A 41337-nucleotide genomic window follows, 5' to 3' on the forward strand; every position below is an offset into this window, starting at 1 on the left:
GTTCTGCGGGTTGGACAGCACGTTGACGTCCTGGACGCCCACGTTGGCGAGGATGGCCACCAGGGACTGGGCGTTGACCTTGACCGGCAGGCCCCGAGGGGCCCGGGGTGGCGGGGTCGCGTCAGCTTCCGGCGGACACGTTGCCGGACAGGACCGGGATGTTGTCCAGGATGTGCGAGAGGGGCTCGTCACCCTTGGCCTGGGTGGAGTTCTCGGCGCACTGCTGGTTCTGCGGGTTGGACAGCACGTTGACGTCCTGGACGCCCACGTTGGCGAGGATGGCCACCAGGGACTGGGCGTTGACCTTGACCGGCAGGGCGATGCAGGGCTTGTTGAGCGTGCCCTGGACCGCACTGAGCTGCGGGCTCATGGCGCCGGCCGTCTTCTGGTTGCCGTAGATCTGCTGGGACCCGTTGCCGTTGACGGTGTTGACCCCGTTGTCGTTGCCGATGGCCATGGCCGGGGCGGCCACGGCGGCGCCCGCGCCGATAGCGGCGGCGGTGGCGGCAGCGGTGACCATCATCTTCTTCAGCATGCTCAGGCAATCCTTCACTGGAAATGGGGACCTTGCCCCGGGAGAAACTCGCTCTGGGAACGACTGCGAAGCGCAGACGTAGCGGCAGGTCACCCGTTCGCGTGGCGGTGGGCGAAGCGACGACGGGCCGTCCACCGGTCGATCGCCACGCGAGAAGGGCGCGCCGGTCACCCGGTCGGGGTTCCCTCGCGAGCACCGCTCAGATCAGGGAGCAGGCTCCACCGATGAACTGGTGCCCGGTGTCGACGCCTTGCTTCTCGAGGTCCCTGAACGGACTCACGAAGAAGTAGACGGGCTCCTCACATCGGTAGGTGCCCGAAGCCGTCGTGACCAGGTTGTCCTCCGGGCCGCCGCGACCGTCGCGGTCGCAGTGGTAGGCCACGACCATGTCCGGCCCATCGGTCACCGTGCTGCCGCAGGCGACCGCGGCGCCCTCAGCGGCGGAACCGATCACGCCGAGACCCACGAGGGACACCGCGCCCAGCGCGACCGTCATGGCACCGAAGGCGGCTCGGGCAAAGGAGAGGCGCATCGATCTGACCTCCTTCGACAAGGGGAGCGCCGCCGGACGGACACACCCGCGACGGCACCGGAGAGGTGGACGCGCACCTGCGGACCGGTCGGCCGACCGGTACCGAGCGCCCGGCCAGTATGCGCGCCGGATCGCCGAACGGCCCTGCCGCGCAGCCGTTCGCCGGGCCGGTCGGGCGCACCCGGTCCGCCGCGACCGACGTCCGACCCGTGAGGAAAGAAAGCTCCCGCCCGCGAGACATCCCGACGTCTCACGTAGTCATGAGGGGTATGCACGGGGATCACAGCACAAGAGAACAGGCGGGGGCCGAGTGACATCAGCACAGGAGGACGCGTACCTGGAGTTCGTGTCCGGGAGGGCGAAGGCGCTGTACCGCTCGGCGTACGTACTCGCCGCCGGTGACTCGCACCTCGCCGAGGACCTGGTCCAGGAAACCCTCAGCCGGGTGTACGTGCACTGGAGCCGGGTGGCCGGCGCGCAGAGCCCGGCGGCCTACGCCCAGACGGTTCTGGTCCGCACCTTCCTCAGTCTGCGGCGTCGGCGGAGCACCGGCGAACGCCCGATCGGGAACCTGCCCGACAGCGCGGCCTGCGGCCCGGACGCCGCACTGCGGGTGACCCTGCTGGGCGCGCTCGGCCAACTGCCGCCCCGTGACCGGGCGGTGCTGCTGCTCCGCTACTGGGAGGACCGCAGCATCGAGGAGACCGCCCGGATGCTCAGGCTGAGCAGCGGCGCGGTCCGCTCCCAGGGCACCCGGGCGCTCAGCAGGCTGCGCGCGCTGCTCGGCGACAGCTTGTCCGACCTGGTTCCGCACTGAGCACCGGCGCACGGCGGCCGACACCGTCGCACGCCGCACGCCGCACCGCCCCTATCAGCGACAGAAAAGGTGACGCCAGCATGCCGTTCGAAACGGACCTCGCACAGGCCCTGGACCGTACGACCGATTCCCTCGAACCCGACCTCACCGCGCTCCTGAGCGGGGCCGTCCGGCGCGGGCGGAACCGCCGGCGCCGGCGCACCGCCGGCGTCATCGCCGCGGTCGGCGGCTGCGCCGTGATCGCGGCAGCCGCTCTGGTGGTGCCCGGCGCGCTCGCCGGAATCCGCTCCGCGGGCTCCGACATCGAGCCGGTGGCGTTGGCGATGCCCCGTTCCGCGATCACCGGCACCCAGATGATCCAGGCCCTGGAGATGACGCTCCCCGGGGGCCGGTTCAGCGAAGTGACCGGGCAGAGCAACGATCCCTCGGATCCGTCCGGCGGGTACGTCGCCAACGGGGAGCTGGTCGTGGACGACGGGCACGGCGCCGCCTTCGTCGGCGTCTCGGCCATGCGGCTCAAGCTGCCGCTCAGGGACGGCGACGGGCTGAGCTGCGAGCGGACGCCCGCGCGTGCCGCAGGGGACACCTGCACGCTGAGCGAGCTGCCGGACAGTGCCGCGATGCCCGGCGGGGCCGTGGTGATGTCGGAGCAGAACGCGGCCGAGCGCCCGGCCCGTGCCGACACCGCCCGGCGCTGGACGGTGACGGTGACCCTGAAGGCGACCGGCGCGCAGCTGCAGATGGTGCAGTGGAACAGCACCGGCGGCGGCAGCGGCTCCGACACGCCGAAGCCGACCCGTACCGCTCCCCCGCTCTCCGAGCAGCAGGCCGTGGCCGCGCTCACGGGGGCCGCCTGGGCGCCGATCCTCGGCGCCGTAGCCTGATCCGACACGCCACCGCACGCCCGTGGCCGGCCTCCGCCGGACGGGTGAGCCGGCCTCACGCGACACGTGAGCGGTCCGCCGCGTCCCGGGAGCGCGGGCCCGGGCGCCGGCCGGGGCGCGGGCCCGGGCTCGAATCCGGGCTCGAATCAGGGCGCGGATCAGGGCGCGGCTCAGGAACCCGGGCCGCCGCCCCGCCCGCAGGGCAGCAGTTGGAGTGCCCGGTCAGCCGCGGCGGAACAGGTCCACCTCTGCCGACCGGTGCCTGCCGCTCGGCGCGGTACCCGCTCCGCCGGGGACTTCGCGGCCCTCCTGAAGCCACTGCCGTGCGACGGCGTCGTAGATCGGCGAATCCGAAGTCCTTCCGTCGACCGCCCACGGGTCGGCGAGGCCCCTCTGCGCCGGAACGATTCTCTGGTCCATGACCGGCCCAACGACCCGGCACGGGGCGCCGTAGCGGGCCGTGATCCATCCGTCACCACCCGATGTCCCCTCTCGTCCGGCGGGCAGGCCGGACGCCCACCGCCACCGGAGATCGCGGGGGGAAAATCGGATATGAGCACGCAGGAGGGGTAAGTGCCAGAGAGGCCCACCAGTCGGAGGGAGGATCCGTGGCCCCACCCGCCCCCGTCCTCGACCAGTCCGTTCCACGCACTGGTCAGCCCACCGCAACCGCGCGTGACGCCACCCGGAGCTTCCTCCGCCGCGCCGCGCAGACGAGAGCTCCCACCCACCCCGAGAACACCGACGCCGTGCTCCTGATCGTCGCCGAACTCATCAGCAACGCGATCCGCCACACCGACGGACCCTGCACGCTCCATCTGGAACTGCACGAGGACCACGTCGAAATCCGCGTCACCGACACCAGCCCCTATCCGCCCCAGACCCGCCCACCCCACACTGACGGAACCGGCGGCTGGGGATGGCAGTTGATCGACTACCTCACCACGCACACCCACACGCAGCCCACTCCCGGCGGCGGCAAGACCATCTACGCCGACACCCCCTGGTAGTCGCCGCCTCCCCGACGCCCCGGGCCGCGCACGGCATACCCCCGCCACGTACCCCGGCAGCTCGCCCCGCGCCGGACGGACGGGCGGACGGGCACGGCGCCCGGCGCCCGGACGTGACAGAGCCCGGCCGGGTGACTACGGGCCCGGCCGGGCTCTGCGTGTGGGGTCCGCCTAGAAGTCGTCGTCCCGGACGGGACGGACGTCGCGGACGGCTCGGGCGTCACGCCCGCCGCCGAGCAGGTCTTCCTCGCGGCGCCGCTCCATCTGCTCGGGGCGCTGGCCACCGCGGGAGGGAGTACCGGGCGCGGGGGTGACCGGGCCCGGCTGGCCGGGCCGCTGCGGGCGCTGCTGCTCTTCGCGGCCCTTGCCCGGCTCCTGGCGCTTGTTCTGCGTACCGCCCATGACGGCGACTCCTTGATTCGTGAGTGTGGGGTGGTGCTCCTGCCCTCTCAAGCTGACACAGGTGGTGACGCTTCGCATCATTTCGACTACGGGGTGGAGTGGGCGGGTGGTCTCGTACGGCACGCCGCCGGCTCTCCCACCGCTTCGTGCGCACGCCTCGGGCACGAGGCGGAGGCCGACCGCGCCGGTCAGGCCGGACCCTCGTCGCTCGGCGAAGGCATCGCGCGGGGACGCAGGACCATGAGCGAGCCTTCCGGGGCCGCCACCATCGCGAAGGGGAACCGGTCGATCTCGAGACAGAGCGCGACGTCATCGGGGTGGACTCCTTGACGCACCCCCTGCACCAGTTCGGCGGCGGCACGCGACTCGGCGGCGCGGCGGAGGAACTCAGCGGCATCCGTCCCCGCCCCGGTGGCCCTCCGCGCGATGTAGTGAGCGCACGCCAGGTCTTCGTCGGCCCGCCCGTCCTCACCGGTGACCACGAACGTCACGCTGTCGCTCTCGCTCGTCCGCACGAGCCGGGCCGTCGCCTCCGCCACCACGAAGCTGGCGCACAGCACCAGCGGCGCCTCCTTGACCGCGAGTGCGCCGACCGTCCCGGCCGTGGTCTTCTGCACGACGGTCCGTCCGCCCAGGTCCATGGACCGCAGCAGGCCGGGCGAGTTGACGGTGTCGAACCCGGGTGCGGGTGGACCGTCTTTGAGCGCCACCCAGTCCGGGTGGCGCGCCTTGAGCGCCCGGGCCTCGTCCAGCGACTCAGCGAGAACGATCTTCTCCGCCCCCTGGGCGAAGGCCCAGGCAGCCACGGTGAAAGCACGCATGACGTCGACCACGACCGCCACGGAGGGGACGTCGGTCAGATCGGTGATGCCAAGGAATCGAGCGTCCATACCGATCATGATCGCGCACCCGGGGGCGGGTCTTCTCAGGCGGGTTGGGGGGTGAGGCGCTTGTGGCCCTTGCGGTCGTAGTAGGTGGTCATGGCGAAGCCGAAGAGCAGGGCGAGGAACGTGCCGATCGCGATCATGACCCAGGAGCGGGTCAGTCCGGCGTCGCCGCGGGCACCGAAGTACAGGATGGCGCGCACCCCGTCGCTGAGCTGACGCATCGGCTCGAAGTGGGACAGGAAGCGATAGAAGCCGGGCACCGCCTGGAGCGGGATGGTGGCACCCGACGACGGCAGTCCGAGAACGATGAAGACGAACATGGACACCAGTTGGCCCAGGCCGCCGAAGGCCGCGTTGATGGCCTGGACGCCCAGGCCCACGGCGAGGGCCGCGCAATAGGAGTAGATCCACAGCAGCGGCAGGTGGGACGCGTCCATGCCGAGGATGCCGACGCACGCCAGGAGCACCAGGGAGCTGCTGACGAGCGTGATGCCCGCCGTCATCACCATCTTCAGCAGCAGCGTCTGCGTGCGGTTGATCGGCACGGTGGGGCGGCGGGTGTGCCAGGGCCCGATCTCGTTGTCGGCGTAGCCGAGGGCCGTGTCGACGCCGTTGCTGATGACGTTTCCGCCCATGAAGCCGGCCAGGACGAGCAGCAGCGTGTAGTAGAAGGCGGTCAGGCCGAGCCCGCTGTGGGCGCCGATGGGGTGGCCGATTTCGGTGAGGACCTTGACCGGGTCGACGAGCAGGAGCTGCGTGGTGGGACTCGCCTGGGCGCCGACGGCCGCCGTGAGCTGTTTGCCGATGGACTGCGAGGCACTGTGGGCGGCCCGGGTCGTGATCTGACTGGCGAGGGAGGAACCGAGGCTGCCCTTGCCGGGGTTGGTGAGCACGGTGATCGTCGGCTGTCGCGTGGCCCCCGTCGTGGTGAGGGCCGTGACGGAGTCCGTGAAGCCGGCCGGGACCACCAGGGCGCCGTAGACCTTGCCGGAGTCCAACTGGTCCTGCGCCTGGGCGCGGGTCAGCACGCGCCAGTCGGCCTTGCCGCCCGCGCTGTCGGAGCCGATGGCTGCCGTGATCTGTGCACCGAGGTTCGCTTGCTGCCCGGCCGGCGGCTTGCCCGTGTCGTCGTTGACGAGGGCGATCGGCAGGTGGCTCAGTTCGGCGTTGGGGTTGACGACGCCGCCCATGTAGAGCAGGGACAGCAGCAGGGCGAGCAGAGCTGTGAGGATCGTGGGCAGGAGCCACAGTCGGGGACGGCGCAGCAGCGTCGAGGCACTGACTTCCGTGGCGGCGGACTCGGACATCGCTCTCCGTAGCTTCCCGGCGGTGCGGGGATCGGACCTGGGCTGTGGCGGCGGACGGGTGACCGCACGCCGACCGTACGAGCCATCAGGATGCGGCCCCGCACGGCGCGAGCCGCACCCCGCCCCGCCCCTTCCAAGCGGAGGACGGCGCACTGGAGTTGCGCGGTGTTTCCACTCAGACGATGCGCGTGCCCGACATCACCGGGACCCGCGTCTGATCGGCCTCAGTCCCGCCGGCCCGCGGTGAAACGCGATCGGGCCCGGCACTAGGTACGGATGCGGTTGTTGGCGCCGTCGTGGCCGTCCGCGTGCTCGTCGTCGAACCAGTAGTCCCCGGCGGCGAGATAGCGGAAGGAGTGCGCGCTGCTGGCGGCCAAGGCGACGCTGACGGCGCGGGTACCGTCGCCGCGGGGCTTGAGCGGGTGCGCGGAGGGGTCCCACTCGTTGAAGTCCCCCACCACGCTCACCGGCCCGTCCGGGGTGCCCTCGGGAAGGACGAAGGTGACCTGCGTACCGTCTTTGAGCTTCTTGCGTTCGAGCACGGGCGACTCCAGCCTCAGGGACACGAAGAAGGGGGAATGTGCCCGTGCATTTTTGCCCCCGCGCCTGCCCGAGGACGCGGACACGGCCGGGCGACCGCGCCAGGTCACCCGGCCGGCCCCGGACCGGGACACGCGTTCGGTACCCGGCCCGCTGAGGGTGGACCGCCGGAAGGCCTGGCCGGCGGGCTCGTAGCCTGCGGGCTCATGGCCGGCGGATGGGACCGGCGTCCTCGTCCGAGAAGAGGAACGCCGAGACCGCCTCGCCGAACGCCTCGGGCGCCGCGTGGTGGATCAGGTGTCCGACCGGGATGGTGATCATGTGTCCGCCGGGGACGCGGCGGGCGAGCTCGGCGATGCCGTCCTGGGGCACATGGCTGCGGGGACCGCCGGCCAGCACCAGGGTCTCGGCGGTGATGCGGCTGAGCCGCTCCAGCCACCTCGGGTCGGGCAGGTCGATCTGCCGCCTGATGGCCAGCACCATCTCCCAGTCGAAGTCCAGGTCGCCGTCCGGCCTCGTCGGGATGGCCGGCTCCCGGGGACGCGGAACCGGAACGTCCTCCAGGACGAGCCGGCGCACACGCCGCGGATGCTCCTGCGCGAGCAGGCAGGCCACGACCCCGCCCATGGAGTGCCCGATCAGGTCCACCCGGTCGAGCCCCAGCGCCTCGAGGAACCGGAGCACATCGGTCCGCATGAGTTCGAGGGAGTAGTTCCCCGGCCGGTCGCTCCGGCCGTGCCCGCGCAGGTCGAGGGCGTAGACCCGTCGGCTGCGGGCGAGGGCGGGTGCCACCTCGTCCCAGTCGGTGACGTTCTCGCCCAGCGCGTGCAGCAGGACGAGCGGCACGGCGTCCAGCGGACCCCGCACCTGATAGGCCAGCCGAACCCCTCCCACGTCGACCGAGCGGTGATCAACCATGTCCGGAGGATAAGCACAGGGCCGCGCCGAAGGACCAGCGTTCACCGACGGCCGAACCCGACTCCCTGTCGGCCTCCGGCTCCGTACCCGGGATCGCGCTCAGCCGGTGGGCAGGGCGTGACCGGCCAGGACCAGGAGCACGGCGTCGGCTCCGGCCAGGGCCAGGATGATCAGGAAGGGCATCCGGCCGCGTGCGAGGACGGGCGGTGCGGCCAGGGCCGCCAGGCACAACGCCAGGGTCACGCCCAGCAGGAGCCGGCCCGCGGGGGTCACCGGGCCCGCCGGGCCGAAGGTCACCACCGTGCAGGAGGCGAACGCGAGGACGGCGGCCAGCGCGATGGATGCCCGTCGTCCCAGTCGCTGCGGAAGTCCCAGCACACCGCCCGCGATGTCCTCGTCGATGTCGGGCAGGGCGTTGGCGAAGTGGGCGCTGGTGCCCAGCAGGGCCGCTGCGGCGGTGAGCCACACCGGCGGCCAGCCGGCCGGCGTCGAGGTCAGGGTGAGGAAGGCGGGAAGCAGTCCGAAGGCGACGGCGTACGGCAGCCAGGACGCGGGAGTGTGCTTCAGCCACAGGTTGTAGGACCAGGCCGCCGCGACGCAGCCGATGTGGACCCAGCCTGCCCGGGCGCCGCAGGCCAGCGACAGCGGGACGCAGGCGACCAGGGCCGCGCACGAGGCCGCCGCCACCGCTCCGGGCCGCACCTCCCCCCGGGCGAGCGGCTTGTCGCGGCGGCCGGCCGCCGCGTCCCGCCGCACGTCCACCCGGTCGTTGCACCAGCCGATCGACAGCTGGCCCGCGGCGACGGCGGCGGCCGCCGTGATCCCGGCGGCGGGTCCGAGCCCGACGGCGGCGGCCAGCAGGGCCGCGAGGAGGGTGACGGCGGCGGCAGGCACCGGATGACTAGCTTGCAGGAGCCCCCGCACGGGTACGCGGACGGGCCGCCGGGCCGTCGCCGCCCCGGTGGGCGCGGCGGGCGCGGTCGCTCCTTCGTCGGTGGTGGCGGGCACCGCACCACGCTATGCGTCCGACGCGCCCGTGGCGGCCGTGTTCAGCGTGCCGACGACCCGCTGTCCCTATGTTGGAGCAATGACACGGGTCCTCGCGGTGAGCACGGTGTTCCCGCCACACCGCTACATGCAGCAGGAGATCACCGACGTCCTCGCCTCCTGTCTGCCGTCCGGGGCCGACGGCGCGCTCCTGCGCCGGCTGCACGGCGCGGCCCAGGTGGAGACGCGCCACCTCGCCCTCCCCCTGGACCAGTACCGAAAACTCGGCGGCTTCGGCCACACCAACCGTCTGTTCGTCGAACATGCCGTCGCCCTGGGTGCCGAAGCGGTCGAGCGGGCACTCGACGAGGCGGGGATCCGGGCCGAGGAGATCGACCTGGTCGTCTCGACGACCGTGACCGGCGTCGCGGCGCCTTCCCTGGAGGCCCGGCTGGCCGCGCGGGCCGGCCTGCGGCCCGACGTCAAGCGGGTGCCGATGTTCGGGCTCGGCTGTTCCGCCGGGGCGGCGGGGCTGGCCAGGGTCCACGACTTCCTCACCGGTCGGCCCGACGGTACGGCGCTCCTGCTGTCCACCGAACTGTGCTCGCTCACCTTGCAGCCGGCGGACACCTCCATGGCGAACCTGGTGGCGGGAAGCCTCTTCGGAGACGGGGCGGCCGCGCTGCTGGCGGTCGGTGACGACCACCCGTCCGCGGCGGCGCCCGGGGCCGGCCCGTCCGGACCGGTGGTGGCGGCCTCGCGCAGCCGCCTCTACCCGGGGACGGAGCACCTGCTGGGCTGGGACGTCGGCGACTGGGGCTTCCGCATGGTGCTCGGCCGCGAGGTACCCGACCTGGTCAGGCTGCACGTGGCGGAGGAGATCGAGTCCTTCCTCGCCTCCCACGATCTCAAGCCCCGGGACGTGGCGGCCTGGATCTGCCATCCTGGCGGCCCGAAGATCCTGGACGCGCTCGCCGACGAACTCGGCCTGCCGGACTCCGCCCTGGCCCCCTCCCGCCGTGCGCTGGCCGCCACGGGAAACCTGTCCTCGGCCTCGGTGCTGCAGATCCTGCGCGACACCCGCGCCGCGGCGCCGCCGCCGGGATCGACCGGCCTGATGATCGCCTTCGGTCCGGGCTTCTCCTCCGAACTCGTGCTGCTGAACTGGTGAGCGCGTGATGACCCCGTACACCGCGCTGGTCCTGCTGGTCATCGCCGAACGGTTCGCGGAACTCTCCGTCGCGCGCCGCAACGGTGCCTGGAGCCGGGCCCGGGGCGGCCTCGAACACGGGGCCGGGCACTACCCGGCGATGGTCGCCCTGCACACGGCCCTGCTGCTCGGCTGCCTCGTGGAGCCCTGGGCGGCCGACCGGCCCTTCCTGCCCCTGCTCGGCTGGCCGGCGCTGGTCCTGGTGGTGGCCGCCCAGGGCCTGCGGTGGTGGTGCATCAGTTCCCTCGGACCACGCTGGAACACCCGCGTGCTGATCGTCCCCGGCCTGGAGCTCATCACCCGCGGCCCCTACCGGTACCTGCGCCACCCCAACTACCTGGCGGTCGTCGTCGAGGGCATGGCCCTTCCCCTGGTGCACACCGCCTGGATGACCGCCCTGGGCTTCTCGCTGCTGAACGCCGCCCTGCTGACCGTACGCATCCGCTGCGAGGACGAAGCCCTGACGCCCGTACGGCCCGTCCCCGCCCGGGGCACGGCCCCGTGATCGACCTCCTCGTCGTGGGCGGCGGCCCGGCGGGCCTGGCCACCGCGATCCACGGAGCGCTCGCCGGGTTCGACGTCACCGTCGTCGAACCGCGTCCCGCGCCCATCGACAAGGCCTGCGGAGAGGGTCTGATGCCCGGCGCGGTGCGCGCCCTGAACGCCCTGGGCGTGGAGGTGCCGGGCCGGCCCCTCCGGGGCATCCGCTATGTGGACGCCGCCGGCGAGCGGCGCGCCGAAGCGGTGTTCCGGGCGGGCCACGGTCTCGGCGCGCGCCGGACCGTGCTGCACGAGGCGCTCGCCGCCCGGGCCGCCGAGCTCGGCGTCCCGGTCGTGCCGCGCCGTGTCCGCCAGGTGAGCCAGTACGACGGGTACGTCACGGCGGACGGCATGGCCGCCCGTTATCTGGTGGCGGCGGACGGACTGCACTCGCCGACCCGGCGGGCGCTCGGCCTGGGCGAGCGGCCGACCGCCGGACGGCAGCCGCCGCGGTACGGGCTGCGGCGCCACTACCGCGTCGAGCCGTGGAGCGACCTGGTCGAGGTGCACTGGTCGGCCGGCTGCGAGGCGTACGTCACTCCGCTGGGCCCGCGTCAGGTCGGCATCGCGGTCCTGACGTCCGAACACCTCCCGTACGACGCCCAGCTGGCCCGCTTCCCCCTGTTGCTGTCCCGGCTCGAAGGGGCGGCGGACCGGACGCCCGTCCGGGGCGCGGGTCCGCTCCGCCAGCAGGCCCGTACGCAGGTGGCCGGCCGGGTCCTGTTCGTGGGTGACGCGGCCGGGTACGTGGACGCTCTGACCGGCGAGGGACTCGCCCTCGCCCTGACGTCCGCCGCCGAACTGGTGCGCTGCCTGCGCGAGGGCCGCCCGCAGGCCTACGCACGCGCGTGGCGCCGGCTGTCCCGCAACTACCGGCTGCTGACCAAGTCCCTTCTGTGGGCCCGCAACCAGCCCCGGCTGGCGCCCCTGATCACCCCCACCGCGGCCCGCTTCCCCGGATTGTTCCAGCAGGCCGTGAACCTGCTGGGGTGACGGAGTCGGGCCGCGGGGCCGGAGCCGGGAATCGGAGCGGGGAATCGGGCGGGGAATCGGGCGGGGAATCGGGCGGGGAAGCGCAGCGGGGTAGCGCAGCGGGGTAGCGCAGCGGGGGGGCGACGCCCACGCTCCGTCAGCTGCTGTCGCTGCACCGGCTCCTCACGCTCCGTCGGCTCCCTGCGGGACGCCGGATCCCTGCGCGCCGCGGGATCGCTACGCCGCGGTGCCGGACTGCCTGCGGGGCGCCGCGTCGAGCAGGGCCCACACGCGGCGTCCGTCATCGCCGAGGTCGTCGCCGCAGCTGTCCAGGGTCGCCAGTCGCCGGAGTCCCTCGAAGACGTTCCCCTCCGGCGCGGTCCCCGCACGATGGCTCAGCGCGATCACGAGGATCTTCTCGTCCTGGTCGCCGAGGTGCACACTGACCCGTCGGCCACCGTCCTTCACGGCCGCGTCGACCAGAAGCCGTACGGCGGCATCGAGGTCCGGCTCACTCAGCCCCGGATAGCCCCAGGTGCGCACGGTCTCCAGCGCCTGATCGGCCGCCTTCTTCGACGCCCACTCGTCCACGCGGAAGGTCAGGGCCACCGTCTGCCGATTCCTGATCCGCATCCGAGGCCGGGGCACGGCCAGGGGGCCCGCGGAGGTCGTGGTCGGTTGCGGCCTCGGGGGCTCCACCGGCTTCTTGGGCGGCGGGGGCGACTTCGGCGGGTAGGACGGCGGCACTTTGGGCCCTGCGGCCTCCGGAGAAGTGGTCAACTCGTCCTCCCGGGTGGTGACTACGAGACGGGACCATCCTGGCAGGCCGTGGGAGGCATCGGGGGGAAACGCCCGTCTCGCCCTCGAACGGCGAGGGTTCGTTCACCCGGTGCGGTCAGGTCTGCACGGTGGGCCGGACGACGATCTCGCTGACGTCGACACCGTCGGGCTGCTCGATCGCATAGGCGATGGCCGAGGCGACGGCGGAGGGCGGCATGGCGATCTCGTCGCGCTGCCGGGTCAGCGCGGCCGCGACTTCGGGGCCCGCCCCCTTGCCCACGCCCTCGGTGTGCGTGAAGCCGGGCGAGACGAGGGTCACGCGCAGGTCGGGGCCCGATTCCTGGCGCAGACCTTCGGTGAGCACCTTCACCGCCGTCTTCGTGGCCGCGTAGACCGCCTGCGGGGATTTGACGACGTAGGCCGCGGTGGAGCCGACATTGACGAACTGGCCGGACCGCTGGCGGCGGAACACGGGCAGTGCCGCCCCGATGCCGTTGAGCAGGCCGGTGATGTGGGTGGCGACCATGGCGTCCCAGTCGTCCTGACGCAGTGCGTCGAACGGCGAGACGGCCATCGTGCCCGCATTGGAGACGAGGACGTCGAGCCGGCCGAACCGGTCGATGGCCGTGTCCGTCAGACGCTGGAGGTCCTCGCGGCGCGTGACGTCGACGACGACGCCGGTCGCGCTGCCGCCCTGGGCGGTGATGGCGGCGACGACCGCGTTCAGCCGGTCCTCCCTGCGGGCGCCGAGTACGAGCCGGGCGCCCCTTTCGGCTAGGTGGATCGCGGTCGCTTCGCCGATGCCGCTGCTGGCACCCGTGATCGCGACGACCTTGTCCTGAATACCCGACACGATCGGCTTCCTTTCGTGCGTGTGTGCGCTGGTCAGGGAGTTGACCTAAAATGAAAACGGGGACGCCCCCACTTCCGCAAGCTAAGTGGGGGCGCATCCGTTTGGCAAGTCGACGGCACTGAACGGCACTGGAGAAGGGATGGCGGACACCGATGGCCGACGAGGCGCACCGACCGCTGCGGGCTGACGCGCGGCGCAACAGGGAGAAGATCCTCAGCGCTGCCGTGCACGTGTTCACGACGCAGGGGCTGGACACGCAGATGGAGCGCATCGCCAAGGAGGCGGGGGTGGGCAGCGCGACCCTGTACCGCAACTTCCCCACCCGGGAGGCCCTGGTCGAGGCGGTCTACCGCAACGAGGTGGCCCAACTCTGCGACGCGGCCCCCGCCCTGCTCGCACAGAAGGCACCCGCCGAAGCCCTGCGCGCGTGGACACGCCTCTTCCTGGACTACGTCACCGCCAAATACGGCATGATCGACGCGCTGCGCACCATCACCGCCACGGGCCGCAACCCGTACGGCCACAGCCGGGAGTTGATCCAGGCCGCCATCACCTCGCTCATGGACGCGTGCGCGGCCGCCGGGACCATCCGTACCGACATCAAGCCCACCGACATCGGTGCCGCCCTCGAAGGCATCGCCCTCACCTCTGCGGGCGCTGAGCACCGTCGGCAGGCCGAGCGCCTGCTCGACCTCACCCTGGACGGCCTCACCGTCCGCCCGTGAGGACGCGTACGCGATCCCGGGCGGGCGGACCACGGAGGGCGGCGAAGTCCGTGTCTCCGCCCGCCCCTCCCCCGATCAGCCCAGGCCCACCCTCTCCAGACGCCCCACGCGCCCCTTCTCCCCCGCCGCCCAGCAGCCCCCGTCCGCCGTGCAGGCGACCGTGTCGAACGACCCCGGATCCAGCGACCGCCAGGTGCGGCCGCCGTCCCCGGTCACGTCCGTGCCCGTCGGGCCCACCGCCAGGGCCGTGCCGGCCCCGTACGGGAACCAGGCCGCGCCCGAGCGGTAGGCCGGCGGCGGGGTCGACGCCTGGCGCCAGCTGCGGCCCGCGTCCGAGGACACCGCCGCGGCCTGCGGGGAGGCCTGGCCGGTGCGGTAGTCACCGCCGAGCGCGAGGCCCCTCGTACGGTCCCGGAAGGCGAGGGCGAAGACCCCGCGCGCCGGGTCGCCGGCGGGGACGGTGGAGTCGGCCGCCTTCCAGGTCAGGCCGCGGTCCGCCGAATGGAGCACCCGGGCCGTCGCACCCCCGCCGGTGGCCAGCCAGACATCGCGCGACCCGGCGGCCACCAGGCACTGGCCACTCGCGGCGAAGCCCGCCTCACCCGGTAGCGCGTCCGGCATCCCGGCATTCGGCAGCACCCGCCAGCTCCGGCCGCCGTCGTCCGTGGACAGGATGCGGAACTTCCCGTCCACCGGGTCGCTCATCGCGAGCCCGTGCCGGGCGTCGAAGAAGGTGAGGCAGTCGTAGAAGGCCCGCGGGTCGGGGTTCCGGAAGGTCTCGGTCCACGTGGCGCCGCCGTCCTCGGTGCGCAGCACCCGGGAGGCCTCGCCCTCGCCGATGGACAGGGCCACGGCGCGCCGCCCGTCGAAGGCCTCGATGTCCCGCAGCTCCAGCCCCTCCGCGACGGCTCCCGGTGGCGAGACGTCCTGCCAGCTCCGCCCTCCGTCCGAGGTGCGCAGCACGGTCCCCTTCGAGCCGGCCACCCAGGCCGTGGACCGGCTGACCGCCGCCAGCCCCCGGAACCGGGCGTCCTTCCCGGTCTCCTTCAGCGCCCAGCCCGCGCCCCGCAGGTCCCGTAACTCGCCCGCGGCCTGCGCCGGAGAGGCCACCACCCCCAGCAGCAGAGCCGCCGCGCACATGCCAACTCCCAGAAGTCTCATGGCGTCGGAAGCTAACGCACCCCGGATGGGCCGTCCAGGGTGCGTCGCGGCCCCGGGCCTCCCACAGCGGGCCGCCGGCGTCCGCCGAGCCCGAGGCCCACGACGGCAGACACCTCACCGTCGCCTACGGGCCGCGTTGCGTGTCCTGGAACCGGGGGCCGCGCACCACGGGGGCCCGGCCGATCGAGGCCGCGTCAGGTGGTTGATGCTGTCCTGAACATTCGCCGACGAGCACCTTGGGCAGCCATGACCGACTACGTGCAGGCCGTTTTCGACATGCTCGGCCCGGCGGAGAATCGTTACGCCGATCCTGCTGCTTGGCTGCGCATCGAGCAGGAGATCGGCAGAAGCCTTCCCCCGGACTACAAGGCCATCGTCGATGCGTACGCTCCCGTCCGGCTCAACGGGCACCTCGGCCTCTCGTCCCACCCGGCCTGTGCGTGGCGGAACCTGGGCGAGATGATCCGGTCGGATGCGGAAACCTGGGACGAGTGGCGGGCGTGGGAGGACGACGACCTGGAACCCGACGCCGACCCCCGTGTGATCTGCAACCGCCCGCAGATCACCTTCGGCACCCCCGACGGCCTCATCCCGCTGGCCGACACGGACCAGGGAGCGGCCGTCTTCCTGGCCCCAGAGGTCCACGGGTTCCCCGACGGGATAGTGGTCCAGGGCTCGGAGGCCGACTGGGCCGGCCACCCCATGAACTTCGCCGAGTGGCTGTACCGCTACCTGGTCGGTGAAGAGATGGCCGGCTGGGGCAGCGCGGCCCTCTACACCGGCCCCGTCCGCCTGGAGTATCTGTCCACCGCACCGGACCAGCGGACCCGCGAGGCCTACGGCCCGGAACGCGGAATGTGAGTCGACACCGAACGCGCACACCTCTTCCGGCCCGCACGAGGGCACGGCGGAAGGTGATGCGGTCGGCGACGGCCGCGCAGGGCCGAGGGTCGCCGAAGGTCTCGTCCCACTCGGCGAGCGGTGCGTTCGTGGCGTGGTACCGGCGTCCGAACCGGGCGAGGAGCGAGCAGGTCTGATCGAGGTTCAGGCCGAGTCGCGCTGCAACGGTTTCAGCTGGGTGGCCGTGCGGATCAGCTGGGCGAGGGCGCGGGAGCGGCTGTGCGGGGGCCAGGCTATGTGGGTGATGACGGGGGGTGCGTCGGCGAGGGGGACTGCGGCGTGTTCGGCCCATAACCAGGCGTGGGAGGAGTCGGGGCAGATGGCCGCGGTGCGTCCGAGGGCGATCAGCTGGGCCAGTTGGGTCTGGTCGCGGATCTCGGGGCCGGGGCCGGGAGGGTAGGCGCCGTTGCGGGGCCAGCGGGCGAGCGGAAGATCAGGGACGTCGGTGACGTCGGCCATGGTCAAGGTCTTGTGCGCGGCGAGGGGGTGCCCGGCGGGCAGGACGGCGATCCGGCCCTCGGTGAGCAGTTCCTCGCTGTCGAACCCGGCGAGGGAGTTGAACGGCGTCTGCATGAGTGCCACGTCGGCGCGACCGTCGCGCAGCAGTATTTCCTGTTCGCCGATACCGCAGGGCAGCACGTCGACCTCGGCGGCGTCGGGCTGGGCCCCGTAGGCGTCGAGGAGCTTCCGCAGCAGCTCTTGGGACGCGGCTGCCTTGACCGCCAGTACCAGGCGCTCGCGGGTGCCACCCGGATGATCGGCGCCACCGGCGCGACGGGTGCGGCGTGCGGCGGCGGTGGTCGCGTGCAGGGCGGCGCGCCCCTCGTGCAGCAGGACCTCTCCGGCGCCGGTCAGCGCGACGCCGCGGCGGTTGCGGTCCATGAGCGAGACGCCGAGGCGCCGTTCGAGCTGCTGGATCGCCCGGGACAACGGCGGCTGGGCGATGCCGAGCCGCTCCGCGGCGCGACCGAAGTGCAGTTCCTCGGCGACGGCCACGAAATACCTCAACTCGCGGGTCTCCAGGGTGTCCATGTCCGGAGCGTACTCCACCGTGATACCCCACGAGTATCACTGGATGCCCTATCGGTGTTGGTCGCTTCGCCGCCGTTCAGTGAGCATCAATGACATGAGCGAAACGAAGATTGCGCTGGTCACCGGCGCGAACAAGGGAATCGGGTACGAGATCGCGACCGGTCTGGGCGCCCTCGGATACCGCGTGGGCGTGGGAGCCCGGGACGAGGCCCGGCTCGAGACCGCCGTGGAGAAGCTGCGCGCAGCCGAAGTGGACGCGTTCGGGGTGCTGCTGGACGTGACCGGCGACCACAGCGTCACCGGGGCCGCGGAACTGATCGAACGGCAGGCCGGGCGCCTGGACGTCCTGGTCAACAACGCAGGGATCTCGGGAGACTCCGGCCCGGGGTGGGTGCAGGACCCGACCACGCTCGACCTCGACGTGGTCCGCACGGTCCTGGAGACCAACGTCCTCGGCGTCATCCGCGTGACCAACGCGATGCTGCCGCTGCTGCGGCGCTCCACGTCGCCGCGCATCGTCAACGTCTCCAGCGGCGTCGGCTCCCTGACCCGGCAGGCGGACCCGAACATCGAGATCGGCCCCATCATGGCGGCCTACGCACCGTCGAAGTCGTACCTCAACGCCATCACCTTGCAGTACGCCCGGCAGTTCGCCGGTACGAGCATCCTGATCAACGCCGCCTGCCCGGGCCTGGTCGCGACCGACTTCACCGATTTCTACGGATCCCGCACCCCCGAGCAGGGCGCAGCGACCGCGATCCGGCTCGCCACGCTTCCCGACGGCGGCCCGACCGGTTCGTTCTTCGAAGACGACGGCGCCATCCCCTGGTGACCTACGGGCGCCGACGCCCGGCCACGGGGCACGACCAACGACCTCACATGTCGGGTGCGCCCACGTCCTCCCCGATCCCTCCGGCAGGCCCATAGCCGCGAGTACATCAAAGTACTACTTATGGAGATGCGTCGCATGTCGCGTTTCGCTTATGCTCAGCGTGGGACGAGGACGAGACGCACTGGCACCGGAGCGGGAGCGGGGAGACGGGCATGAAGACGATCGGGCTGATCGGTGGGATGAGCTGGGAGTCGACGGCGGAGTACTACCGCATCCTCAACGAGCTGACGCGCGAGCGGCTCGGCGGGCTCCACTCGGCTCGCTGTCTCCTCTACTCCGTGGACTTCGCGGAGATCGAACAGTTGCAGGTCCAGGGCCGCTGGGCGGAGGCCGGCGAGGTGCTGGCGGCCGGGGCGCGGTCGCTGGAGGCGGCCGGCGCGGATCTGCTGCTCATCTGCACGAACACCATGCACAAGGTCGCGGACTCCGTCGAGGCGGCGGTCTCCGTCCCCCTGCTGCACCTCGCGGACACCACCGCGGCCGCCGTCCGCGCCACGGGACTGCGCCGGGTGGGGCTGCTGGGCACCGCGTTCACCATGGAGCAGGAGTTCTACCGGGGCCGCCTCGCCGCGGGCGGGCTCGACGTCCTCGTCCCGGACGCCGAGGGGCGCGCGCTCGTACACCACGTGATCTACGAGGAACTCTGCCTCGGCATCGTCCGGGACGCTTCGCGCACGGCCTACCGCCGGGTCGTCGAGGACCTCGTGGCCGCCGGCGCCGAGGGCATCGTCCTCGGGTGCACCGAGATCGAGCTCCTCATCGGGCCCGAGGACAGCCCCGTACCGGTCTTCCCTACCGCCCGCCTGCACGCCGAGGCGGCGGTCGACGCGGCCCTGGCCGACCACGCCGGATGAACGCGGCGGCTGACCGCGCGGCGGCCGGACCCCGCCGCACCGGGGTGCGAGTTCGCGCATATGTGCTGGTGGGCGCGGGTGTGCGCCGCGACCTAGAGTGACGCACTGTCCGCCGCCCGTCGGGCAGGTCGGCGGCGGTGATTCGGTTCCGCTACGAGGGAGGCCGGTCATGGCCAGTGCGTTTCAGGAGCGCAAGCTCAGGGGGATGTTCGCCGCGTTCGACGCGGACGGCGACGGCTACTTGCGCGAGGAGGACTTCACCGCGCTCGTCGACCGCTGGAGCCGACTGCCCGGGGTCGGCCCCGGGACGGAACTGCGCGTGCGGGTGGAGGCGCTGCTGATGGGCTGGTGGGCGGCGCTGCTCGAAGCGGGCGACGCGAACGGGGACGGCGCGGTGGACATGGGTGAGCTGCTCTCACTCGTCGACAGGCTGCCCGCCATGGTCGCGGAGGTCACCGCGACCGCCGACACCATGTTCGCCGCCGTGGACTCCAACGGCGACGGCCGCATCTCGCCGGAGGAACACCGCCGACTCGTCGAAACCTGGAACGGGCAGCCCGTGGACATGGCTGGCGTCTTCGAGCTCCTCGACCTGAACGGCGACGGGCACCTCAGCCGCGAGGAGTTCGCCCTGCTGTGGCGGCAGTTCTGGATGAGCGACGACCCGGCGGAACCGGGCAACTGGCTCTGCGGCCGATTCGCCTACTGAGTCCTGCCTTCACGGCGGAGCCGGGCGGACGCAGGCTCGGACGGGCGGACGGGCGGACGGGCTGACGGGCGCCGCGCTTTGCGCGCCGGGCGGGGGCGCGTACGCGACGCCCCGCCGGGCCTGGCCGGGCCTCGCGGCCGGGCTCCGCCGCGCGTGGGCCGTGATCTGTCCGGTGCGTGATCTTCGAATCGCCTCGCGCGTGGTTGACCGCGCATGCGGCCCGCGAGATCCTTTTCCAGCCGACAGGAGGTAACCGTGACCACTTACGTCATCACCGTGCCCGGCACGTTCCTGAGGGACGTCGACGACGCAGCGCGCTCCAAGCTGGCGAGGAGGCTTGCTTCGCACCACACCGACCTGAGCGAGACCGAAGACGTGGAGCTGCTGACGGTCCACGAGGCCGGCACCTTCTCCGCCCGTCTCGAGGTCGAGGCCCCGGACCGGGCCACGGCCGAGGGTGACGCCGTCCGCCTGGTGGCAGGAGCCCTCGAAGAGCTGGGGTTCTCGGAGAAGGACGCACCCCTGGGCCCTCCGGCGGTCACGGGTATCGACGGCGAGTTCTGAGCGCGCGCCTCTCCGCTCCCACACAAAGACGCCCGGCGGGGAAGTCCCGGCCGAGCGTTTTCGTGCGTCTGCTGCCAGCTGGTGGCTTAGTACCAGTGGTTGGCGGACCAGAAGTTCCAGGCGCCGACGGGGCTGCCGTAGCGGGAGTTCATGTAGTCCAGGCCCCACTTGATCTGGGTGGCCGGGTTGGTCTTCCAGTCCGAGCCCGCCGAGGCCATCTTCGAGGCCGGCAGGGCCTGGACCAGGCCGTAGGCGCCCGAGGAGGCGTTCGTCGCGGTGTGGTTCCAGCCGCTCTCGTGCGAGATGATCTTGTCGAAGGCGGCGAACTGGGCCGGGTCCTTGATCATCCGGTGGGCGATCGCCTTCGCGTCCATCGGAGCCGCCTGGGCGGGGACCGTGGCGAGCATGCTGCCGGCGACGCCCAGGGCGACGAGGGAGCCGGCGAGGGTCTTCTTGGAAGCGGCGATGCGACGGATGACCGAGCGGGACACGGATGAACCTTTCGAAGGGGGCAAGGGCCGTCGCAGCACGTCGAGACGTGCGTGAGCCACTCACACGGGGGAGAGAGGTTCGTCGGCGGCGGGTGAAGCACCCGTGCCGCCCGGCGACTCATCCAGTTCTACAGACGCCCCGGGGGCCTGGCAACGAACCCTCCTACTACGGACCCCCCTAGACAGAGCCCGGCCACCCGTCGCCGGGCCCGGGCCCATACGTGCTGATGGGAGCCGGTACCAGGGGGGCGCCATCGCCCCTCCGGAGGCTACTAGGCCGGTTCGTATGTGACGTGGGCCCTATGGGGCGGGTCACCCCCGGGGCACCCGAATCTCACCGAGAGCGATCGACCGCACCCTTCGGGAGACCGGGCCGAATGTCCGAAATGCACCGAAATCAAAGGAAATCTCGGCGGAGAGCCGCCCTCTGGCCGATACGAAAGTGATCACGATGTCGCCACTCGCCGCCCTGCCCGCCCTGCCCGCCCTGGACCTGCTCGACGCCCGCCTGGAAGCCCTCTGGGACGGAGCGGACGTCCGCCGCCGCGCGGCCGGCAGCCTCCTGGAGGAGTTCCGCAGCCGCCGTTGCCCCTGGAACGCGGCGGCACTGCGGCTGCTCAACGACGTCTACGCCTTCGTCGGCACCGGTCCCCGCCCGCACGAGGACTGGGTACTCGACGTCCTCGCCGTACTCCACCGGTCGGTCCGCGACCCCCGCGGCTGGCTCCGCCTGGACCGGGACCGTACGGGCGCCGCCCGTAGCGCGGTACCCGCGTATCCCTTCGCTCCCCCGGCCGCGTCAGCGTTCCGAGAGCGCGTCCACCCCCTGGAAGCGGAGGCGGCGGTCGGCGCGGTCGCCGTCATGGCCGAGGAGTGGCAGTCGGAACCGGCCCCCGTCCGCTCCCGCCCGGACCGTGACGCCGTCCTTGCGGACGCCCGCACCCTGCTGGACCGCTACGGCCCCACCGCGCGCTACTGGACCAACGCGACGGCCGCCGCCTCCGACCCCCCACCCCCCCCGTTTGCCGGGGAGCCGCTCCCCCGCTCCTGCGGGCGGTTGGCTCCGGACGACCCGGTCCGGACCTCGTGATCTGCCCGGCCGGCCGGGGCGCCGCGCCCTTCCCCTCCCTACGGCGGAGGGGAAGGGAGGGGAAGGGCGCGGGGATGATCAGTTCATCCAGGGCTTCCACACGTCCTCGTGGCGCTCCACCCACTTCTTCGCCGCCTGCTGCGGCGACAGCTTCTCCTCGGCGATCATCAAGGAGACCTCGTTCTGCTGCTCCTTGGTCCAGTGGAACTTCTTCAGGAAGGCGGCCGCCTTGCCGCCCGACTCCGCGAAGCGCGTGTTGAGGTACTTCTGCAGCGGTGTGTGCGGGTAGGCGCAGGCCACCTTCTGCGGGTCGTCCGCGCAGCCCTCGGTGTACTCGGGGAGCTTCACCTCGGTCATCGGGACGCGTTCGAAGAGCCACTGCGGTTCGTACCAGTAGGTCAGGAAGGGCTTGCCTTCCTTCGCGAACTGCTTGATCTGGGTGATCTGGGCCGCCTCCGAGCCCGCGAAGACCACCTCGAAGTCCAGGCCCAGGTTCTTCACCAGCGCCTTGTCGTTCGTGACGTAGGACGGGGAGCCGTCCATCAGCTGGCCCTTGCCGCGGCTCTCGGGGGTGCGCAGTTGATCCGCGTACGTGTCGAGGTTCTTCCAGTCGGTGACATCGGGGTGGGCCTCGGCGAAGGAGGTGGGGACGAACCAGCCGATGTGGCCCGTCACCCCCAGGTCCCCGCCGGGGGTGATGGTCTTCTTGCCCTCTACGTAGCGCTTCTCCTGCTCGGGGTGGCCCCAGTCCTCCAGGATCGCGTCGACGCGGCCCTGGCTGAGGGCGTCCCAGGCGGGGACCTCGTCGACCTGGACGGTGTCCACGCGGTAGCCCAGCTCGTGTTCGAGGAGGTAGGAGGCGACGGCGGTGTTCGCCTGGGCGCCGACCCACGACTGGACGGAGAGGGTGACGGTCTTCGCGCCTTGAGCGGCGGCGTACGGGGAGGCCTGACGGGTCATGTCGGCGGCTCCGCAGCCGGTGAGCACGGCGAGTCCGGTCGCGGCGGCGAGGACGGCACCGGCGCGCCGGCGGCGCTGGGTGCGCCGGGTGGGTGCGTTGCGCATGTCAGGCCTCCTTCGCGGGCTGGGTGACACGGTCGAGGAGCAGGCCGAGGCAGACGATGGCGGCTCCGGCCACGAGGCCGGTGGCCAGGTCGCCCTGGGCGAGGCCGAGGACGACGTCGTAGCCGAGCGCGCCGCCACCGACCAGGCCGCCGATGATGACGACGGCGAGGACCAGGACCACGGCCTGGTTGACGGCCAGCAGCAGCGCGGGCCGGGCCAGGGGCAGTTGGACCTGACGCAGCAGCTGGGAGCGGGTCGCGCCGAGCGAGCGGGCGGATTCCACGACGGTCGGGTCCACCTCGCGCAGGCCCTGGACGGTGATCCGGACGACGGCGGGGAGCGCGTACACCACCGCGGCCGCGGCGGCCGGTGCGCGGCCGACGCCGAACAGCGCGACCACGGGGATGAGGTAGACGAACTGCGGCAGCGTCTGACAGATGTCGAGGACGGGCCGCAGCAGCCGTTCGGCGCGGGCACTGCGGGCGGCTCCCACGGCGATCGCGAAGCCGAGTACGAGCGTGACCGCCACGGCGGCCAGCACCTGGGAGAGGGTGTCCAGCGAGGCTTCCCACACGCCGAGCACGCCGACGGCGCCCAGGGCGAGGACCGCTGTGATCGCGGTGCGCCAGGTGCCCGCGAGGAGGGCGAGCGCGCAGGCGACGAGGAGGAGCAGCCACCAGGGTGCGGCCTGGAGTCCGGCGCGCAGCGGGTCGAGGATCCAGCCGGTGAAGCGGGCGGCCCAGTCGGCGGTGCCGCCGACGAGGGGGACGCCGGAGTAGAGGTGGTCGGTCATCCAGGCGACGGCCGAGTTGACGGGGCCGGCGAGGGAGACGGTCCAGGACTCGGGCCACAGGGAGCTTCCGGCGATGCGGCCGGCGACGGCGGCGGCCACGGCCGCGAGGAGGGTGAGCAGCCGGCCGTACCAGCCGGAGAACACCCGGCGCAGCAGGTGCCGGTCGCCGAGGGGTACGGGGGCGGCGCCGATCCGGCGGCCCGCGGCGTCGGCGGTGCGGTCCATGACCACCGCGAGCAGCACGATCGGGATGCCGGCGGCCAGGGCGGCGCCGACGTCCACGGAGGCGAGGGCCTGGTAGACGCGGTCGCCGAGGCCGCCCGCGCCGATCACGGAGGCGATGACGGCCATGGACAGGCCGGTCATGATGGCCTGGTTGACGCCGAGCAGGAGCTGGAGGCGCGCGAGCGGGAGCCGGGCGGTCAGCAGTCGCTGGCGCCCGGTGGCGCCGAGCGAGTCGGCGGCCTCCAGGACCCCGGCGTCGGCCTCGCGCAGGCCGAGGGCGGTGAGGCGGGCCATGGGCGGGGCGGCGTAGACGACGGTGGCGAGGACGGCGGCGGGCACGCCGATGCCGAAGACCAGCACCATCGGCAGCAGGTACGCGAAGGCGGGGAGGATCTGCATGGTGTCGAGTACGGGGCGCAGCACGCGGTCGGCGCGCCGGGAGAGCCCCGAGGCGAGGCCGAGCAGGGCGCCGAGCACGACGGAGGCGGCGACGGCGACGACCATGAGCGCGAGGGTCTGCATGGTCGGCACCCACATGCCGAGCAGCCCGCAGGCGGCGAAGGCGGCGGCGCAGGTGAGGGCGAGCCGGACGCCGGCGAGGCGCCAGGCGACCAGGGCGGCCAGGGCGGTGACCCCGGTCCAGCCGGCGGCGAGGAGGAGCACGTACACGGCGCGGACGGACACCACGACGGCGTTGCTGACGTGCCCGAAGAAATAGAGGAACAGCGGGTGGCTGTCGCGGTGGTCGACGATCCAGTCGCCGGCGCGGCCGAGCGGGCCGGACAGGTCGACGGCCAGGGCCGCGGGCCAGCCGCCGGCGCCCGGGAAGGCCACGGCGAGCGGGATCAGCAGGACGGCTGCGACGCCCAGCGGGAGGAGGACCCGGCGGCGTGCGGCAGGGCCCGGCCGGGATCTGCGGGGGCGGTCCTGCGGGGCGGGCTCCGTGAGGGCGGGACGCGGGCCGGCGGTCCGTTCGGAAGACTGCGGGGCTTCCGAAGGGGCGGCGGCGCGGGTGTCGGGCGGGGTGTGGGTCGGGGTCGGGGTCGGGGTCGGGGTCGGGGTCGGGGTCATGCGCACCACCTCCGGGCATCGGGGACGGGGGCCGCGGGAAGGGCGGGGCCGGTCATGCCGCCACCCCCCGTCCGGTGGCGCCGGGGAGACCGGCCACGACGGCGAGCAGGCCGGCGTCGTCGACGACGCCCAGGCAGCGGCCGCGGTCCACGACGCGGGCCGGGCCGCCGCTGCGGGCGACGGCCTGGATGGCCTCGACCACGGTGGTGGCCGGGCCCAGCGCGGGTCCCTGTTCCGCCTCGCCGGCGGTGGCGGGGCGCATCGCGGTGCGGACGGTGAGCACCTGTTCGCGGGGGATGTCGCGGACGAAGTCCCGTACGTAGTCGTCGGCGGGCGAGCCGACGATCTCCTCGGGCGTGCCGAGCTGCACGATGCGGCCGTCGCGCATCAGCGCGATCCGGTCGCCCAGGCGCAGGGCCTCGGCGAGGTCGTGGGTGATGAAGACCATGGTGCGGCCCTCTTCGTGGTGGAGCCGGGCGACCTCTTCCTGCATCTCGCGGCGGATGAGGGGATCGAGCGCGCTGAACGGCTCGTCGAACAGGAGCACTTCGGGGTCGCAGGCGAGGGCGCGGGCCAGGCCGACGCGCTGCTGCTGGCCGCCCGAGAGCTGGCCGGGACGGCGGTCCTCCAGTCCTTCGAGGCCGACCTTGGCGACGAGCTCGCCGGCCTTGCGGCGCCGGTCGCCGCGTCCGACGCCCTGGATCTCCAGCCCGTACGCCACGTTGTCGAGGACGGTGCGGTGCGGGAGCAGTCCGAAGTGCTGGAAGACCATGGCGGCGCGGTGGCGGCGCAGGCCGCGGAGCCGGGCGGTGTCCATGGCGAGGACGTCCTCGCCGTCGATGGCGAGGCTTCCGGCGGTGGGCTCGATGAGCCGGGTGAGGCAGCGCACGAGGGTGGACTTGCCGGAGCCGGACAGACCCATCACGACGAACACCTCGCCCTTGCGGACGTCGAAGGTGACGTCGCGGACGGCCGCGGTACAACCGGTGCGTTCGCGCAGTTCGGTGGCGGAGAGGTCGGCGTCGGCGGAGCCGGGGACCTTCGCGGCGGCCTTCTGGGGGCCGAAGACCTTCCACAGGCCGTCCACGGAGAAGACGGGGGGTGCGGCGGGGCCGGCGGGCGCGGCAGGGGTGGTGTTCACCATGGCGGTCATCGGGCACCGCCTTCGCGCACCAGCAGTTCGGCTGCCTTTTCGCCGACCATGAGCACTCCGATCATCGGGTTGACCGCGGGCATCGTGGGGAAGACGGAGGCGTCCGCGATGCGGATGCCTTCGAGCCCGCGGATCTTCAGGTCCGGGCCCACGACGGCCCCGGGGTCGTCGTGGGCACCCATCCGGCAGGTGCCGGCCGGATGGTAGACGGTGTGCGCGACGGCGCGGGCGTAGGCGCTCAGCTCCTCGTCGCCGGTGATCTCCGGGCCGGGGCACACCTCGCGCCCCAGCCAGCCGGCGAGGGGCTCGGTCGCGGCGATCTCGCGGGCGAGCTTGATGCCGTCCACCAGGGTCCGGCCGTCGTAGTCGTCCTCGTCCGTGAAGTAGCGGAAGTCCAGGGCCGGTTTGACCTCGGGGTCCGCACTGGTCAGGTAGAGGCGGCCGCGGCTGCGGGGCTTGGGGATGTTGGGGGTCATCGACACGCCGTGCGCGGGGCGTTCGTAGCCGAGGCGCTCGGGATTGTCGGTGAAGGGGACCTGGTAGAAGTGGAACATCAGGTCGGGCCCCGGCGATCGGGGATCGCGCCGGACGAACAGCCCCGCGTCGCTGTCCATCGCGGAGTTCTCCGGTATCGGGCCGTCGGTCTCCCAGACGATCACCGACTCGGGGTGGTCGAGGAGGTTCTCGCCGACCCCGGGCAGGTCGTGCACCGGGGGGATGCCGAGGGCTTCGAGGTCCGCGCGTGGTCCGATGCCCGAGTGGAGCAGCAGCCGGGGGGTGTCCACGGCGCCGGCGCACACCAGTACCTCCCGGCGTGCGGTGACGAGGGACTCCGTACCGTCCGAGGCGCGTACGTGGACTCCGCGCGCGCGGGTGACGTCGAATTCCAGGCGGTGGGCCCACGTCTCCAGCAGGATCGTGAGGTTGGGGCGTTCGTCCATGACGGGGTGGAGGTAGGCCACGGACGCGGAGGAGCGCTTGTTGTCCTCGGGGTGGTAGGCGAGGTCGAAGAAGCCGGCACCCTCGTGGAAGGGTTTCCGGTTGAAGCCCTCGACCCGCGGGACGCCCAGGGCGGTCTGCGCGGAGTCGACGAAGTCGCGTGCGATGGCGTTGCGGTCCTTCTCGGCCACCGGGACGATGTTGTTGAGGAGCTTGTCGAAGTACGGGTCCATGGCGGCCGCGTGCCAGCCCTCGGCTCCCGCTCGCGACCATTCGTCCCAGTCGGACGGGAGCGGCTTGAAGGCGATGAGGGTGTTGTGCGAGGAGCAGCCGCCGAGGACGCGGGCGCGGCTGTGGCGGATGTGCGAGTTGCCGCGGGGCTGCTCGGTGGTGGGGTAGTCGTAGTCGAGCTCGCCGCCGAGCAGGCCCATCCAGCGGCGCAGGGTGAGCACCTCGGGACGGTCGACGTCGCTGGGGCCGCCCTCGATGACGGCGACGGTGACGTCCGGGTCCTCGGTCAGGCGGGAGGCGATCACCGAGCCGGCGGTGCCGCCGCCGACGACGACGTAGTCGTACTCCTGCTCCTGCCGCTGCTCGCGGGGCGCGGGGGCGGGCGTGGGCGTGGGCGTGGGCGTGGGGATGGTCATGGCTCTGTTCCTCCTTCAGCCCGCGAACCAGCGCACGGGGCGCGGGTCGAGGTTCTGGTACACGTGCTTGGACTCGCGGTACTCGGCCAGGCCCGACGGGCCGAGCTCGCGCCCGATGCCGGACTTGCCGAAGCCGCCCCACTCCGCCTGCGGGAGGTACGGGTGGAAGTCGTTGATCCAGACCGTGCCGTGGCGCAGCCGGCCCGCCACGCGGCGGCCGCGGCCCGGGTCGGAGGTCCACACCCCGCCGGCGAGCCCGTACTCGGTGTCGTTGGCGAGCGCCACGGCCTCGTCCTCGGTACGGAAGGTCTCGACGGTCAGGACCGGCCCGAAGACCTCTTCCCGTACGACGCGCATCCCGCGGTGGCAGCGGTCCAGCACGGTGGGCCGGTAGAAGTAGCCGGGGCCGTCGGGCCGTTCGCCGCCGGAGCGGAGCACGGCTCCCTCGGCGAGGGCGGAGGCCACGTACTCCTCGGTGCGTTCGCGCTGGGCGGCGGACACCAGCGGTCCGCACTCCACGCCCGGGTCGGTGCCGCGGCCGAGGCGGACGAGGTCGGCCCGGCGGGCGAGTTCGGCGACGAACCGCTCGGCGACGTTCTCCTCGACGATGAGCCGGGAGCCGGCGGAGCAGACCTGGCCGCTGTGCATGAAGGCGGCGTTGAGGGCCTGGTCGACGGCGGTGTCGAAGCCTTCCTCGGTGGCACAGGCGTCGGCGAAGACGACGTTGGGGTTCTTGCCGCCGAGTTCGAGGGCGACCTTCTTGACGGAGTCGGCCGCCGCGCGCATCACCTTCGTACCGCTGGCCAGACCACCGGTGAAGGAGACGAGGTCGACGTCCGGGTGGGCGGAGAGGCGTGCGCCGACGGAGTCGCCGGGGCCGGTGACCAGGTTCGCCACGCCGGCGGGCAGTCCCGCCTCCGCCAGCAGGCCGATGAGGGCCACCGTGGTCAGCGGGGTGATCTCGCTGGGCTTGAGCACGAAGGTGTTGCCCGCGGCGAGGGCAGGCGCGATCTTCCAGGAGGCCTGGAGGAGCGGGTAGTTCCACGGAGTGATCAGGGCGCAGACCCCGACGGGCTCGTGGACGACGACGCTGTGGACGTCGGGGGTGCCGGCGTCGACCACGCGGCCCGCGCTCTCGCCGGCGACGAGGTCGGCGAAGTAGCGGAAGGCGTCGGCGACGCAGTCCACGTCGACGCGGCCCTCTTCCAGGGTCTTGCCCGCGTCGCGGCTCTCCAGCAGCCCGAGGCGTTCACGGTCGCGGTGGAGCAGGTCGGCGGTGCGGCGCAGCAGTGCGGCCCGCTCGAGGACGGGAGTCCGGGGCCACGTTCCGCCGTCGAAGGCCGCGCGGGCGGCACTGACGGCCGCGTCGGCATCCGCGGTGCCGCCCTCGGCGACGACGGCGAGGACCGTGGCGTCCGCCGGGTCCAGGACCTCTCGGGTGGCTCCTGATACCGCGGAACGCCAGGTCCCGGCGATGTGGATGGTCGTCTGCTCGGACACGACGCGCTGTACCTCCGATTGCGGCACCGCGGCCTCCCCGCGGTGGTGGTGCTCGTGCCCGGGTGCCCCGATTCGGGGAGGCTATGTCGTATCCCTCACGGGAAGTGACGGGAGTCACTCCCTGTCGCATGGAGGAGATAGTGGGTCAATTGGTGCATATGGGGCGGGGAGGGGCGTCGGCCGGGGCGGCCGGGGCGGCCGGGACCACCAGGGCGGCCCCGGGACCGGACGCTCCGGTCAGCGGGCGTGGTGCTGGATTCCACGCTGCCCGGGAATCCCGCCCCGTCGGGCCGTGGCGGACCGGCGGCGGGTGACCCGGCGCCGGCGGCCCGGGAACGGGTTGCTCCGCACAGGAGCATGGGGGGCCAGGGCCAGGAAGACCACGAAGGCGAGGACCGCGACGAGGATGAGCACGGTAGCGAGGGTCATGTTCCAGCCTTCCGTCGAGTAATGAGCAACTGTAGTTACTTGGTGTAACCGGAATATCGCCCCCTAAACACTCCGAGTGACGAACGGCCGGGCGGCGCCCCCGCGTCGGCGGTTTCACGCTCCCCCGCGCCGGTCACAGACGCGCGGCCCGCCGTGGGAGCCACCGCCGGTCGCGTACGTCGCAATCCACCGCAGGAGCCACCGGCCTCGCGATGGTGCTCCGCGCCGCACAACAGCGCCTCCGGCCAACGGGAGCCGGAAGGAAGCGAATTCCCCGTGCCGGGACCGGGACGGCCGTCGGTCATCGGAGGCGAGCCGGTTCCCTGCCGCATCACGAAGTCCCTCCCGGCACCATCCCCATGGCCGCCGCATACGACTCGGCCCCGTCGGAGCATGCACCGCGGTCACGGCGAACCGTCCGGGACGCCCCGGCCGGAACGAGCGGTGAGCCGGGCCCGCATCGGGTAGAACACCCCCATGGACATGACGGCGGCCGGGAGCGTGAAGCTGCGGGAGCGGCTCGGCTCGATGCTGTTCACCCGGGTGGCCGGACCGTCGGGCCCCGCCAACCGCGCCCGGATCCACGGCACGCCCGGCCCCCGCTGGTTCGGCCCCGAGCGGCCCATCCGCACGGTGCACGGCGACGCCTCGATGTTCATCGGAGGCCTGAGCGCCCTCCTGCTCCAGTCCCTGCACCCGCTCGCCATGGCCGCCGTCTCGGCGCACTCCGGCTTCCGCGGCGATCCGTGGGGCAGACTTCAACGCACCAGCACCTTCCTGGCCGTAACCACCTACGGCACCGCGCAGGACGCGCAGGACGCCGTCGACCGGGTGCGCGCGGTCCACGAACGGATACGGGGCACCACCACGGCGGGCGAGCCCTACCGCGCGGCCGATCCCCACCTCCTGGGCTGGGTGCACGCGGCCGAGGTGGACAGCTTCCTGCGTGCCCACCAGCGCTTCGGCGCGCACCCGTTGGACGCGGCGGCGGGCTGCGACGCCTACGTCGCGGACACCGCGCTGGTGGCGACGGCCCTCGGCGTGGTGGACCCACCGCGCGACCGGGCCGCGCTGACAGCCCTGCTGGCGGCGTACCGGCCGGAACTGCGGACCACGCCCGAGGCCCTCGACGCGGCCCGTTTCATCCTCCACCACCCTCCCCTGCCCTGGCCCGGCCGCGTCCCGTACGCGCTGCTCGCCGCGAACGCGGTCGCCCTGCTCCCCCCGTGGGCCCCCGCGCTGATCGGCCTGCGCCCCGTGACGGGTCCGAGGGCGGCCTGTGTGCGCCTGTCCGGGCACGCCCTGACGCGCACGATCCGATGGGCGATGTCCCCGCCGGCCCGACCGCCGGGCTGAGCCGGCGCCCCGACGGGAGGGTCAGGATGTCGACGGGGGCACCGTCGCGGTGTCCGGCGCGGGCCCCTGCCGGGAACGGCCCGCGAGCACGTCCGCGAGGTTCCCCAGGGTCAGGACGGCGTCCTCGGGCCGGTGGCCTTCCCGGTACAGGCCGACCACGACGTACGGGGGGTTGCGCACCGCCACGACCCCGGCGCCGCCGTGCCTGCCGTGCAGGAGGCGCCGGTCCGCTTCCGCGGCCACGTAGGTCACTCCTCCCACCGTGATCCCCGTGCCGACGGCGTCCGCCGGAGCGTCGAAGAGTCCGGCCAGCCGCCCGCCCTCCTGTTCCGTGGTCAGCGGCCGGCCGGCCGACGCCCAGACCGATCCGTCCTCGTGCAGGATCTCGGCGCGGACCACGGTCCCCGAGTCCATGGCTTCTTGCAGGTACAGCCTCGACTCCTCCACGGCGGCATCCCTCCTCGTCCGGGGCAGCCGTACCGGCGCCCGGGCCGTACCGGTGCCCGGCCTCCGGCCCCTCTGGCCGGCGCCGCGCACCGCGCCTACCCGTAAACCTGTCACATAAGGACGTATGCCACGAAAGGTGCGGGGTACGAGTGGTCCGACCGCCCGGACCGGCCGCCTGGGGGGTGTCAGCGGTTGCCCCGGGGGCAGACGCGAGCCATGTCTGGACTCCACGCGCGTCCCGCACTCGTCCGTTCCGCCCCGGAGACCGCAGTGTCCTCGCACGCCGCGAGGCACGGCCGCCGCGGAGGGTTCGCCAGAAGGCTGCGGCGCAGGATCCTCGCCTACCGTGACATCGAGTTCCTGTCCTCCCACATCCCCGGCACCGGTACCGCCACGGGCACAGGCACAGGCACCGGCATCGCCACCGGCACCGGACTCCAGGAGGAATGCCTGCTCCTCGTCCACGTCCGCAAGGTCGTCGGGCAGGTCCACTACCGCGCCTGCGCCGACTGCGGTCACGGCGTGATCACCGGTGTCGACATCGACCAGCCCTTCCACTCCAGCGGGCTCGATACCCGCGCCCTGTCCCACCTGCGCTCCCGCCACCCCGACCTCACCTGGCGCAGCACCCTGACACGGCGCACCACCCGGGACCTCCTGCGCCGCATGCGCATCCCCACCGCCGACGTGGCCGACACGGAATGCGCGCACACCGCGCCGGCCCCCGTACGGCCGGCCGCCTGACGCCCGACCCGGACGCGTGCGGCCCCGTCAGCCCTCGCGGCCCGGCAGGATTTCCTTGATCTTGGCCCTGGCGAATCCCCAGCCCTGCGACACCGTCGGCTTGCCCGGTACCGCCACTTCCTCGGGGTTGGTGAGGACGTCCAGCAGGACCGGGCCCGGCGTGGCGAAGGCCCGGCGCACCGCGTCGTCCAGCCCGGCCGGATCGGTGACCCTGATCCCCGTCAGGCCCAGGGCCGTGGCGACCGCGGCGAAGTCGGGGTTGTCGAGTTCCGTCCCGAACTCGGGCAGGCCCATCTGCTCCTGTTCGAGCTTGACCATGCCCAGCCTCCGGTTGTCGAAGACCACCAGTTTCACCGGCAGCCGGTACGTCTTGATCGTCATCAGGTCACCCAGCAGCATGCTCAGCCCGCCGTCCCCGCACAGGGCGACGATCTGCCGTTCCGGCGCCCAGAGCTGGGCCCCCATCGCCTGGGGCATGGCATTGGCCATCGAGCCGAGGTTGTACGAACCGATCAGGCGGCGGCCCCCGCGCATGGTGACGAAGCGCGAGAGCCAGACGGTGGCCATCCCGGTGTCGGAGGTGAAGACGGCGTCCTCGGCCGCGTACGCGTCCACCGCCGCGGCGAGGGCCTCGGGACGGATCTCGTGGTCACGGTTGTCCAGTGCCGCCCGCAGCTTCCCGGTCCAGCGGCGCTCGTGCGCGGGGTCGGCCAGCCCCTGCTGCTCTTCCTGCCACCGGACGAACCGGGCCCGCGCGTCGTCCAGGTGCGCGCGGTCGGGGACGGACTTCAGCAACGGCAGCAGGGCCCGCAGCGTGGCGCCCACGTCGCCGGCCAGGCCCACGTCCACGGGGGTACGGCGCCCCAGATGGTCCTCGCGCGCGTCGACCTGGACCACCTTGGCATCCGACGGATACCACTCCCGGTACGGGAAGTCGGTGCCCAGCATCAGGAGCGCCTCCCCGCTGTCGAGGGCGTGGGCGGCGGCGGGGTTGCCGATGAGGCCGGTCTGGCCCACCTGGAAGGGGTTGTCGTCCTCGAAGCCCTCCTTCGCCTTCAGGGTGAGGACCATGGGCGCCGCGAGCAGCTCGGCGGCCTCCAGGACCTCGGCGCGGGCCTCGCGGGCGCCCTGGCCGACGAGCAGGGTCACGCGCGAAGCCTCGTTCAGCAGTGCGGCGGCGCGCACGAGCGCCGGGTCGTCGGGGCGGGTGACGGCGCGGTCGAGGGCGAAGCGCGTGGGCCGGTCGTCGGTCAGCTCCTGGTCGCCGAGGTCGCCGGGAACGGTCAGGACGGCCACGCCGCCGCGCGTCACGGCGGCGCGTACCGCGGACTCGAGCAGGCGGGGCATCTGGTCCGGGGAGGTGACGGTGGCCCGGTAGACGGCCACGTCCCGGAAGAGCAGGTCGTTGTCGACTTCCTGGAAGTAGTCGCTGCCGATCTCGGCGAGGGGCACCTGCCCGCAGATCGCGAGGACGGGGGCGTGGCTCTTGGCGGCGTCGTAGAGACCGTTCAGGAGGTGTACGGAACCGGGTCCCACGGTGCCCATGCACACCCCGAGGGTGCCGGAGAGCTGGGACTGCGCCCCGGCGGCGAAGGCCGCGGCCTCTTCGTGCCGACAGCCGACCCACTCCAGGCCGTCGGTGGTGCGGATGGCGTCGGTCAGCGGGTTCAAGGCGTCTCCGACGACTCCGAAGACGTGCTGGACGCCCAGCTCCTTCAGTGCGTTGACGATCACGTGGGCGACGGTGCGTGCCACAGGAGTGCCCTTCGGTTCGGTGTGCGGCCGCCCGGTGCGAGGGCCGGGTCAGCCGGAGGTCAGCTCGTGAAGCGGTCGGGATCGGCCGCCTCCCAGTCGCCTGCCCAGCTCACGGGCGGAGATGCGAGCAGTTGTCCCGGGGTGAGCCAGGTGTGGAGTTCGGCGTAGGAGCGGACGGTGTGGGGGTCCACGCGGTGCAGCAGCATGTGGGGCCGCAGTCCGCGGGCGTCCTCCGCGCCCATCGACGCCATGATCTGGAGGGCGCTCTTGACGGTCGCCTCCTGGTAGCGCCGTACGCGCTGCGACTTGTCCCCGACGTCCACGGCGCGGGCGCGCCTCCCGTCCTGGGTCGCGACACCGACGGGGCAGGTGTTGGTGTGACAGCGCTGCGCCTGGATGCAGCCGATCGCGAACATCATGGCGCGGGCCGCGTTGGTGTAGTCCGCGCCCTGGAGGAGCCGTTTGACGAGGTCGCTCCCGGTGGCGACCTTGCCCGAGGCGCCGATCCTGACGCGGTCGCGCAGTCCGGTGCCCACGAGGGCGTTGTGCACGGTCATCAGCCCTTCGCCGAGCGGCTGGCCGACGTGGTCGGCGAACTCCAGGGGCGCGGCGCCCGTCCCGCCCTCCGCCCCGTCGACGACGATGAAGTCGGGCGCGGTGCCCTCCTCCAGCATGGCCTTGCACACCGCAAGGAACTCGCGGCGCGAACCGACGCACAGCTTGAAGCCGACCGGTTTGCCGCCGGCGAGTTCACGCATGCGGGCCAGGAAGCGCACCAGCTCGCGCGGGGTGGAGTACGCGCGGTGGTACGGCGGTGAGATCACGGTCTCCCCCTGCGGCACCCCGCGCACCTTCGCGATCTCCGCGGTGACCTTGGCCCCCGGCAGGACGCCCCCGATGCCGGGCTTGGCGCCCTGACTGATCTTCAGGGACACGCACTTGACCTGCGGGTGCGCGGCCTTCTCGGCGAACTCGCGCGCGTCGAACTCCCCGTCCTCGGTGCGGCATCCGAAGTATCCCGTGCCGATCTCCCACACGAGGTCCCCGCCGGGCCCCAGGTGGTACTCGGACAGGCCGCCCTCGCCGGTGTCGTGGGCGAAACCCCCCAGCTGTGCACCGGTGTTGAGGGCGAGGATCGCCGGGGCCGACAGGGAGCCGAAGCTCATCGCCGAGACGTTGAGCAGGGCCATGTCGTACGGCTGGGTGCAGTCGGGCCCGCCGATCCGGACCCGGGGCGCGTCGGCCGGTACCGGAAGGGGGGCCATGGACGGGATGAGGTATTCGCTGCCGGGCCGGTAGAGGTCGAGTTCGGTGCCGAACGGCTCCTCGGCGTCGGTGCCCTTGGCCCGCTCGTAGACGATGCTGCGGGTGTCGCGGTCGAAGGGGCGGCCCTCGACGTTGCGCTCGATGAAGTACTGCTGGATCTCCGGCCGAAGAGCCTCCATGGCGAACCGCAGGTGTCCGAGGAGGGGGTAGTTGCGCAGGAGGGAGTGCCGCCGTTGCAGGAGGTCGTGCACGGCGGTCACCACGAGCAGCAGCAGGGGTGCGGCCGCGGCCCACCACCAGGGTGAGGAGAGGAAGGCAGTGCCCGAGGCGAGGACCGCCGTCGCACCGAGCAGGACCACGAGAAGTATCTTCAGCACGCCCTGCTTGTGTCCGGATGGCCGCACACCAATCGCGGCCGGGCCCTCCGGTCGGTGCGGGGAGGGCGGGACGGTGCCGGACATCGCCGCGGCGGGTCCACATGGAGCACCGCCCGTGAGGAACCGCCTCGTGGCGGGTACCGCTGAACGAGCCCCGGATGCGACCGTCCGCGCCGGTCCGCGCTCCGCTCCGAACGCCCGGCAGCCGGACGGGCGCCCCTCCCCCACCACCCACCCGCCGACCCGCCCACCCGCCCACCCGCACCGAGCTACGTGAGGAACCCGTATGCACCGCGTCACCCTGAACAACGGCGTCGAGATGCCCGTCCTCGGTTTCGGCGTCTACCAGATCCCCGCCGAGGAGACCGAGCGGGCCGTCGGCGACGCCCTCGCCGCCGGCTACCGCTCCCTGGACACCGCCGCCGCCTACGGCAACGAGGAGGCCGTAGGCCGTGCGATCCGGTCCAGCGGGATCGCGCGCCGGGATCTGTTCGTCACCACCAAGCTGTGGGTCTCCGACGCCGGCGAGGACAAGGCCGCGCGCGCCTTCGAGACCTCGCTGCGCAAGCTCGGCCTCGAGCAGCTCGACCTGTATCTGATCCACCAGCCCTACGGCGACGTTTACGGGTCCTGGCGCGCCATGGAGAGACTGCAGCGGGAGGGCCTGGTCAGGGCGATCGGCGTCTCGAACTTCCACGGCGACCGGCTCGTGGACCTGATCGACCACAACGAGATCACCCCGGCGGTCAACCAGGTCGAGACCCACCCCTTCCACCAGCGCGCCGCCGACCAGGAGCTCATGCGCGAGCGCGGCGTGCAGATCGAGTCCTGGGGGCCCTTCGCGGAAGGCCGCAACAACCTCTTCACCCACCCGGTGCTCGCGAAGACCGCGGCCGCGCACGGCAAGACGGTGGCGCAGGTCGTGCTGCGCTGGCTCGTCCAGCGCGGCGTCGTGGTCATCCCCAAGTCGGTGCGGCCCGAGCGCATGGCGGAGAACCTCGACGTCTTCGACTTCGAGCTCACCGCCGAGCAGATGGCGTCCGTCGCCGCCCTGGACACCGGGGCGTCGCTGTTCTTCGACCACCGCGACCCCGTCATGGTCAGCCGGCTCGGCAACCACGTCCTGGACGACTGAGCCGCCTCCGCCCCGCCCGTCTCCTGGGCGACCGAGCCCGCCTCCGCCCCGCCCGTTCCCTCGTCCGACGCTCACCGTCAGAACCCCACCGTGAGCGGGACGCGTACCCGTACCACCGGGACACGCCGGAGGGATCTCAGGAGGAGGCGAAGCGGGTCACGCCGGTGATCCGGCACGTGACCGGGGCGTCGACCTGCGCGAGGCTCTGGGCCCGGTCGTGGGCGACTTGGCCCGGGGCCAGGTGGGTGAGGGCGGCGTGGGCTTCGGTGAGGCGCTCTCCCGACGGCCCCACGAACTCCACGCTGACGGTGTAGTCGCTCGGCTTGCTGCTGCGGTTCGTGACGTCGAGATCGGCATGGGGCCACTTCGTGTCGGCGTCCACGGTGCAGCCCGCGAGCTTCACGTCCCCCGCCGGCCCGCCGGGATCGTCGCGCTTCGGGTCCTCCACCGTGGCCACGAGCGCGAGGAAGGCGATGAGGGCGATCACCCCGAGCAGGACGAGCGCCCCTACGACCAACGCGACGACCAGACACGTCCGCGACTGCCGCGGTGGCTGTGGTGGCCGGGCTCCCCAGCCACCGCCGGGGGAAGAAGGCTGTTGACCGGACGGCATCGCCATCGCTTCACCTCTGTCGTACGACTCCCTCCACGGTGCTCCAGATCCGCGGCACCAGCACGTCGACGGGCAGGGGATCACAGCGGGCGTCTTCGCGACGGCCGGGGCAGGCCCAACAGGGCGCGGTGTGGTGCTCGTCGCGTCACGTCGCGTCCCCGAACGCACGGAGGGGCCCTGATGCCTGTGGCACCAGGGCCCCGAAGGAACTGCTACACCATCTGCCGGCCTTCGTCCTGCGCCGGCTCTCTGTTTCCGCCCACCCGACCTGAACTCTGCCGGGGCTGCGGGGATCGCGGTTGCTTGACCGGAGACCACCTCACTGTCGATGTCCTGCGGTACCCGGGCTCAGCCTTCGACCCGGGCGATCCTGATGGCGGTCAACTCCTCCGTTCTTCCCTCGGTGATCACCTACTTGACGAGCGGCACACCGCGGCACCGCTCACGGCGGCCCCTGATCACTGCGGGCCACCCGGTCCGGTGGTCAGTCCCGTCGCCACCCTGCAACCGCTTCGGCTTCGACACTCCACCACCGCACCGTTCTGCGTACTGCCTCCTGCGACTACGGGTACTGCTGCCCGGCAGTTCGTCCCTGCCGGGCCCTTCGGTCTCTCTGGGCTACGAGAGAAACCATAACCACGTCACAAGGCAATGTCTACTTCAGCCGCGATAGATTTTCGCGTGTTCGACGGTGAGGTAATCGATCTCGAACAGCGCAGGTCGGATCACCGGCCGGCGGCGGCCGGCGGGCGGGCGTGCGTGGGCTCAGGACCCGAAGAGACGCAGGACGCGGGGGGCGTTCGGCAGGTCCTCGGGGGCCGTCGCCGTTCCGGTCAGGGGCATCAAGTGCCCGTTGGCGCATTCGCCGGGCCTCTGATGGTCGATCTCCCAGTCCCGGCCCGCCGGGCTGGAAGCCGAACTGGTGGCGTAAAGGGGCTGCCGGCAGGAGCGGCACCAGTAGAAGGACCCCGGCCTCACGCCGCCTCCCCGCAGGGAATCAGGACGGCCCGGCGAACTGCTCGCGCCGGGGGCCCGTGGGGCGGGGCGCCGGGTGGAGTGTGGTGGGGGCGGGGCCCCGAGAAGCGGAATCTGTCGTTCACAGCAGCTGAAACGATCCGGCGCCACCCGACGTCACCGTCATCGCAGGGTCTTCCCGTCGCCATGGATCCGAGGTCCGTCCACGGAAGCAGACCCGGGGCCACTCCGCGGCGGACACGCCGTACCGCCCCCTCGCCCTCGCCCCCTCGCCGCCATCGCCCGACGGCGGCGACAGCAGCCCGGCCCACGGCGCGGGGCCGTCAGGCGGCCATGGGCTGGGGCCGGAGCAACTGCGCCTGCCCGAAGAGGAGGGCATAGCCCTCGGGGAGCTGCCGCAGGATGCGGGAGAGGAGGTCGGGCCCCGCGAGGACGGAGACCGGCGCGAGGACGGCTCCGGTGTCCCAGCGGGCGGTGGCTGGCGTGCCGCCCGTGCGGGCCGCGAGGTCCTTCACGAACTCCCATCCGTCGAGGTGGCCGGCGAGGTGTCCGGCGGCGGGGACCGACGCGGTCAGGGCGAGGGCCGCCTCGACGGGCAGGCAGCGGGCGAGGTCGACGCGTTCGTCGCCGGTCAGCTGCCGGCCCAGCGCGGCGAGGACCGCGCGGACGGCGGCCTCGGCGCGCTCCCGGGTGGGGTACGCGCCCTCGTAGCGGACGCGTTCGAGCATCTGGTGGTACGTCATGGCCACGAGGGAGCGTTCCGGGCCGCTCTGGTCGTACATGACGGCGTCGTCCTTTCTGGAGGGAGTGCCGGGGGGCTCGGCCGATGTGCGGGGTCAGGTGGGCTGGGGGTGACCGAAGAGGAGGTCGTAGCCCGGAGGGAGCTGGAGCAGGACCTCGCGGATGAGGATGTCGCCCGCGGCGGCGGCCACCGTGGACAGGACGGCTCCGATGTCCCACAGCGCCGTCTTCTCGGTGGCGCCGTCGATCCAGGCCGCGGTCGCGCGGACGAAACGCTCGGCCGAGAGCGGCTCCGCGGCCTGGAGGGGGTTGAGGAGGATCAGGGCGTAGGTTTCGGGCAGTCGGGCCGCGAGCTCGGCACGGACGGTCCCGACGAGGTGGGCACCCAGCAGGGCCAGGACGACACGGGCCGCCCGTTCGGCTTCCGCTGGACTCGCGTACTCGCCGCGTTCCCGTACGTGGGCCAGAAACGACTCCCGGCGCATCGACATCACGTCACCTCCGGAGAAGGGGAACGGGAAGAGGAGCGGGAAAAGGAGCGGGAAGGGGAGCGGGAAGGGGAGCGGGATGAGCGGCGGAGACCCGGGGGCCGGGTCCGCAGGGGGCCGGCACCCCGGGCCTCCGCCGCCGGCAGGAAACGCTCAGTCCGTGAGCTGCTTGCGGCCGGACTCGCCGCCGATGCTGATCTTGCGGGGCTTGGCGCGCTCCGCGATCGGGATGCGCAGGGTCAGGACGCCCGCTTCGTAGTCGGCCTCGATGCGCTCGGTGTCGAGGGTGTCGGCCAGCATGACCTGGCGGGAGAAGACACCGAGGGGCCGCTCGGAGAGTTCCCTCTGCACACCCTCGGACTGCCCCGTGGGCCGGCGCTCGGCCTTGACCGTCAGCATGTTCCGCTCGACGTCGATGTCGATCGCCTCGGTGCTCACTCCGGGGAGGTCGAAGGCGATCACGTACACGTCATCCTGGCGGTAGGCGTCCATCGGCATCACGGACGGCTTCGACCACGTACCCGACGTACCCGAGAGCTGCTGGACGATCCGGTCCATCTCGCGGAACGGGTCAGTGCGCATCAACATCGCGAAACACCTCCACTTGGTTCAGGCAGAAACTGCCAATGCGCTTCAACGTGCTTCCGTTGTAACATGTCATCGAAGCGATGACAAGCAGGATGTCACCTGGAGGGTGACAGAGGCAGGGAGTACCCCATGAACGAGTCCGCCCCGACGGCACCGCAGGTCTCCTTCCTCGCGGCGGCCGCGGCGCTGGAGGCCATCGATCAGGCCGTCAGGGCCGCCCGCCGAACAGCGGCGGAATCGCCGGAGGCCGCTCCGCCGACAGCGGCGTCGGCGGCCGCGGAGCCCGCGCGGGACGCGGGCCCGGACGCGGCTCTGGCCGCGTTGCTGCTGCTGCGCGAGGTCCGCGAGCAGCTCGCCGGGTGGGAGAGCGGGCTGATCGAGACCGCCCGCGGGCGGGGCGCGAGCTGGGCCGACCTCGCCGGCCCCCTCGGGGTCGCCAGCCGCCAGGCCGCCGAACGGCGCTACCTCCGGCTGCGTCCCGGTGCCGACGGAAGCACCGGCGAGCAGCGCGTCCAGGCCATGCGCGACACCCGCGCGGCCGACCGCTCCGTGACCGCCTGGGCCCGCGACAACGCCGCCGATCTACGTCGGCTCGCCGGTCAGGTCACCTCCCTCACCGGCCTCTCCGCCGACGCCGAGGGCGCCGTCGGCGACCTGAACCTGGCCCTCGCCGACAGCGACGCCGCCCGCCTCGTCCGCCCTCTGACCGACACCCGCGCCCACCTGCGGCCCGAGGACTCCGAGCTCGCCGAACGCATCGACACGCTGACCCGGCACACGGACCAGCTCCGCCGGGACACCCACGACCAGCGCAACGCCTGATCCGGATCCGGAGACCGGCCGGGTGAGATCCGCCCGCCTGCGGCCGCGTGCCACCGCACCGGGCTCCCGCAGCGGCGAGGATGCACGGGCTCGTTCCCTTTCCTTTCGCGGCTGGAGTCCTCCCGTGCTCGAACGCAAGCAACTGAAGAACCGGGCCCAGGTCACCTTCGTCCTCCCCGAGGACACCCCCGACGGCCCGGTCAGCGTGGTGGGAGACTTCAACCACTGGAATCCCGCCGCCCACCCCCTTCAGTCGCGCGGCGACGGCACCCGCACCGCGACCGTCACCCTCCCCCGGCACGGCGCGCACTCCTTCCGCTACCTCGCCGCGGACGACCACTGGTTCGACGACGAGCAGGCGGACAGTCACGACGGCACCAACGGCCGCCTCCACACCTGATCCACCTGATCCCTGATCCACCGGGCCTACCGGGCCTACCGGATCCACTTGACCCCGCCCGCCACCCGCCGGCCCGGGTGGGGGGAAATTCTGGACGCGTCGAGGCCGGGGCGCCCCCCCCCGGGGGCCCCCCCGCGCCGGAACCGTGCCCCCCCCCCCGCCGGGGGGGGCCGTATTATATCACCACCCCCGCGGTGTCGTATAAAAAAAAACCCG

The 41337-nt window shown here is 72.6% G+C and carries 44 protein-coding genes; 18 read left to right on the forward strand and 26 right to left on the reverse strand.

Going from position 1 to position 41337, the window contains the following annotated elements; genetic code table 11:
• Window positions 1–121: 121 nt before the first annotated feature.
• A complete protein-coding gene (locus tag ACWF9Z_RS25440; protein WP_453605503.1) occupies window positions 122–535 on the reverse strand; it encodes a rodlin in 414 nt (137 codons plus the stop codon).
• 199 nt (window positions 536–734) lie between these two features.
• Window positions 735–1067, reverse strand: coding sequence for a hypothetical protein (locus tag ACWF9Z_RS25445; RefSeq protein ID WP_453605505.1), 333 nt, complete (start codon window positions 1065–1067; stop codon window positions 735–737).
• Window positions 1068–1377: 310 nt separating this feature from the next.
• Between ACWF9Z_RS25445 and ACWF9Z_RS25450 the strand changes: the two genes are divergently transcribed.
• From ACWF9Z_RS25450 to ACWF9Z_RS25460, 3 genes are all read left to right on the forward strand, one after another.
• Complete coding sequence (locus ACWF9Z_RS25450) at window positions 1378–1884, forward strand: SigE family RNA polymerase sigma factor (protein ID WP_453605507.1); 507 nt, start codon at window positions 1378–1380, stop codon at window positions 1882–1884.
• An 80-nt stretch (window positions 1885–1964) separates the two neighbouring features.
• Window positions 1965–2768 carry a hypothetical protein gene (locus ACWF9Z_RS25455; protein WP_453605509.1) on the forward strand — a complete coding sequence of 268 codons (804 nt, stop codon included), beginning with the start codon at window positions 1965–1967 and terminating at the stop codon, window positions 2766–2768.
• Between the two features lie 608 nt (window positions 2769–3376).
• Entirely contained in the window at window positions 3377–3778 is a 402-nt protein-coding gene (locus ACWF9Z_RS25460; protein ID WP_453605511.1) for an ATP-binding protein, read from the forward strand.
• Between the two features lie 171 nt (window positions 3779–3949).
• Here the strand turns inward: ACWF9Z_RS25460 and ACWF9Z_RS25465 are convergent, their stop codons facing one another.
• The 6 genes from ACWF9Z_RS25465 to ACWF9Z_RS25490 form a co-directional block, all read right to left on the reverse strand.
• Window positions 3950–4180 (reverse strand): hypothetical protein, encoded by a 231-nt coding sequence (locus ACWF9Z_RS25465; protein ID WP_453605513.1) that lies wholly within the window; start codon window positions 4178–4180, stop codon window positions 3950–3952.
• Window positions 4181–4368: 188 nt separating this feature from the next.
• Window positions 4369–5070, reverse strand: coding sequence for a 2-phosphosulfolactate phosphatase (locus ACWF9Z_RS25470; RefSeq protein ID WP_453605514.1), 702 nt, complete (start codon window positions 5068–5070; stop codon window positions 4369–4371).
• A gap of 35 nt (window positions 5071–5105) precedes the next feature.
• Complete coding sequence (locus ACWF9Z_RS25475) at window positions 5106–6374, reverse strand: YhgE/Pip domain-containing protein (RefSeq protein ID WP_453605516.1); 1269 nt, start codon at window positions 6372–6374, stop codon at window positions 5106–5108.
• Window positions 6375–6640: 266 nt separating this feature from the next.
• On the reverse strand, window positions 6641–6916 hold the full coding sequence (locus ACWF9Z_RS25480; protein WP_453605517.1) for an isoamylase early set domain-containing protein: 276 nt from the start codon (window positions 6914–6916) through the stop codon (window positions 6641–6643).
• Between the two features lie 202 nt (window positions 6917–7118).
• Complete coding sequence (locus ACWF9Z_RS25485) at window positions 7119–7832, reverse strand: alpha/beta fold hydrolase (protein ID WP_453605519.1); 714 nt, start codon at window positions 7830–7832, stop codon at window positions 7119–7121.
• A 99-nt stretch (window positions 7833–7931) separates the two neighbouring features.
• Window positions 7932–8726 carry a UbiA family prenyltransferase gene (locus ACWF9Z_RS25490; RefSeq protein ID WP_453605521.1) on the reverse strand — a complete coding sequence of 265 codons (795 nt, stop codon included), beginning with the start codon at window positions 8724–8726 and terminating at the stop codon, window positions 7932–7934.
• 193 nt (window positions 8727–8919) lie between these two features.
• Here ACWF9Z_RS25490 and ACWF9Z_RS25495 point away from each other — a divergent pair, with 193 nt between their 5' ends.
• The 3 genes from ACWF9Z_RS25495 to ACWF9Z_RS25505 are packed head-to-tail and all read left to right on the forward strand — an operon-like array spanning window position 8920 to window position 11562.
• A complete protein-coding gene (locus ACWF9Z_RS25495; RefSeq protein ID WP_453605523.1) occupies window positions 8920–9990 on the forward strand; it encodes a type III polyketide synthase in 1071 nt (356 codons plus the stop codon).
• A 7-nt stretch (window positions 9991–9997) separates the two neighbouring features.
• The gene (locus ACWF9Z_RS25500; RefSeq protein WP_453605525.1) at window positions 9998–10534 is read left to right on the forward strand and encodes an isoprenylcysteine carboxyl methyltransferase family protein; all 537 of its coding nucleotides are present in this window, start codon (window positions 9998–10000) and stop codon (window positions 10532–10534) included.
• Window positions 10531–11562, forward strand: a complete 1032-nt coding sequence (locus tag ACWF9Z_RS25505) for an NAD(P)/FAD-dependent oxidoreductase (RefSeq protein ID WP_453605527.1) — start codon at window positions 10531–10533, stop codon at window positions 11560–11562. The genes ACWF9Z_RS25500 and ACWF9Z_RS25505 overlap by 4 nt, the downstream gene beginning before the upstream one ends.
• Window positions 11563–11778: 216 nt before the next feature.
• Here ACWF9Z_RS25505 and ACWF9Z_RS25510 read toward each other — a convergent pair whose 3' ends face one another.
• Window positions 11779–12150, reverse strand: a complete 372-nt coding sequence (locus ACWF9Z_RS25510) for a hypothetical protein (protein ID WP_453605529.1) — start codon at window positions 12148–12150, stop codon at window positions 11779–11781.
• 286 nt (window positions 12151–12436) lie between these two features.
• The gene (locus tag ACWF9Z_RS25515; RefSeq protein ID WP_453605531.1) at window positions 12437–13174 is read right to left on the reverse strand and encodes an SDR family oxidoreductase; all 738 of its coding nucleotides are present in this window, start codon (window positions 13172–13174) and stop codon (window positions 12437–12439) included.
• A 152-nt stretch (window positions 13175–13326) separates the two neighbouring features.
• On the opposite strand from ACWF9Z_RS25515, the gene ACWF9Z_RS25520 reads away from it, so the two are divergent.
• A complete protein-coding gene (locus ACWF9Z_RS25520) occupies window positions 13327–13899 on the forward strand; it encodes a TetR/AcrR family transcriptional regulator (protein ID WP_453605533.1) in 573 nt (190 codons plus the stop codon).
• A 75-nt stretch (window positions 13900–13974) separates the two neighbouring features.
• Here ACWF9Z_RS25520 and ACWF9Z_RS25525 read toward each other — a convergent pair whose 3' ends face one another.
• On the reverse strand, window positions 13975–15039 hold the full coding sequence (locus tag ACWF9Z_RS25525; protein ID WP_453605535.1) for a WD40/YVTN/BNR-like repeat-containing protein: 1065 nt from the start codon (window positions 15037–15039) through the stop codon (window positions 13975–13977).
• A gap of 267 nt (window positions 15040–15306) precedes the next feature.
• Here ACWF9Z_RS25525 and ACWF9Z_RS25530 point away from each other — a divergent pair, with 267 nt between their 5' ends.
• The gene (locus tag ACWF9Z_RS25530) at window positions 15307–15921 is read left to right on the forward strand and encodes an SMI1/KNR4 family protein (protein ID WP_453605536.1); all 615 of its coding nucleotides are present in this window, start codon (window positions 15307–15309) and stop codon (window positions 15919–15921) included.
• Window positions 15922–16104: 183 nt separating this feature from the next.
• Here the strand turns inward: ACWF9Z_RS25530 and ACWF9Z_RS25535 are convergent, their stop codons facing one another.
• Entirely contained in the window at window positions 16105–16992 is an 888-nt protein-coding gene (locus ACWF9Z_RS25535) for a LysR family transcriptional regulator (RefSeq protein WP_453605537.1), read from the reverse strand.
• Window positions 16993–17086: 94 nt separating this feature from the next.
• On the opposite strand from ACWF9Z_RS25535, the gene ACWF9Z_RS25540 reads away from it, so the two are divergent.
• The 4 genes from ACWF9Z_RS25540 to ACWF9Z_RS25555 all read left to right on the forward strand — a co-directional run bounded on the left by ACWF9Z_RS25540 (window position 17087) and on the right by ACWF9Z_RS25555 (window position 20011).
• Window positions 17087–17824, forward strand: coding sequence for an SDR family oxidoreductase (locus ACWF9Z_RS25540; RefSeq protein WP_453605539.1), 738 nt, complete (start codon window positions 17087–17089; stop codon window positions 17822–17824).
• Window positions 17825–18036: 212 nt separating this feature from the next.
• Window positions 18037–18738, forward strand: a complete 702-nt coding sequence (locus ACWF9Z_RS25545) for an aspartate/glutamate racemase family protein (RefSeq protein ID WP_453605541.1) — start codon at window positions 18037–18039, stop codon at window positions 18736–18738.
• A 169-nt stretch (window positions 18739–18907) separates the two neighbouring features.
• Window positions 18908–19447, forward strand: coding sequence for an EF-hand domain-containing protein (locus ACWF9Z_RS25550; RefSeq protein WP_453605542.1), 540 nt, complete (start codon window positions 18908–18910; stop codon window positions 19445–19447).
• Window positions 19448–19702: 255 nt separating this feature from the next.
• Window positions 19703–20011, forward strand: coding sequence for a hypothetical protein (locus ACWF9Z_RS25555; protein WP_453605543.1), 309 nt, complete (start codon window positions 19703–19705; stop codon window positions 20009–20011).
• An 86-nt stretch (window positions 20012–20097) separates the two neighbouring features.
• Here ACWF9Z_RS25555 and ACWF9Z_RS25560 read toward each other — a convergent pair whose 3' ends face one another.
• Window positions 20098–20502, reverse strand: a complete 405-nt coding sequence (locus ACWF9Z_RS25560; protein WP_453605545.1) for an aggregation-promoting factor C-terminal-like domain-containing protein — start codon at window positions 20500–20502, stop codon at window positions 20098–20100.
• A 451-nt stretch (window positions 20503–20953) separates the two neighbouring features.
• On the opposite strand from ACWF9Z_RS25560, the gene ACWF9Z_RS25565 reads away from it, so the two are divergent.
• Window positions 20954–21592 (forward strand): hypothetical protein, encoded by a 639-nt coding sequence (locus ACWF9Z_RS25565; protein ID WP_453605547.1) that lies wholly within the window; start codon window positions 20954–20956, stop codon window positions 21590–21592.
• 78 nt (window positions 21593–21670) lie between these two features.
• Here the strand turns inward: ACWF9Z_RS25565 and ACWF9Z_RS25570 are convergent, their stop codons facing one another.
• The 6 genes from ACWF9Z_RS25570 to ACWF9Z_RS25595 all read right to left on the reverse strand — a co-directional run bounded on the left by ACWF9Z_RS25570 (window position 21671) and on the right by ACWF9Z_RS25595 (window position 29414).
• On the reverse strand, window positions 21671–22657 hold the full coding sequence (locus ACWF9Z_RS25570) for an ABC transporter substrate-binding protein (protein ID WP_453605548.1): 987 nt from the start codon (window positions 22655–22657) through the stop codon (window positions 21671–21673).
• 1 nt (window position 22658) lies between these two features.
• Window positions 22659–24746 carry an ABC transporter permease subunit gene (locus tag ACWF9Z_RS25575; protein WP_453605550.1) on the reverse strand — a complete coding sequence of 696 codons (2088 nt, stop codon included), beginning with the start codon at window positions 24744–24746 and terminating at the stop codon, window positions 22659–22661.
• 52 nt (window positions 24747–24798) lie between these two features.
• Entirely contained in the window at window positions 24799–25899 is a 1101-nt protein-coding gene (locus ACWF9Z_RS25580) for a quaternary amine ABC transporter ATP-binding protein (RefSeq protein ID WP_453605552.1), read from the reverse strand.
• A complete protein-coding gene (locus ACWF9Z_RS25585; protein ID WP_453605554.1) occupies window positions 25896–27485 on the reverse strand; it encodes a GMC family oxidoreductase in 1590 nt (529 codons plus the stop codon). The genes ACWF9Z_RS25580 and ACWF9Z_RS25585 overlap by 4 nt, the downstream gene beginning before the upstream one ends.
• Window positions 27486–27500: 15 nt before the next feature.
• Window positions 27501–28985, reverse strand: a complete 1485-nt coding sequence (locus ACWF9Z_RS25590; RefSeq protein ID WP_453605556.1) for an aldehyde dehydrogenase family protein — start codon at window positions 28983–28985, stop codon at window positions 27501–27503.
• Between the two features lie 237 nt (window positions 28986–29222).
• A complete protein-coding gene (locus ACWF9Z_RS25595) occupies window positions 29223–29414 on the reverse strand; it encodes a hypothetical protein (protein WP_453605558.1) in 192 nt (63 codons plus the stop codon).
• A 477-nt stretch (window positions 29415–29891) separates the two neighbouring features.
• Between ACWF9Z_RS25595 and ACWF9Z_RS25600 the strand changes: the two genes are divergently transcribed.
• On the forward strand, window positions 29892–30770 hold the full coding sequence (locus ACWF9Z_RS25600) for an oxygenase MpaB family protein (RefSeq protein WP_453605560.1): 879 nt from the start codon (window positions 29892–29894) through the stop codon (window positions 30768–30770).
• A 21-nt stretch (window positions 30771–30791) separates the two neighbouring features.
• Here ACWF9Z_RS25600 and ACWF9Z_RS25605 read toward each other — a convergent pair whose 3' ends face one another.
• Complete coding sequence (locus ACWF9Z_RS25605) at window positions 30792–31217, reverse strand: profilin (protein WP_453605562.1); 426 nt, start codon at window positions 31215–31217, stop codon at window positions 30792–30794.
• 216 nt (window positions 31218–31433) lie between these two features.
• Between ACWF9Z_RS25605 and ACWF9Z_RS25610 the strand changes: the two genes are divergently transcribed.
• Window positions 31434–31961 carry a hypothetical protein gene (locus ACWF9Z_RS25610; protein ID WP_453605563.1) on the forward strand — a complete coding sequence of 176 codons (528 nt, stop codon included), beginning with the start codon at window positions 31434–31436 and terminating at the stop codon, window positions 31959–31961.
• 27 nt (window positions 31962–31988) lie between these two features.
• Here the strand turns inward: ACWF9Z_RS25610 and ACWF9Z_RS25615 are convergent, their stop codons facing one another.
• Window positions 31989–33716, reverse strand: a complete 1728-nt coding sequence (locus ACWF9Z_RS25615) for a thiamine pyrophosphate-dependent enzyme (RefSeq protein WP_453605565.1) — start codon at window positions 33714–33716, stop codon at window positions 31989–31991.
• A gap of 59 nt (window positions 33717–33775) precedes the next feature.
• Window positions 33776–35359: an FMN-binding glutamate synthase family protein gene (locus tag ACWF9Z_RS25620; RefSeq protein ID WP_453605566.1), complete on the reverse strand. Its 1584-nt coding sequence runs from the start codon at window positions 35357–35359 to the stop codon at window positions 33776–33778.
• A 286-nt stretch (window positions 35360–35645) separates the two neighbouring features.
• Here ACWF9Z_RS25620 and ACWF9Z_RS25625 point away from each other — a divergent pair, with 286 nt between their 5' ends.
• Window positions 35646–36494: an aldo/keto reductase gene (locus tag ACWF9Z_RS25625; RefSeq protein ID WP_453605568.1), complete on the forward strand. Its 849-nt coding sequence runs from the start codon at window positions 35646–35648 to the stop codon at window positions 36492–36494.
• A 136-nt stretch (window positions 36495–36630) separates the two neighbouring features.
• Here the strand turns inward: ACWF9Z_RS25625 and ACWF9Z_RS25630 are convergent, their stop codons facing one another.
• The 4 genes from ACWF9Z_RS25630 to ACWF9Z_RS25645 form a co-directional block, all read right to left on the reverse strand.
• Window positions 36631–37011: a hypothetical protein gene (locus ACWF9Z_RS25630; RefSeq protein WP_453605570.1), complete on the reverse strand. Its 381-nt coding sequence runs from the start codon at window positions 37009–37011 to the stop codon at window positions 36631–36633.
• A gap of 1394 nt (window positions 37012–38405) precedes the next feature.
• On the reverse strand, window positions 38406–38864 hold the full coding sequence (locus ACWF9Z_RS25635) for a DUF2267 domain-containing protein (protein ID WP_453605572.1): 459 nt from the start codon (window positions 38862–38864) through the stop codon (window positions 38406–38408).
• A 54-nt stretch (window positions 38865–38918) separates the two neighbouring features.
• Window positions 38919–39314 carry a DUF2267 domain-containing protein gene (locus tag ACWF9Z_RS25640; protein ID WP_453605574.1) on the reverse strand — a complete coding sequence of 132 codons (396 nt, stop codon included), beginning with the start codon at window positions 39312–39314 and terminating at the stop codon, window positions 38919–38921.
• Between the two features lie 150 nt (window positions 39315–39464).
• Window positions 39465–39899 (reverse strand): Hsp20/alpha crystallin family protein, encoded by a 435-nt coding sequence (locus ACWF9Z_RS25645; RefSeq protein ID WP_453605576.1) that lies wholly within the window; start codon window positions 39897–39899, stop codon window positions 39465–39467.
• A gap of 129 nt (window positions 39900–40028) precedes the next feature.
• On the opposite strand from ACWF9Z_RS25645, the gene ACWF9Z_RS25650 reads away from it, so the two are divergent.
• On the forward strand, window positions 40029–40721 hold the full coding sequence (locus tag ACWF9Z_RS25650) for an HSP18 transcriptional regulator (RefSeq protein WP_453605577.1): 693 nt from the start codon (window positions 40029–40031) through the stop codon (window positions 40719–40721).
• 124 nt (window positions 40722–40845) lie between these two features.
• Window positions 40846–41121 (forward strand): isoamylase early set domain-containing protein, encoded by a 276-nt coding sequence (locus tag ACWF9Z_RS25655; protein ID WP_453605579.1) that lies wholly within the window; start codon window positions 40846–40848, stop codon window positions 41119–41121.
• Window positions 41122–41337 lie beyond the last annotated feature (216 nt).

The sequence above is a fragment of the Streptomyces sp. NPDC054961 genome, assembly GCF_053609145.1.

Excerpts from the sequence above, each read along its gene's own strand:
- ACWF9Z_RS25530 (WP_453605536.1), top strand. The coding sequence starts at position 15,307 with ATGACCGACTACGTGCAGGCCGTTTTCGACATGCTCGGCCCGGCGGAG.
- ACWF9Z_RS25470 (WP_453605514.1), bottom strand. The coding sequence starts at position 5,070 with ATGGACGCTCGATTCCTTGGCATCACCGATCTGACCGACGTCCCCTCC.
- ACWF9Z_RS25535 (WP_453605537.1), bottom strand. The coding sequence starts at position 16,992 with ATGGACACCCTGGAGACCCGCGAGTTGAGGTATTTCGTGGCCGTCGCC.
- ACWF9Z_RS25495 (WP_453605523.1), top strand. The coding sequence starts at position 8,920 with ATGACACGGGTCCTCGCGGTGAGCACGGTGTTCCCGCCACACCGCTAC.
- ACWF9Z_RS25440 (WP_453605503.1), bottom strand. The coding sequence starts at position 535 with ATGCTGAAGAAGATGATGGTCACCGCTGCCGCCACCGCCGCCGCTATC.
- ACWF9Z_RS25485 (WP_453605519.1), bottom strand. The coding sequence starts at position 7,832 with ATGGTTGATCACCGCTCGGTCGACGTGGGAGGGGTTCGGCTGGCCTAT.
- ACWF9Z_RS25525 (WP_453605535.1), bottom strand. The coding sequence starts at position 15,039 with ATGTGCGCGGCGGCTCTGCTGCTGGGGGTGGTGGCCTCTCCGGCGCAG.
- ACWF9Z_RS25580 (WP_453605552.1), bottom strand. The coding sequence starts at position 25,899 with ATGACCGCCATGGTGAACACCACCCCTGCCGCGCCCGCCGGCCCCGCC.
- ACWF9Z_RS25600 (WP_453605560.1), top strand. The coding sequence starts at position 29,892 with ATGGACATGACGGCGGCCGGGAGCGTGAAGCTGCGGGAGCGGCTCGGC.
- ACWF9Z_RS25570 (WP_453605548.1), bottom strand. The coding sequence starts at position 22,657 with ATGCGCAACGCACCCACCCGGCGCACCCAGCGCCGCCGGCGCGCCGGT.
- ACWF9Z_RS25610 (WP_453605563.1), top strand. The coding sequence starts at position 31,434 with ATGTCTGGACTCCACGCGCGTCCCGCACTCGTCCGTTCCGCCCCGGAG.
- ACWF9Z_RS25500 (WP_453605525.1), top strand. The coding sequence starts at position 9,998 with ATGACCCCGTACACCGCGCTGGTCCTGCTGGTCATCGCCGAACGGTTC.
- ACWF9Z_RS25640 (WP_453605574.1), bottom strand. The coding sequence starts at position 39,314 with ATGTCGATGCGCCGGGAGTCGTTTCTGGCCCACGTACGGGAACGCGGC.
- ACWF9Z_RS25455 (WP_453605509.1), top strand. The coding sequence starts at position 1,965 with ATGCCGTTCGAAACGGACCTCGCACAGGCCCTGGACCGTACGACCGAT.
- ACWF9Z_RS25565 (WP_453605547.1), top strand. The coding sequence starts at position 20,954 with ATGTCGCCACTCGCCGCCCTGCCCGCCCTGCCCGCCCTGGACCTGCTC.
- ACWF9Z_RS25575 (WP_453605550.1), bottom strand. The coding sequence starts at position 24,746 with ATGACCCCGACCCCGACCCCGACCCCGACCCCGACCCCGACCCACACC.
- ACWF9Z_RS25645 (WP_453605576.1), bottom strand. The coding sequence starts at position 39,899 with ATGTTGATGCGCACTGACCCGTTCCGCGAGATGGACCGGATCGTCCAG.
- ACWF9Z_RS25445 (WP_453605505.1), bottom strand. The coding sequence starts at position 1,067 with ATGCGCCTCTCCTTTGCCCGAGCCGCCTTCGGTGCCATGACGGTCGCG.
- ACWF9Z_RS25550 (WP_453605542.1), top strand. The coding sequence starts at position 18,908 with ATGGCCAGTGCGTTTCAGGAGCGCAAGCTCAGGGGGATGTTCGCCGCG.
- ACWF9Z_RS25540 (WP_453605539.1), top strand. The coding sequence starts at position 17,087 with ATGAGCGAAACGAAGATTGCGCTGGTCACCGGCGCGAACAAGGGAATC.
- ACWF9Z_RS25585 (WP_453605554.1), bottom strand. The coding sequence starts at position 27,485 with ATGACCATCCCCACGCCCACGCCCACGCCCACGCCCGCCCCCGCGCCC.
- ACWF9Z_RS25595 (WP_453605558.1), bottom strand. The coding sequence starts at position 29,414 with ATGACCCTCGCTACCGTGCTCATCCTCGTCGCGGTCCTCGCCTTCGTG.
- ACWF9Z_RS25625 (WP_453605568.1), top strand. The coding sequence starts at position 35,646 with ATGCACCGCGTCACCCTGAACAACGGCGTCGAGATGCCCGTCCTCGGT.
- ACWF9Z_RS25520 (WP_453605533.1), top strand. The coding sequence starts at position 13,327 with ATGGCCGACGAGGCGCACCGACCGCTGCGGGCTGACGCGCGGCGCAAC.
- ACWF9Z_RS25650 (WP_453605577.1), top strand. The coding sequence starts at position 40,029 with ATGAACGAGTCCGCCCCGACGGCACCGCAGGTCTCCTTCCTCGCGGCG.
- ACWF9Z_RS25545 (WP_453605541.1), top strand. The coding sequence starts at position 18,037 with ATGAAGACGATCGGGCTGATCGGTGGGATGAGCTGGGAGTCGACGGCG.
- ACWF9Z_RS25635 (WP_453605572.1), bottom strand. The coding sequence starts at position 38,864 with ATGTACGACCAGAGCGGCCCGGAACGCTCCCTCGTGGCCATGACGTAC.
- ACWF9Z_RS25465 (WP_453605513.1), bottom strand. The coding sequence starts at position 4,180 with ATGGGCGGTACGCAGAACAAGCGCCAGGAGCCGGGCAAGGGCCGCGAA.
- ACWF9Z_RS25475 (WP_453605516.1), bottom strand. The coding sequence starts at position 6,374 with ATGTCCGAGTCCGCCGCCACGGAAGTCAGTGCCTCGACGCTGCTGCGC.